53 protein-coding genes and 1 pseudogene (2 of these 54 cut by a window edge) are annotated in these 57,671 nt (G+C 43.1%); 17 read left to right on the top strand and 37 right to left on the bottom strand.

Annotated elements, in window-relative coordinates:
- From B9G53_RS08210 to B9G53_RS08195, 3 genes are all read left to right on the top strand, one after another.
- On the top strand, window positions 1-661 hold the 3' end of the coding sequence (locus B9G53_RS08210) for a hypothetical protein (protein WP_094531045.1). 1,190 nt of this gene lie to the left of the window's left edge; only the last 661 of its 1,851 coding nucleotides appear in the window; its start codon lies off the left edge, out of view; its stop codon occupies window positions 659-661.
- A gap of 283 nt (window positions 662-944) precedes the next feature.
- Window positions 945-2,831 carry an ATP-dependent zinc metalloprotease FtsH gene (gene ftsH / locus B9G53_RS08200; RefSeq protein ID WP_094531041.1) on the top strand — a complete coding sequence of 629 codons (1,887 nt, stop codon included), beginning with the start codon at window positions 945-947 and terminating at the stop codon, window positions 2,829-2,831.
- Between the two features lie 221 nt (window positions 2,832-3,052).
- Window positions 3,053-3,538: an MEKHLA domain-containing protein gene (locus B9G53_RS08195; protein WP_094531039.1), complete on the top strand. Its 486-nt coding sequence runs from the start codon at window positions 3,053-3,055 to the stop codon at window positions 3,536-3,538.
- A gap of 60 nt (window positions 3,539-3,598) precedes the next feature.
- On the opposite strand, the gene B9G53_RS08190 is transcribed toward B9G53_RS08195, so the two are convergent.
- The 10 genes from B9G53_RS08190 to B9G53_RS08145 form a co-directional block, all read right to left on the bottom strand.
- On the bottom strand, window positions 3,599-5,200 hold the full coding sequence (locus tag B9G53_RS08190; protein ID WP_094531037.1) for an Hsp70 family protein: 1,602 nt from the start codon (window positions 5,198-5,200) through the stop codon (window positions 3,599-3,601).
- A gap of 51 nt (window positions 5,201-5,251) precedes the next feature.
- Window positions 5,252-5,554, bottom strand: coding sequence for a DUF433 domain-containing protein (locus B9G53_RS08185; RefSeq protein WP_094531035.1), 303 nt, complete (start codon window positions 5,552-5,554; stop codon window positions 5,252-5,254).
- Window positions 5,551-6,063, bottom strand: a complete 513-nt coding sequence (locus tag B9G53_RS08180; protein WP_094531033.1) for a DUF29 domain-containing protein — start codon at window positions 6,061-6,063, stop codon at window positions 5,551-5,553. The genes B9G53_RS08185 and B9G53_RS08180 overlap by 4 nt, the downstream gene beginning before the upstream one ends.
- Before the next feature lie 117 nt (window positions 6,064-6,180).
- A complete protein-coding gene (locus B9G53_RS08175; protein ID WP_094531030.1) occupies window positions 6,181-7,071 on the bottom strand; it encodes a bile acid:sodium symporter family protein in 891 nt (296 codons plus the stop codon).
- A 68-nt stretch (window positions 7,072-7,139) separates the two neighbouring features.
- Window positions 7,140-7,994: a carboxylating nicotinate-nucleotide diphosphorylase gene (nadC, locus tag B9G53_RS08170; protein ID WP_094531028.1), complete on the bottom strand. Its 855-nt coding sequence runs from the start codon at window positions 7,992-7,994 to the stop codon at window positions 7,140-7,142.
- A 234-nt stretch (window positions 7,995-8,228) separates the two neighbouring features.
- Complete coding sequence (locus tag B9G53_RS08165) at window positions 8,229-10,898, bottom strand: DUF3536 domain-containing protein (RefSeq protein ID WP_094531026.1); 2,670 nt, start codon at window positions 10,896-10,898, stop codon at window positions 8,229-8,231.
- Between the two features lie 234 nt (window positions 10,899-11,132).
- Complete coding sequence (locus tag B9G53_RS08160; RefSeq protein WP_254923590.1) at window positions 11,133-12,539, bottom strand: trypsin-like peptidase domain-containing protein; 1,407 nt, start codon at window positions 12,537-12,539, stop codon at window positions 11,133-11,135.
- Between the two features lie 239 nt (window positions 12,540-12,778).
- Window positions 12,779-13,270 (bottom strand): response regulator, encoded by a 492-nt coding sequence (locus B9G53_RS08155; RefSeq protein ID WP_094531024.1) that lies wholly within the window; start codon window positions 13,268-13,270, stop codon window positions 12,779-12,781.
- Entirely contained in the window at window positions 13,267-15,819 is a 2,553-nt protein-coding gene (locus B9G53_RS27970; RefSeq protein WP_094531023.1) for a sensor histidine kinase, read from the bottom strand. The genes B9G53_RS08155 and B9G53_RS27970 overlap by 4 nt, the downstream gene beginning before the upstream one ends.
- Before the next feature lie 83 nt (window positions 15,820-15,902).
- A complete protein-coding gene (locus B9G53_RS08145) occupies window positions 15,903-22,172 on the bottom strand; it encodes an AAA family ATPase (protein ID WP_141211736.1) in 6,270 nt (2,089 codons plus the stop codon).
- Window positions 22,173-22,485: 313 nt separating this feature from the next.
- Between B9G53_RS08145 and B9G53_RS08140 the strand changes: the two genes are divergently transcribed.
- The 6 genes from B9G53_RS08140 (at window position 22,486) to B9G53_RS08115 (ending at window position 28,066) form a co-directional block, all read left to right on the top strand.
- On the top strand, window positions 22,486-23,415 hold the full coding sequence (locus B9G53_RS08140) for an FTR1 family protein (RefSeq protein ID WP_094531021.1): 930 nt from the start codon (window positions 22,486-22,488) through the stop codon (window positions 23,413-23,415).
- Window positions 23,416-23,508: 93 nt separating this feature from the next.
- Window positions 23,509-24,273, top strand: a complete 765-nt coding sequence (larB, locus tag B9G53_RS08135; RefSeq protein WP_094531020.1) for a nickel pincer cofactor biosynthesis protein LarB — start codon at window positions 23,509-23,511, stop codon at window positions 24,271-24,273.
- A gap of 107 nt (window positions 24,274-24,380) precedes the next feature.
- Entirely contained in the window at window positions 24,381-24,902 is a 522-nt protein-coding gene (locus B9G53_RS08130; RefSeq protein ID WP_094531019.1) for a glyoxalase-like domain protein, read from the top strand.
- A gap of 128 nt (window positions 24,903-25,030) precedes the next feature.
- Entirely contained in the window at window positions 25,031-26,203 is a 1,173-nt protein-coding gene (gene carA / locus B9G53_RS08125; RefSeq protein ID WP_094531017.1) for a glutamine-hydrolyzing carbamoyl-phosphate synthase small subunit, read from the top strand.
- 122 nt (window positions 26,204-26,325) lie between these two features.
- Window positions 26,326-27,417, top strand: a complete 1,092-nt coding sequence (locus B9G53_RS08120) for a RuBisCO accumulation factor 1 (protein WP_094531016.1) — start codon at window positions 26,326-26,328, stop codon at window positions 27,415-27,417.
- Between the two features lie 16 nt (window positions 27,418-27,433).
- Entirely contained in the window at window positions 27,434-28,066 is a 633-nt protein-coding gene (locus B9G53_RS08115; protein ID WP_094531014.1) for a trans-aconitate 2-methyltransferase, read from the top strand.
- Window positions 28,067-28,082: 16 nt separating this feature from the next.
- Here the strand turns inward: B9G53_RS08115 and B9G53_RS08110 are convergent, their stop codons facing one another.
- The 3 genes from B9G53_RS08110 to B9G53_RS08100 are packed head-to-tail and all read right to left on the bottom strand — an operon-like array spanning window position 28,083 to window position 30,600.
- On the bottom strand, window positions 28,083-29,612 hold the full coding sequence (locus tag B9G53_RS08110) for an ABC transporter ATP-binding protein/permease (protein ID WP_094531013.1): 1,530 nt from the start codon (window positions 29,610-29,612) through the stop codon (window positions 28,083-28,085).
- Between the two features lie 34 nt (window positions 29,613-29,646).
- Window positions 29,647-30,105, bottom strand: a complete 459-nt coding sequence (locus tag B9G53_RS08105) for a hypothetical protein (RefSeq protein ID WP_094531011.1) — start codon at window positions 30,103-30,105, stop codon at window positions 29,647-29,649.
- Between the two features lie 39 nt (window positions 30,106-30,144).
- Window positions 30,145-30,600 (bottom strand): hypothetical protein, encoded by a 456-nt coding sequence (locus tag B9G53_RS08100; protein WP_094531010.1) that lies wholly within the window; start codon window positions 30,598-30,600, stop codon window positions 30,145-30,147.
- Window positions 30,601-30,794: 194 nt separating this feature from the next.
- On the opposite strand from B9G53_RS08100, the gene mnmG reads away from it, so the two are divergent.
- From mnmG to B9G53_RS08085, 3 genes are read left to right on the top strand one after another with little or no spacing between them, the layout of a single operon-like run.
- Entirely contained in the window at window positions 30,795-32,729 is a 1,935-nt protein-coding gene (gene mnmG / locus B9G53_RS08095; RefSeq protein WP_094531008.1) for a tRNA uridine-5-carboxymethylaminomethyl(34) synthesis enzyme MnmG, read from the top strand.
- A 51-nt stretch (window positions 32,730-32,780) separates the two neighbouring features.
- Window positions 32,781-35,510, top strand: a complete 2,730-nt coding sequence (locus tag B9G53_RS08090) for a tetratricopeptide repeat protein (RefSeq protein ID WP_094531007.1) — start codon at window positions 32,781-32,783, stop codon at window positions 35,508-35,510.
- Between the two features lie 38 nt (window positions 35,511-35,548).
- Entirely contained in the window at window positions 35,549-36,634 is a 1,086-nt protein-coding gene (locus B9G53_RS08085; RefSeq protein WP_094531005.1) for an RNA-binding domain-containing protein, read from the top strand.
- An 83-nt stretch (window positions 36,635-36,717) separates the two neighbouring features.
- Here B9G53_RS08085 and B9G53_RS08080 read toward each other — a convergent pair whose 3' ends face one another.
- Both B9G53_RS08080 and B9G53_RS08075 read right to left on the bottom strand, forming a co-directional pair.
- A complete protein-coding gene (locus B9G53_RS08080) occupies window positions 36,718-38,880 on the bottom strand; it encodes a Tex family protein (protein ID WP_094531004.1) in 2,163 nt (720 codons plus the stop codon).
- 223 nt (window positions 38,881-39,103) lie between these two features.
- A complete protein-coding gene (locus B9G53_RS08075) occupies window positions 39,104-40,327 on the bottom strand; it encodes a chromate transporter (protein ID WP_094531003.1) in 1,224 nt (407 codons plus the stop codon).
- A gap of 165 nt (window positions 40,328-40,492) precedes the next feature.
- Here B9G53_RS08075 and B9G53_RS08070 point away from each other — a divergent pair, with 165 nt between their 5' ends.
- Window positions 40,493-41,068: a gamma-glutamylcyclotransferase gene (locus tag B9G53_RS08070; RefSeq protein WP_094531001.1), complete on the top strand. Its 576-nt coding sequence runs from the start codon at window positions 40,493-40,495 to the stop codon at window positions 41,066-41,068.
- A 160-nt stretch (window positions 41,069-41,228) separates the two neighbouring features.
- On the opposite strand, the gene B9G53_RS08065 is transcribed toward B9G53_RS08070, so the two are convergent.
- A complete protein-coding gene (locus B9G53_RS08065) occupies window positions 41,229-41,927 on the bottom strand; it encodes a Uma2 family endonuclease (protein WP_094531000.1) in 699 nt (232 codons plus the stop codon).
- Window positions 41,928-42,095: 168 nt separating this feature from the next.
- On the opposite strand from B9G53_RS08065, the pseudogene B9G53_RS28975 reads away from it, so the two are divergent.
- The 4 genes and pseudogenes from B9G53_RS28975 to B9G53_RS08050 all read left to right on the top strand — a co-directional run.
- Window positions 42,096-43,559, top strand: a pseudogene (locus B9G53_RS28975) (type IIL restriction-modification enzyme MmeI); the annotation flags it as partial.
- A 93-nt stretch (window positions 43,560-43,652) separates the two neighbouring features.
- Entirely contained in the window at window positions 43,653-45,638 is a 1,986-nt protein-coding gene (locus B9G53_RS28970; protein WP_369682997.1) for a type IIL restriction-modification enzyme MmeI, read from the top strand.
- Between the two features lie 47 nt (window positions 45,639-45,685).
- Window positions 45,686-45,925: a DUF2281 domain-containing protein gene (locus tag B9G53_RS08055; protein WP_094530997.1), complete on the top strand. Its 240-nt coding sequence runs from the start codon at window positions 45,686-45,688 to the stop codon at window positions 45,923-45,925.
- Complete coding sequence (locus tag B9G53_RS08050; protein WP_094530996.1) at window positions 45,922-46,323, top strand: type II toxin-antitoxin system VapC family toxin; 402 nt, start codon at window positions 45,922-45,924, stop codon at window positions 46,321-46,323. Before B9G53_RS08055 ends, B9G53_RS08050 begins: the two co-directional genes overlap by 4 nt.
- 161 nt (window positions 46,324-46,484) lie before the next feature.
- On the opposite strand, the gene tumA is transcribed toward B9G53_RS08050, so the two are convergent.
- The 21 genes from tumA to rplD all read right to left on the bottom strand — a co-directional run.
- Complete coding sequence (gene tumA / locus B9G53_RS08045; protein ID WP_094530995.1) at window positions 46,485-46,715, bottom strand: antitoxin TumA; 231 nt, start codon at window positions 46,713-46,715, stop codon at window positions 46,485-46,487.
- Between the two features lie 271 nt (window positions 46,716-46,986).
- Window positions 46,987-47,226, bottom strand: a complete 240-nt coding sequence (gene infA, locus B9G53_RS08040) for a translation initiation factor IF-1 (RefSeq protein WP_094530993.1) — start codon at window positions 47,224-47,226, stop codon at window positions 46,987-46,989.
- Window positions 47,227-47,339: 113 nt separating this feature from the next.
- Complete coding sequence (locus tag B9G53_RS08035; RefSeq protein WP_094530991.1) at window positions 47,340-47,897, bottom strand: adenylate kinase; 558 nt, start codon at window positions 47,895-47,897, stop codon at window positions 47,340-47,342.
- Window positions 47,897-49,237: a preprotein translocase subunit SecY gene (gene secY / locus B9G53_RS08030; RefSeq protein ID WP_094530989.1), complete on the bottom strand. Its 1,341-nt coding sequence runs from the start codon at window positions 49,235-49,237 to the stop codon at window positions 47,897-47,899. Before secY ends, B9G53_RS08035 begins: the two co-directional genes overlap by 1 nt.
- A gap of 173 nt (window positions 49,238-49,410) precedes the next feature.
- Entirely contained in the window at window positions 49,411-49,854 is a 444-nt protein-coding gene (gene rplO, locus B9G53_RS08025) for a 50S ribosomal protein L15 (protein WP_094530987.1), read from the bottom strand.
- Between the two features lie 51 nt (window positions 49,855-49,905).
- A complete protein-coding gene (rpsE, locus tag B9G53_RS08020; RefSeq protein WP_094530985.1) occupies window positions 49,906-50,520 on the bottom strand; it encodes a 30S ribosomal protein S5 in 615 nt (204 codons plus the stop codon).
- Window positions 50,521-50,555: 35 nt separating this feature from the next.
- Window positions 50,556-50,921 (bottom strand): 50S ribosomal protein L18, encoded by a 366-nt coding sequence (rplR, locus tag B9G53_RS08015; protein ID WP_094530982.1) that lies wholly within the window; start codon window positions 50,919-50,921, stop codon window positions 50,556-50,558.
- A gap of 66 nt (window positions 50,922-50,987) precedes the next feature.
- On the bottom strand, window positions 50,988-51,551 hold the full coding sequence (rplF, locus tag B9G53_RS08010) for a 50S ribosomal protein L6 (RefSeq protein WP_094530980.1): 564 nt from the start codon (window positions 51,549-51,551) through the stop codon (window positions 50,988-50,990).
- Window positions 51,552-51,623: 72 nt separating this feature from the next.
- Window positions 51,624-52,025: a 30S ribosomal protein S8 gene (gene rpsH / locus B9G53_RS08005; protein WP_094530978.1), complete on the bottom strand. Its 402-nt coding sequence runs from the start codon at window positions 52,023-52,025 to the stop codon at window positions 51,624-51,626.
- A 23-nt stretch (window positions 52,026-52,048) separates the two neighbouring features.
- The gene (rplE, locus tag B9G53_RS08000; protein ID WP_094530976.1) at window positions 52,049-52,594 is read right to left on the bottom strand and encodes a 50S ribosomal protein L5; all 546 of its coding nucleotides are present in this window, start codon (window positions 52,592-52,594) and stop codon (window positions 52,049-52,051) included.
- Between the two features lie 48 nt (window positions 52,595-52,642).
- Window positions 52,643-53,026, bottom strand: a complete 384-nt coding sequence (rplX, locus tag B9G53_RS07995; RefSeq protein ID WP_094530974.1) for a 50S ribosomal protein L24 — start codon at window positions 53,024-53,026, stop codon at window positions 52,643-52,645.
- On the bottom strand, window positions 53,026-53,394 hold the full coding sequence (rplN, locus tag B9G53_RS07990) for a 50S ribosomal protein L14 (RefSeq protein ID WP_094530971.1): 369 nt from the start codon (window positions 53,392-53,394) through the stop codon (window positions 53,026-53,028). The genes rplX and rplN overlap by 1 nt, the downstream gene beginning before the upstream one ends.
- A 3-nt stretch (window positions 53,395-53,397) precedes the next feature.
- A complete protein-coding gene (rpsQ, locus tag B9G53_RS07985; RefSeq protein ID WP_094530969.1) occupies window positions 53,398-53,649 on the bottom strand; it encodes a 30S ribosomal protein S17 in 252 nt (83 codons plus the stop codon).
- Window positions 53,650-53,682: 33 nt separating this feature from the next.
- A complete protein-coding gene (gene rpmC / locus B9G53_RS07980; protein WP_094530967.1) occupies window positions 53,683-53,886 on the bottom strand; it encodes a 50S ribosomal protein L29 in 204 nt (67 codons plus the stop codon).
- A gap of 4 nt (window positions 53,887-53,890) precedes the next feature.
- A complete protein-coding gene (rplP, locus tag B9G53_RS07975) occupies window positions 53,891-54,304 on the bottom strand; it encodes a 50S ribosomal protein L16 (RefSeq protein ID WP_094530965.1) in 414 nt (137 codons plus the stop codon).
- A gap of 27 nt (window positions 54,305-54,331) precedes the next feature.
- A complete protein-coding gene (gene rpsC, locus B9G53_RS07970; protein ID WP_094530963.1) occupies window positions 54,332-55,078 on the bottom strand; it encodes a 30S ribosomal protein S3 in 747 nt (248 codons plus the stop codon).
- Between the two features lie 2 nt (window positions 55,079-55,080).
- Complete coding sequence (rplV, locus tag B9G53_RS07965; RefSeq protein ID WP_009625485.1) at window positions 55,081-55,437, bottom strand: 50S ribosomal protein L22; 357 nt, start codon at window positions 55,435-55,437, stop codon at window positions 55,081-55,083.
- Between the two features lie 18 nt (window positions 55,438-55,455).
- Entirely contained in the window at window positions 55,456-55,734 is a 279-nt protein-coding gene (gene rpsS, locus B9G53_RS07960; RefSeq protein ID WP_094530961.1) for a 30S ribosomal protein S19, read from the bottom strand.
- Window positions 55,735-55,797: 63 nt separating this feature from the next.
- The gene (rplB, locus tag B9G53_RS07955; RefSeq protein ID WP_094530958.1) at window positions 55,798-56,664 is read right to left on the bottom strand and encodes a 50S ribosomal protein L2; all 867 of its coding nucleotides are present in this window, start codon (window positions 56,662-56,664) and stop codon (window positions 55,798-55,800) included.
- Window positions 56,665-56,715: 51 nt separating this feature from the next.
- The gene (locus tag B9G53_RS07950) at window positions 56,716-57,030 is read right to left on the bottom strand and encodes a 50S ribosomal protein L23 (RefSeq protein ID WP_094530955.1); all 315 of its coding nucleotides are present in this window, start codon (window positions 57,028-57,030) and stop codon (window positions 56,716-56,718) included.
- Window positions 57,031-57,058: 28 nt separating this feature from the next.
- A protein-coding gene (rplD, locus tag B9G53_RS07945) for a 50S ribosomal protein L4 (RefSeq protein WP_094530953.1) crosses the window boundary here: on the bottom strand, window positions 57,059-57,671 show its 3' portion. 59 nt of this gene lie beyond the right edge of the window; only the last 613 of its 672 coding nucleotides appear in the window; its start codon lies off the right edge, out of view; the stop codon is at window positions 57,059-57,061.

The raw sequence follows: 57,671 nt of genomic DNA, 5'->3' as shown, positions 1-57,671 counted from the left end.
TGAATATGCGGCGACCCTTGGTTTGATTGATGTTGGCTATGTTGATCCAGGGGTGGCGTGGCGTGATTTTGGCGATCTCTGGGGAACTGAGGATCTACACTTTCTCAGTCGATACGATGGTTTGATTTATTTTCGCTTAACGGCTCTGGGGGCTTACTGTTTGGGATTGACTGAAAAATATCAACCAGTAGCGATCGCCAATAGCCAGACTTTACGGGTATTGCCGAATTTAGAAATTATGGCTTCAGGAACTGGGCTGAATATTTCGGATGCCCTAGTGCTTGATCGTTATGCTCAAAGGATTTCTGATGAAATATGGCAACTAGATTTGGATCAGCTTTTAACGGCGATCGAGGATGGACATCAGGTTACGGAACTAAAGCAAGTTCTGGAGCAGAACACTAGTGAACCTTTACCTGAATCTGTGCAAGAGTTTCTGAACAATGCTTCAGAAAAAGCCAGTAGTTTGAGGGATTTAGGAGATGCGAAGTTAATTGAATGTGCTAGTTCTCATTTAGCCACATTGATTGCCAATGATCCGCTTACCAAGAAATACTGTCAGCTTGTGGGTAGTCGTGCTTTGGTGGTTTTAGCTATTCATGAAGGTAAGTTTCGCAAAGCTCTGCGTCAAATCGGTTATGCTTTGCCTCCAGTCAGATAATCAAAACTCAGAATCATTACTGTGATTGTTTTTTGTTTGGCAAATGAACCCGCACCCATTTGCAAAATGATACACATTCAATTTGATTGCGAATCTGTGACTATTCGAGAGATTGCTTACGGACATCTGCCAAATCATGGCTACGAGTCTATCCAAAGGAGGAGCAGAGATGCGAATACCTAGATTTGGGTAGATATTTGCGATCGCGCGATCCCATTGATTAAAGATCATGGTAAGTTAAGTTTAGTTAAGAAATTATTTTGAACATCAGGCTCTTTGCTATATGAAATCCTCTTGGAGAACTGCACTGCTGTGGTTACTGCCCATAGCGATCATCGGCTTTTTTGGATGGCAGACTTTAGTAGCCCGTCCCGCACCTAGCCGTCCCACTGTGAATGCGGCTAATACCCGCATCGCCTACGGAAGATTCCTTGAGTATCTTGATGAACATCGGGTACGCAAAGTTGATATTTTTGATGGTGGTCGCACGGCGGTAATCGTAGCAACCGATCCCCAAATTGAAGGCAAAGAGCAACGTGCTAGAGTTGATTTGCCACTCTATGCACCTGAGTTGATGGATAAACTCAACGAAGGCGGCATCGATCTAGCCATTTATCCACCAAGCAACAATGGTGCAATCTGGGGCTTTATTAGTAACTTAATTTTTCCGATCGCTTTAATTGCTGGTTTGTTTTTCTTGTTCCGTCGCTCTAATCAAATGGGTGGTCCCGGACAAGCGATGGATTTTGGTAAATCTAAAGCTCGTTTTGCGATGGATGCTCAAACTGGCGTGAAGTTTGATGATGTTGCAGGTATTGAAGAAGCTAAAGAAGAGCTACAAGAAGTTGTCACCTTCTTGAAAAAGCCCGAACGCTTTACTGCGGTTGGTGCAAAGATTCCCAAAGGTGTTTTATTGATTGGTCCTCCTGGAACTGGTAAAACTTTGCTGGCTAAGGCGATCGCTGGTGAAGCAGGTGTACCTTTCTTCTCAGTTTCGGGTTCTGAGTTTGTCGAAATGTTTGTTGGTGTCGGTGCATCACGAGTGCGCGACCTTTTCAAGAAAGCCAAGGAAAACGCTCCTTGTATCATCTTTATTGATGAAATTGATGCGGTGGGTCGTCAACGCGGCGCTGGTATTGGTGGCGGTAATGATGAACGCGAACAAACCCTTAACCAAATCCTTACAGAAATGGATGGATTTGAAGGTAACTCTGGTGTCATCGTAATTGCGGCAACTAACCGTGCTGATGTGCTTGACTCCGCACTATTGCGTCCCGGTCGTTTTGATCGCCAAATTGGTGTTGATCCACCTGACATCAAAGGTCGTTTGCAAGTTTTGAACGTTCATGCCCGTGACAAAAAGATTAGCCCTGAAGTTTCTTTAGAAGCGATCGCCCGTCGTACCCCCGGATTTGCTGGTGCTGATCTCGCTAACCTCTTGAATGAAGCTGCGATTCTCACTGCTCGTCGTCGTAAGGATGCGATGACGATGGCAGAAATTGATGATGCCGTTGATCGCGTGATTGCGGGACTGGAAGGTAAAGCCCTTGTCGATAGCCGTAATAAGCGTTTGATTGCCTATCACGAAGTTGGTCATGCGATCGTCGGTACATTGCTTAAGGATCACGATCCAGTTCAAAAAGTTACCTTGATTCCTAGAGGTCAAGCGGCTGGTTTAACATGGTTTACTCCCGATGAAGAACAAACCCTAGTTTCACGTGGTCAAATCCTTGCAAGGATCACGGCTGCTCTTGGTGGTCGTGCGGCGGAAGAGGCAGTATTTGGCTCTGCGGAAGTAACTACAGGAGCCGGTGGAGACTTGCAACAGGTCAGTGGCATGGCGCGTCAAATGGTGACTCGTTATGGCATGTCCAACATTGGTCAACTAGCCCTTGAGGGTCAAACCTCTGAGGTATTTCTCGGACGTAGCATGGGTGGTGGATCGCAATATTCTGAAGATGTTTCGGCAAAAATCGATCAGCAAGTTCGTGCGATCGTGCAGAAATGCTATCAATCAGCACTTCAGATTGTGTACGAAAATCGAGCCGCAATCGATCGCGTTGTTGATCTTCTAGTTGAGAATGAAACTCTAGATGGTGATGAGTTCCGTCGCATTGTTTCTGAGTACACATCTGTTCCTGTAAAAGAACGCTTTGTTCCTCAAATCTAAAATCCATTAAAAAAAGTAGGAGCAGTTCGTGAACTGCTCCTACTTTTTTTTGAGATGTGATTATTGTTTGCACTGAGTAGATGTTGTCATATATTTGATTTAGACAACCTACTGCAATTACTGATCAAACGAACCAAGAATTTTTGTAAAAGTGTTGCTTTACAACACTTTTACAAAAATTCTTGGTTCGGGTTTGAGCGCAAAGCGCTGTAAGACAAATTATGAATACAAATCAATCAAAACCTTGGTTACAAAAAGAACTATTACAACATATTCAGTTATTACTCTATAGCTTTCACCATTGGACTGGCGACACTCTCATACCAATCGCCGATCGCCAATTACCAGAAGAAATAGCCGATTTATTATTTAATGCAAATTTTGTAGTTGTTTCCCACGGCACTCAAGTCGATCCGATTCTTAACTATGGCAATCAAAAAGCGCTTGATTTATGGCAGATGGATTGGGCTACTTTTATCACAACACCATCACGCTATACGGCTGAACCAATAGAACGTAGTGAAAGAGAACAACTATTGGCGCAGGCAAAATCCCAAGGATATATCAGTGATTATCGCGGGATTCGGATTGCGAGTACAGGCGATCGCTTTTATATCAATCAAGCAATTATCTGGAATGTGGTGGACAAAAACGGCAAATTGTGGGGACAAGCAGCAACTTTTTCTAACTGGGAAGCGATCGCCTAAGTCCATCATTACAAAATAGTCTTATTTTGGTCGTATGTTGCGGGCGCGACGAACACAGGATTATACGAGTTGTACTACAGCTACATCGTCTAACAGGTTCTGCTTCGTTAACAAGTCTTGAACTGTAATTCGCAATGTTCGCTTTTGATCTACTTGAAAGAGGACTTTAATGCGATCGCTACCCGTTTGACCAAGCGGATCGAGTTGAGCGATCGCTTTGCTGTTTTCATTAAGAATCTGCACAGCAACTTGTTTACCATCTAAAACACGGGTTACCAGCCTCTCATCTTCAAAATACACTTCTACATTGGTTTCACCTAACTCACCGATGACTAGCTCAATGCTGGGCTGATCGGCAACCGATGCGCCGAGAGTAAGTTCTACTGGCTTTTCCAAGGGATAGGTAGTACCAGATTTAACAATGGTATGCCAGTTATGTTTTTTGTATCTTTTATCCCAATAGCGCACACCATAACTGTGATAGAGAAAGTCTTGCAATTCCCAGCCTTGGGAAACTGCTCCATGAGCGATCGCCTCAAAGGGTTTATCAGCTTTTACTTTTTCCGATGGGAAATGTTTCAACGCCCATTCTTTCACCGCAGGGATTTGGGATGTGCCACCGACAAGGAGAACTGCATCAACCTTATCTAGGTCAATATTTTGGCGCGTTGCTTGTTGACGAATACGATCAAGAGCTTGATCGAGATTAGCAAAAAATTTCTGTTGTTCAAGGATTTGATTTAACTGCGATCGCGTTAATGTCAATTCATAGGATTCAAAGGTTTGATCGTTAAAATAGACTTCCGTTAATGATTCATTGCTCGAAAGAGAGATTTTAATACGTTCTGCTAAGCGCGTTACGATAGAATTTTTGGGTAATCCTAACTCCTTATGGAAATAATCAACAATCCAGTTATCGATATCAATCCCGCCGAGATTTTGACCTGTTTTTGCGAAAACCTTTGCTGTTTGTGAACTTTGATTATTGGATGTAGATGTATTTTTGATCGTGCGATCGCCCCATTTCAGTAAAAAGCCTAGAGGTGATTTAGGCTGATTGACCGCAGTTTGAGCCTGTCCTGATGATAATTTCACTAAGGATAAATCTAAAGTTCCACCACCAAAATCCACCACTAAAAGAGTTTCACCATCACCATTAAGCCCATAACCCAAAGCTGCCGCCGTTGGTTCATCAAGGATGCGGACTTGATCAACGGTTAACTTCTCGCAAACTTTGCCTAACCAGTTTCGATAGGACTCAAAGCTATCGACAGGAACAGTAAAGATTAGTGAGTCAGCATCAGGCAAGCAATTAATAATCCTCTTTAAGAACCATTCTCCTACCAGTTCAAATTCCACTTCGCGTCCATCAATTTCTGGCACAAACATCGACACGTTAGAACCGATCGCCCGTTTAAAAGCTTTAAAAAATCGCGGCTCACCTTTGATGCTTTTTTTATCTAAACCGCGATCGCTAACTTCCTGACCAATTAACACCTGCTCTTTGACAGCATCCTGTACATAAACAAAACTAGGAATTAACGGTGGATTGTCGGCAATAAAACTACTATAAGCATCTAACTTGACAGTTTCAATCTCTCCATTCTCATTAATTCTCGCAACAACAGTATTACTCGTCCCAAAATCAATCGCATATTCCATAATTATAAGTTTCTCAAATAGTCTCCAAGAAATTGAACTTCCTGATTTTGGTCACACCTCAACCTTTTGCTCTTGAGAAAAGACTTTTCGATAGTTTTCGTAATCCATCAAATCTTTAGCTAAAGATGCATCAAGCTCTGCTTTATTTGCGTGATAGTAAGCCAGAGCCGCATAAATTTGCTCTAATTTCAAATGGGGATACTCATCCTGAATTTCTTCTGCATTCAAACCTTGCTGCCACAAAGTTGCAATCCGTCCAACAGTCATACGAGTTCTTGCAATACGAGGTCGATTGCCACAAATATCAGGAGAGCAGACAATAAGTGTACCAATATCAACAATAGTTACTGTCATAATTCTGGACTCTCTGTTCCTTTACTTAATTCTAATGGAAAATAATCTATATCTATAGCCTGTTCTGGTGTAAAGGGGCTAGTCTCAGGAAAATCAGATATCAGCAAACCCGTTTCTAGTGAGGCAAATTTTCTCGCTGTTTGATAGCATTCTGGAAATACTTCTTGATAATAGCGATGTAGACTAGGACTGCGCTTGCAAGCTTTTTTTAAGCGATTGCGATGTTCAAAAATAGTTAATAGCCAACTACGCGATCGCAACTGTGGCTGGAAGCAATATTTTAATAGATGCATCAAGATTATTTCTAAATTACTTTCAAGAGCATCTCTCTGACTCCCACTCATGTCGTCAAGTTCTTCTATTAGATGAGGAATATCTAGTTGCGTCAATTTACCTTCGTGCAAAAGCTGCATCATCAACTCAACCCACAAACAGTAGTCACGATTATAGATATCCTCATTATCTGAGGGTAATGTTTGTAAGACTTCATCGGTGAATGTAACGCTCATAGCTTGCATTCCTGTAAATAATATTTCTATTATAGCAATCCTAATGTAATTGATAGAGTGTGCTGAACTCTATCAATTACATTAGGATTGCTATACAATTAGCGGCGCGAAGCGCCGCTAATTGTATTTTGAGGTTTGAACTGAGGCAGTTTTCGATAAGCTCTTGCCATAGAGAATTGCCCCAAATCCAGTCATATACATAAACAGACTATAAATAGCCGCAGGAATTGCCATATCTTGATTACCCAACATTCCTGCTGTAATCGCGATCGCTAAAGTTCCATTCTGAATACCAACTTCGATCGCTACACAAATTTGCTGCGGTGGACTAAGCTTTAGCAGTTTACTGATCACAAAACCTGCTGCCATTGAGAATATATTCAGTAAAACCACCCCTGCTCCAGCTTGCAAAATAAACTCAGGTAAGCGACTCCACTCGCGAATAACTAGAATCAGAATAATTAAAGCGAGAAAGCCGATCGCTAGGCGACTAGTAACTTTCTCTAAGCTGCGGGCAAGCTCAGGAAACTTATACTGTATATACATTCCTATTGCAGTGGGAATAATTGTAATTAAAAAGATCTGTACCATTGTCGTTCCAATTGGCAAGGCGATCGCTGCACTCTGTCCGAGAAAATGATTTAGAGCCAGATTTGCAAGTATCGGAATCGTAAATATGGTGATAATGCTACTAAATACCGTCAGTGTCACCGATAACGCGACATCTCCACCTGCGAGGTAAGTAATCATGTTTGATGACACACCACCAGGAGAAATGGCAATGATCACCAGACCCACAGCGATCGCAGGCGGCATTGGCACAATTTGGGTAATTACAAAGCCGATGATTGGTAGCAGCAAGATTTGACTGAATAATCCCACCGACACAGCCTTAGGATATTTGGTGATCCGTTGGAAATCCTCAAACTTTAGCGATAGACCCATCCCCAGCATGATTAAGGCTAAAGCAATGGGTAAGATTAAAGTTGTAAAAATACTTTCTTGCATAATTTGTTATGAAATGGGTATTGTGTTTAGGGTAATAAAGTGCAGCGCGAAGCTCGGTACTTTATTATTTAGGAGCTAATTCGCATACTAATATCGAGCCAATGTGATCGCGTCACCATTGCCGAAGTGGAAATATAATCTACGCCTAGCTCTGCAACCTGAGCAATCGTATCGAGGGTAATATTGCCCGAAGCTTCGGTTTTAGATTGGGGACTATGCTGACGAATTAAAGCGATCGCCTCACTCATCATCGACAATGGCATATTGTCCAGCATAATCACATCCAAATTTAGCTGCATTGCTTCTTTGACTTGATTAATTGACTCAGTTTCCACTTCAATTGATGTCGTAAATGGAATGTTCTCACGTACACGTTGCACTGCTTCGGTGATACCTCCCGCCGCTGCGATGTGATTATCCTTGAGCATCACCGCATCATCTAAGCCATAGCGATGATTGATCGCCCCACCGATAAATGTGGCATATTTTTCTAATAATCTCATCCCAGGAATAGTTTTACGAGTATCGACTAGACGAGCTTTTGTACTAGAAATCGCTTTGACATATTCCGCAGTCGCACTAGCAATTCCCGATAATCGCATGACTAGATTTAAAGCAACCCGTTCACCCATTAGCAATGTAGCGAGACTACCATTAATTTCTGCAATCAAGTCACCAGATTTTACAGGCTTCCCATCCTGCGCGATCGCCACAAAATTTACTGATTGATCCAACAATTGAAATACTCTAGCGGCAACTGGTAACCCTGCAATTATGCCATCAGCTTTCGCAATCCATACTGCTTTGCCAAGGGGAGCATAACCATTTGGGAATAAACCACTGGTACTGCGATCGCCTCGTCCAATATCTTCGCGCAACCAGTCTTCGAGGATCGGATCTAAAACAATAAAAGGAGGGAGCATTATCTAGGTATTTGTTAAATGATTGAGAAAAAGTTTCTAACTAAACTGTGGAAACTATTTATGAAAGGCTACTAAAGTTTAGAAAGTATGATTTAGAACATATTCAAGAATTACTTTCTGAGGTCAAAAGCTCTAAGAGATCCCCCTCAATCCCCCTTAAAAAGGGGGAAGAATTTAATTCTCCCCCTTTTTTAAGGGGGGCTGGGGTGGATCTAGACAATTCTTAAATGGTTATTAGTCATGAAGCCAAGCTTCAGTGGCAATTCCTAACTTGCTAGCCGTATCAATTAACTGATGTAGCTCCAAATTAGAAATGCTTTCACAAAGATTTACCTCAATGTGAATTGGTTGCTTCTGGACAGATTCCAAATCGAGAATCTGTCTCGCAAGTACACATTTAGGGGCAATCCGTGATGATAGATAATCCAGAAAAGCCTCTTGAGAGAGATTGAGATTTAGCTTGAGATTTAGGCGATCACTAATCACTAAGGACTGCTCAATCTGATTGAGATAGTTAAAGAGTGACTTTTCATCAATATCTTGAAGTTGGGAAAGTTGCTGAATTTGTCTCAAAATATAATTTTCAAGAATTTTGGCATCTTCTTCATGGGTAAACTTGCAACCTAGATTGATTGCCTCGATCGCCACTGCATCTAATCCCACATTGGGAAGGGATGCACCTGTTTCCAAGCGCTTAAGTTCCTCTGTGAGACGATTGTTTAAGACAATATCCGCAGCGACTTGCAGTTCACGCGGTACTGGTAAATCATCTCGACGGAAGGAGATCAGAATTCCATAGTTGTCGCGATAAACTTGCTCATATAGTTGATCGAGTCTGGTTAAGGTCTCGTCAGCAAGCATCCGCAAAATCCGATGACGCTCCTCGGCAAAGAGATGATGCAGATTAAACTGCTCACCACTAAAGTTACTAGCCATCGCCAGAATTACTGCCGCCGTATTCGCTTGTTTGAGAACCTTAAACAAGGTTGCCTTGATCTCCTCATATTCGCGTCTTCCTGTAAAGGGTTGGATACAGCAATGGAAGTCATCACCACCGAGGTGCAGCACTGCAAAAATATAATTTACAGATTCTTGAGTAATTCCCGAAACTAGTTGAATTTGCCCGATCGCTAAGGACATGGAGCCAATTCGTTGCAGTTGATAATCCTGCTGTTGGATCTGATAGCAATAAATTTGCTGCGATCGCGCATAATTGCCAAAAGTTGAACTCAGGGCATATTGAGCGGCAACTTGAGCAAGTGTAATCCGATTAGTCGCCACTTGATGCCGAAATACACCTTCGCCATCTTTAAATTCAGGCAGATTACTGGTGGCTTTTGCCATGCGATGAATAAATTCATCTTCCAGTAAAACTCCTGCAACATCGGCGGCTAGTTCGATCGCTCTAGCGGCATAGCGCAAAATCTGCACGGTTTCAGGCCGTGATAATTCTTCAAAGAACCAACCACAGCTAGTAAACATGAGTAAGGCATGGCGCTGCATTTCTAACAGTCGCAAAGCGTCTATCTTCTGGGCAGATGTCGATACCTTATTGCCGCATTGTTCTTCAAAGAACTTCTCTAAAACGGGTGAATGTTCAGCAAGCCCATCACGTAGTGAATATTTCAGAACATCAATATAGCGATCGCGGGCTTCCCAAGGATCATTAAAATATTTGCGCCCAATATCCACATATACCGTTGCCATGCGATCGCGCAACCAGTTAAGGCTATCCCTTAAGGGTCGCCGCCATAGTAGTTGATAGCTAGTGCCTTCACCGCCACAGGAGCAACCGCCTTGCCAGCGATCGACTCCGTGGGCGCAACTCCAAGCGGTTACGGACTTTAGTTCCGCTTCCCATTGGGGCGGAAAGAGACTTAAATAATGAGCATAGTTAGTAACATTCCAACCGCGTTTGGGAAACTCTTCGACAAAGGCATATGAAAGAGTTTTTTCCGTAAAGTGCTTATGATGTCCAAAGGTTTCACCATCGGTTGCCACAGAAACAATCTGATGCGGACGATGATCCCCGCGCACTGCTTGACTGATCCGCTTCGCAAAATTATGAGAACTTCCTAGAAGATCGCCAAATCCCATATCGCGAGAAATGGGACCATCATAGAAAAATACATCGATATAAGCATCTGTATCCGCAGGTAAATGGAACTGCCCCAGTTCCGACACATTACTGCTACTGGAATTATGGCGACGTAAATAGCAACGATAGGGACGGTTGGGATCAATCTGCGCTCCACCCACCTCTTCCCATGCAGGATTGGGATTGTCTTTTGTGGGCATGGGACGACAACGCTGAGCCTGTGATGGCGCAAGAATAATAAACTTGATCCCTTCTAAAACCAGAGCTTCTAGGGTTTCATAGTCAACGGCTGTCTCGGCAAGCCACATCCCTTCAGTTTCGCGCCCAAACCTTGCCTTAAAATCCTCCTTGCCCCACCGAATCTGCGTCAATTTGTCGCGCCAATTTGCCAAGGGCATAATGATGTGGTTATACACTTGCGCGATCGCATTACCATGACCATTAAGGCGATCGGCACTGCGTTTATCGGCATCTAAAATGGCTTGATAGGTATCGCGATCGTGAAATTCCATCCATGAGAGCAATGTTGGCCCCATGTTGAAACTCATGTACTCATAGTTATTGACAATCTTCACGATCTTGCCGTCATAACGCTCAATCCGTGAAAAGGCATTGGGTCGATAACATTCATGGTGAATCCGCGCATTCCAGTCATGAAAAGGAGCTGCGCTTTCTTGCCGCTCGATCGCATTCAGGTATGGATTTTCACGCGGAGGCTGATAAAAGTGACCGTGAATCGTAATATAAATTCCCGAAGCGGTCGGAATCTGGACATTAGGCGAAGAAACAGAAACAGCAACAGTCACGCAAATCTTCCCTTAAAGCAAACGACATTTACTACATCTTGGCAGATTTTCTTGGTGGTTCGCAAGGGATTAAAGAAAAGTTTTATACCAAAACCAAAAATGGCAGTGCCATTTTTGGTTTTTAAAAACCTTACTGGGTTTGGTTTTCAATCCAAAAAAATGTAGTCACACTTTTTTGAATTGGTATTAGAAGTTAAACCCCAAAATTAGTGCTGCACCGCAGCACTAATTCACTTAATCAACTCTTTTGACGATAAGTTTGTATGCACCTTTGCCTGTGGGATCAAAAGCATTGACGATCGTGCGATAGGTTCCTGTAATTGGTAATTCGAGGGTCATGGATGCATTCTTACGGCTCGGTAAACCGTTATTTTCTTGCAATACCCTGCTATCGGGCGCAAATAAGACTAAATAGGGATGAAAATCGGAACTGACAAGTTCAATTTGGATGACTTGCCCTGCTCGACCATTAAAACTAAAAGCATCAAATCGACTGCCATCTCTGGCAAAAACTCGACTCTGGGTTCCTAAAACTCCATTTTTTTGCAAGATGATCCCCCGATCGCTTGATTCAATTGGGGATTGAGAAGTGAAGTTATTCGTTAATCGACCTGCGATCGTAAAAGATCCTGTTTGTCCGACTTCATAGGAGTTGGCATAGAGCGTATATCTACCCGTAGTTGGCAAAGTAACGGCAATACGCGAATTTTTACCACCACCACCATCATCATCTTCGGCAACTTTACGACCAGATGCATCAAATAAAACTAGATAGGGATCGATCGCATTAGCACGCATCTCAATCACTACGGATTGTCCTGCTTGACCTTGAAATTGATAGGCTTTGAAATAGCTGCCATCGGGTAAGGTTCTGTCTGAAGCCGTCAAAAACGCAGAGATTACATTGCCATCTAGAGTAAGCACATTGGGAGCCGCGATCGCAGGTGTAGGATTATTGGCGATCGCTCCTTGGCGAACTGCGGCAATAAATTGCTTAACCGTATCAGCTTCGATCGCCAATCCAATGCCACTATTGGCAGAACTAGTTGTAAAAATCGCCGTATTTACACCCACTAGTTCGGCACGGCTATTCAGCAAAGGTCCCCCTGAATTTCCGGGATTTAGAGCAGCATCGGTTTGTAATAATTTGCGATCGCTGTCAATGCGACTAATGATCCCTGTCGTCAATGTTCCCGCAAACCGCCCAAAGGGATTACCGATCGCAAAAGCCCTTTGCCCCACTTGAATGCCACTGGAAGATGCAATCTGAATTGTGGGTAGGTTGGTAGTTACACCCTCTAACCTAATCACGGCAAGATCAGGATTGCGACTACTAGCAATGACCACCCCACGAAATTGACGCTTATCACTGAGGATTACATTTACTGTAGTTGCACCACGTACCACATGGGCATTAGTTAAAACTAAACCTTTGGGATCAATAATTGAGCCACTGCCGTTACCACTACGTGACTGAATTGAGACAACGGCAGGGCTAGCTAATTTATAGACACGAATATTTGTATCTTCATCTTGGGCTTGTACAGGTGACGGTGTGACCAAAGGAAGAGTAGCGATCGTGCTGATACCACCGCATAGTATTAGGCTAGTTGCCAAAAATTTAATTAATCCTTTTTTCACAAAACTATCCTCAGTCGCGATCATTAACCCGTTTTTTAGTGGCGAGGCTTTGCTGCGCCACCAAAAAATTGATTCTTTAATTTTACTATTAGAAGAATTTTGATTGTCAAATGTTGCTTGAATCCGCAATTCCCATTATATACAGCGCTTTGCGCTCAAACCCAAACCAAGAGATTTTGAATTGCTGTAAGCCCCAAAAGCAAGTAGCGATGCTACTTAACTTTTGGCACTTTTCGATTTTAAGAGTAAGGCGATCGATTGATTAAAACCCAGTAAAAGCCTAATTGTTCAATGGCTTTGTTAAATTGCTCAAAATCTACAGGTTTCACAATATAACTATTTACCCCAAGCTTATAGCTTTCAATTACATCACTATCTTGGGCTGAAGAAGTTAGTACTACAACAGGAATCATTTGCGTGCGTGGATCGGATTTGAGTTGTTGTAAAACCTCTAGTCCAGTAACTTTGGGAAGCTTTAAGTCTAGCAAGATCATTTTGGGATAGTCGGTGATTTTGCGATTAGCATAGTCACCTCGACAGAAAATAAAATCAAGTGCTTCTGCACCATCTTTTAATAGCTGAATTTGATTGCTAATCCGCCCCCGCCTCAAGGCTCGAATTGCTAATTCTGCATCAGCAGGATTGTCTTCAACTAACAAGATAAAAACACTTTGATCGGAAAGTGGATTAGAAGATTGTCCAGCAAGTTGCTCGGAAGGTTGATCTGTCATTGATTAGTACATGAATCAGAAATTGTGAAATAAAAGGTGGCTCCTTGATTAATCGCTGCTTCAGCCCAGATTCGACCACCATGTCTGTGAATGATTCGTTGCACGATCGCTAGCCCGATGCCAGTGCCTTCAAACTCATCGTCGAGGTGCATTCGATGAAACACTCCAAATAATTTATCGGCATATTTCATATCAAACCCAGCCCCATTATCGCGAATAAAGTACACTATTTCCGAATTTATGACCATAGAACCGATCTCAATGTAGGCATGGTCGATTTTGCTAGTGTATTTGATAGCATTGCTCAAGAGATTGATCCAGACTTGAGTAAATAAAGACAGATCACCTTGATGTTCTGGTAAATCCGCGATCGCAAATTCAATCTCCCGCTCGCCCCAACTAGGACGTAAATCATTAATCAGTTTATCAATGAGATCCTTTGGGAAAATAGTTTGCTTGGCTATTTCTTTGCGATTGAGACGTGCAAGATTCAGGAGGTCATCAATTAGGATTCCCATACGCTGGGCGTTATCGCGCACAACCTTGAGATAACGATGTGCTTCACGATCAAAAGTCTGACCATAATCCTCTTGCAACATTCTCGAAAAACCATCGATCGCCCTTAGTGGGGTGCGTAAGTCATGGGAAACAGAATAGGAGAAAGCTTCTAATTCCTTATTTGCCATTTCTAGTTGATTAGTACGTTGGATGACACGCTCTTCTAACTCGGCATTGAGTTGACGTACCTGTGCTTCTGATATTTGCAAGTTTTCGATCAGGCGATCGCGATCTTGTTCAACCTGATGTCTTTCTTGAATCTCTATTTCTAGTTCCACATTGGTTTGTTGGAGTGCTTTGGTACGTTCTAGCACCCGATCTTCTAAGAACTCATTGGCTTGACGGATTTCACTAAACTTTAGCTGCAAACTCATAGCCATCATCCGAAAGTTGCGAACTAATAATGATAACTCCGTAATATGGCTATGCATCCATGAGATGGGTTCGCGTTCTAGCAATTTGTCGGGTAAGTTAGTCGTAACTTCAGCTAACTGGAGCAAGGGTTTAACGACCTGACGACTGACTAATGTTGCAAAAATAAGCCCTGACCCAGATATGAGTAGCAACAAAGCCATATTTTTGGTATGAACTTCTTCAATCTGGCGCGCATGGGGTTTTGCGGCAATTTGAATGATCAATGTCCATGGAATATCATCGCGAATCATCACCTCTTTGACAAAGAGCGAGTTTTGCCATTGCACCATCACGAGCCGACTGCCAGTAGTCGGTAACCAGTGATAAGCTTGGCGACTTAACTCTTTGACGTTGCCATTTTCACGCCAATCAAAGTTTTGAGTGCCAATTAATTGGGGATTAGTACTAGCAGCGATCGTTTTGTGTTGATCGATGATCGAGATGTCTAGTGCTTCTTTGCCAACATTTAGCTTTAGAAGTTGAGTAATCACTTTTAAATTGATTTCGCTAAAAATCGCCCCGATCAGCTTGCCATCTCGCATGATCGGAATTCCCAATAACGCGAGCGACGAAAATAACTCATGATCAGTCATTACGGACGAAAGAAATGGTTGTGGCGATCGCTGTAATTTTTGAAAATAAGACGCTTGACTAAAACTAAGTTCAGCTTCGATCGCCTCATTTTGCAAATCCAAAATGGTTTCGCCACTACTATCTAAAACATGAATATGGCGGAAATCAGGAAAAGTTTGGCTAACAAATTTAACACTTTGCTGAAATGAGGCACTCTGAAAATCACTGACCTTGGCAAGCTCGGCAAGTTGGCTAACGGCGGCAAGGCGGCGATCGTACCAACCGCGTACTTCCACAGTGAGATAACGAGAAGCATCATTTAAATCTAAACTTACGGTATTTTTAATATCATCAACAGCCTGACGACTAGCAAGGACAATCAAAATCAGGGTCGGAACTGCCACAAAAGCAAAAAGCAGATTAAATATCGTCTGAGCCAATGAAAGGCTGCTGAGAGCGGGAGGACGTTTTACCCAACGATAAATCGGTAAATGTGTTATTAATAGGCTCGCAATTAAGGCATTAAAAATGGCATTAACAGGCTGTTTAATCAAAATAATCAGCACTTGAGTCGGATCAACTCGCAACAGAACTGCATAAAAAAACCAGACTAGAGGCATTCCTAGCACTAGCCAAAATAAGGCATCCAGCAAAACAATATTATTTTGGTGGTTAGAATGCTGATATTTTTGATGATGACTTTGTTGTCGATGAAATAGCCATCCCACAAATAGGGCTTCGAGGGTAAAATTAATCGCGGTATAGGGATGTCGCCAGATTACATAGGTACATAGTCCAGAAATTAGTCCTGCTAAAGTTCCCCATCTTAAGCCATACAAACAAACAACGATCCAAACTGCGATCGAACCAAATATAAAGTCAATGTCAAAAAATAATGTCCATCGACTATAGTTGCCAGCAAATCCCATTAGCAGTAGCAGGATTAGCCCTACAAACTGACGAAGCGATCGCACTTTTGTCCCCAATACTTTGGTGAAGCCCATTATTTAAGCCATTGGATAAAGGGTTCTACATTCATAAAGAACCATTGTGTATGGGCGGCTTTGCCGCTCATACACAATAGATTTTACAAAGGATTTGATGACTGATCGGGTATTGTGAAATAAAAAGTTGCACCTTGATTCACTTTTGCTTCAGCCCAAATTTTGCCACCATGTCTTTGAATAATCCTTTGGGCGATCGCTAGTCCAATGCCAGTACCTTCAAAATCTTTTTCCAGATGCATTCGCTGAAATACACCAAATAATTTGTCAGCATATTGCATATCAAATCCAGCGCCATTATCACGAATGAAATATACGGTTTGCTCATCAATGATTTGACAACCAATTTCAATGCGTGCATTCTCGGTTTTACCCGTATATTTAATCGCATTTGATATTAAATTAATCCAAACTTGAGTTAGCAAAGAGTTGTCAGATTCACAGTTAGGTAAATTTGCAATAACCAACTCAATTTGACGCTCTTGTATTTCTGGTTGAAAGTCACCTACTATTTGCTGAATTAGATTATTTACAAGAATTGATCGCCGTGACAGTTCCTTACGATTCCAGCGAGATAGGTTTAACAGATCATCGATCAATTCGCCCATGCGTTTGGCATTGTCACGGACAATTTTGAGATAGCGGTTACCTTCGCCATCTAAGCGATCGCGGTAGTCCTCCTGCAAAATCCTCGAAAACCCATCGATCGCCCTTAACGGTGCGCGAAGATCATGGGAAACTGAATAGGAGAAAGATTCTAATTCTTTATTAGCTGCTTCTAGTTGAGCAGTGCGCTGATTTACTCTCGATTCAAGAGACTGATTAAGTTGATACAAAGCCTCATTAGCAGCTTTGCGCTGTAACTCAGCCGAAGCTCTAGCCGCAAATACTTGTAGGATATTTCTGGCTCGTTCCATTTCTTGCAACGGTTGTACATCAAGAATGCAAAGATTGCCAATAGAACTTCCAGCATCATCTTTGAGTGCAATTCCCATATAACTATTAGCTTGCATCACTCCTAAGGCTAAATCTTCAGGAAATAATTGTTGTACCAAACTATGACAGACAAATTCTCCATGCTCTAAGGCTAGTTCGCAGGGAGTTCGCGCAGGCAAATAACTAACCTTTGGTTGCATAGCTCCATCAGACCAAAATGCTAAGGAATGGAGTTCTTCACCGATTAGCTCCGTAACTAGTGCATATTTAACATGCAAGGCTTCAGCAATATGTCTAACTAGTGCCGGGAAAAAGTCTTTGCCTGTGACCGCTGCTGTCCCTGCGACTAGATTTTGTAATGTTTTTTCCGATCGCTTAAGCGCCGCTTCCCTTTCTTTTGCTTCACTGATATCCCGCATAATCGTGGAGATATATTCCAAATCACCTTGAGCAGATTTGTGGGCGATAATCATTTGAGAAACTGGAATTTCAAGCCCTTCATGGGTTAATAAAGCTGTCTCTCCTACCCATGTTCCCTGTTGAACTGCGGTGGGAATACCTTGATTTTGAATGATTTCTAGCGCCCATTGCGGGTGATAATTGGGAATCGTTAATTGAGATATATCGGCTTCGGGTGGTAGTCCTTGGACTTTATTCGCCTGAATGTTATTCCATATTACTTTCCCCTGTGGTAACGACATCCCAATAATATCCGTTGAGGCTTGGATGATCGCAATTAGGCGATCGCGTTCTTCTTCGGCTAACTGGCGCTCAGAAATTTCTACTTGCAAAGATTGATTGAGTTCTTCTTGCTGCTGGAGAAGTCGCGCTTTAACAATGGAAATGGCGGCTTGTGCGGAGAGTAAATTGAGGATTTCGATGCGATCTGGCGTAAATGCATCGGTGACAAGACTATTTTCTAAAAGTACAATTGCGGTTAGGCGACCTTGATTTATAAGGGGCATACATAACAATGATTTTGACTGGTACTGCACAATCCAAGGATCATGTTGAAAATCTCCAGATTGGCATGCATTATGCAGTACGACACTCTCTTGGGTACGCGCAACATAATGCACTAAAGAGATTGGCACATAAAAGTTTCCATCGATGGAAACTGTATCTATGGGAATTGACTGCATTACCACTACTTGATCATGGTTAATCGTCTTAACTGCTTCAATCAGCCATTGCTCTTGCTTTAAGGATGGCGAAGCTCCGCCCATCATTAAAGCAGGATCACTACTATTTAAGGAATTGGATAAATTCTGAGATAATAGTAAATAACCAGTTTGCGCTCCTGCATTCTCGATCAAAATACACATCAATGTGGAGAGAAGTCGATCAAGCTTAATTTCGCTAGCGATCGCTTGGGAAGATTTGATTACAGATTCTAGATCAATGGTGTGTAGACTATTTGAAGATGATTGTGTAGAGATCGAGCTTTTTTGTAAGCTTTTCCTTGGACTCTTATCAGCTAGACGGTTCTCCAAGAGGATCGGATAACGATTTTCTAAATGCTGTACTTTTGCTAATGCTCCCCATTGTAAATAGTGATACCTCGCTTCTCGCATGTAGGCTTTAGCAATTGTTAGACGGTTTTGATCTAAATAGAACTTAGCAGCTAGTTCATTCGCTAATGCTTGATCTTGGATATAGCCATTTTCACTAGCCTCAGCGATCGCAAGGTCATAGAAATCCATTGCTGTGAGTACTTGTCCTAAGACTCGATATCGTTCTGCTTCGATTAAATGCTGTTGATGTCGATAATTCATGGGCGCATGGTCTGCCCAAAACTGAATCCTTTGAAGATTTGCCTCTATCTTAGCCATAGTCTTGTCTTGGTCAGCGATCGCCAGATTGGCATAAACTGCTAAATTCGCAAGGGATTCATAAAAATATAAGCCTGAGTAAGATCTTACACCAATGGCTGCATCCTCATAGAGTTTGACTTGAGCAGCATGATCAATGGCTAGGTGATAGTTCTCAAATAGATAGCAAAGTACTAACTGATGAAAATACAACATATGGATAGCAATGCGATCGCCTTTCTCTATATGTATTGGCAGCATCATATCGATGTTGTAGACTTCTCCAACTAAATGACAAGGATCTGCGACTCTCCCAAGAAGATTTAAAATATTTTGGTGATAGATATATAACCAATTGAGAGTTGTTTGTTGTTTTAGTTGACTGATGAGAGTTTCATATCCTGATATTTCCTGTACTAGACTATTTAACTCTCGACCCATGAAGTAGAGATATTGACTATGTAAACATAATCCGTAAGCCCCAAATTCAAAATCCCCTGTTTCTATACCAATAATGTAGGCATTTAGCAGAGGTTGGAGAGTTTCTTGGAGATGATATTTCCAATGAGTGATAAATACGTTCACGATTACTAAAGTCTTTGCTGTTAACTCTTGTGATTCAAATCGATCTAGTAATTGCAGAGCTAATTGACCAAACTGATATCCTAGTCCCATTTGGTTCATCAGTCCACAAAGAATTAGTCCGCAAGCAGAATATCCGTAAGCGGAACCGATCGCATTTCCTTTAGTGATGGATAGTCTCACTAGTTGTAAAACAATAAGAATATATAATTCTGGTGCAGCACCATAGGCTGCCGCTGCAATACTCAAAAGAATATTTACTGAAGCGATCGCGATTGGATCGGTCATTAATGGTCGTTCTAATAGAGATTCCACAGGATGTAGCGTAAGGAATTCTTGAAAATCTTGCAGAGCTATTCTTAAATCTGCTTGGGAAGGTTGTTTAGGCAGAGCTATCTCTAATAGACTTAATGTGTCTATTCCCATAGCGATCGCTTCTAGTCGATGATTTTGGGCAACTAAAGCTTGAATTTGAATCTCATAAACTTTGATCTTGTCTAATATAGTTTTGCCATGACTAGTAATAATATTCGCCCAATCTTGCATCTGCTCAAAATCACCGTTTAAGAATGCGACCTCAACTGCTAGCTGGTAGAGGTCGAGGGATAGCTCATATTGATTTTGCCAACTGGCGATCGCTAGCAATTCCACACCAGTTTTGACATAGTTCAAGGCGTTACTATAGGCAGTTGCCGCTTTAGCTTTTTGTGCGGCGAGCAGGTTGAGTTGAGCCAATTGATCGCGATCTCTTTGACTGGAAATAAGTCCTAAGCTCAGATTCAGTTGATCAACGATGTCAAAAACCTTAGATTCTAGTTCCTCGCTAGAGGTATTCCTTAGCAACTGCTGACCAATTCTTTGATGAATTACCGCTTGATTTACTTCAGAAATTAGTGAATGAGCAGCTTGTTGAATCCGATCATGGACGAATCGATAGGCGATCGCAGGATGCTCGTTGGTTAACTCGATCCCATAATGAATTGATTGGTGAGCAGAATTAAGGGGTCGGATTAATCCTTCAGAGATCGACTCTCTAAGGGCTTGGATTGTCTCCATAGGCGATCGCTCTGAGGCAAGCACTAATGTGTCAAGGTCAAACTGATTGCCGATACAAGCGGCAATTTGCAACAATTGCTGGGTGCGATCGCTCAACTTTTGGATCTTCCCCGCCATCAGACTCACGATATTATCCGTAATCCCTTGTTCTTGAATCTGCTCGATCAACCATTGCCATTGCCGCGATTGATAGTCAAATTTTAATAAATTCTCACTATGCAAAGACTTCAGAAATTCATTCATAAAGAAGGGATTGCCACCTGTCTTTTGCTGCACAAGCTCTGCCAGTGGTAGGGAATCCGTTATTGAACAATGCAAAGTATCCGCAATAAGCTGATTGATATCCGTAAGATTTAAAGCTGTTAAATAAAGTTGATTAACTGCTCCATCTTCCTGCTGGATTTTCTCAATCATCTGCATGACTGGATGCGTTGAATTAACTTCATTATCTCGGTATGCACCAATCAAAAGTAACGACTGAGCTTCGTTGGTGGTTGCTAATATCTCTAGTAACCTTAGAGAAGCGTGATCAGCCCATTGGAGATCATCTAAAAACATCACTAGAGGATGTTCTAGTTGAGCAAACACACAAATCAATTTTTGAAAAACACGATTAAATCGATTTTGGACTTCACTAGCTGAGATATTTGTGTATGTATTTGAGGATAGCGATTTATCAGTTTGTTTACCAATAATCATCTCTAACGATGGAATCACTTGGGTGATCATCTGGCTATTAGCTCCCAAGGCCACACTAATTTGCGATCGCCATTGCTCTACGCTCTCTACGCTTTCAGTGAGTAATTGTTTGATTAACCCTTGAAAAGCTTGAACAATCGCCAAATAAGGAATATTACGCTGGTATTGCTCAAACTTGCCCGATATGAAATAGCCACGGCTTTTCGCAATCGGTTTGTGGATTTCCTGTACTAGAGTAGATTTACCAATCCCCGAATACCCCGACACCAAAATCATTTCTACGCGATCACCTTGAGAGTTAGTCGCCTCAGTACTAGATATCCTCGCAAAGGCTGCCAATAGACTGTCTACTTCATGTGATCGCCCATACATCTTTTCAGAAATCAAAAAATGATCAGCGATATCTTGTTCTGCTAATGTGAATAGCTCTATGGCTCCCTTTGACTGTAACTGATCCAGACATTCCTCCAGATCTGTTTTTACCCCCCATGCACTTTGATATCTTTCCTCAGCAGTTTTCGCTAGTAGTTTGAGGATAATTTGTGACAATGCTAATGGGATTTGAGGATTAATTAAGTATGGGGCGATCGGTTCTAGAGCTAAATGGTAATGCATCAATTCCAAAGGATCGTTAGACTCAAATGGTAAGCGCTCGGTTAGCATTTGGTAAAAAGTCGCACCCATCGCATATATATCTGTCCGATAATCCAGCGATCGGTTCATTCTCCCTGTCTGTTCAGGTGAAATATAGTCTAAGGTTCCCTCTATTACTTGATTATGATTAAGGATTAATGTCTCTTTTGTTAAATCTGATGCAATCCCAAAATCAATTATTTTTAATTGCTGCGTTTCGAGATTAATGACAATATTAGACGGGTTGAGATCCTTGTGAATGATATTTGCAGCATGGACTTCACTGACACCTTCACAGATCTGAATTGCCAAATTCAAAAATTCAACTAGACTCAACTTCTTTTGAGCTAATAGGGCTGCTAAAGACTTGCCTCCAAAGTCTTCTAATACGATCGCCCAGCCATTTTGATATCGTTGTAAATCATGGGCATGAATTACTAAATTAGAAGCTAGCCTTCTAGTGATTTCGTATTCTAATTTGTATCTACCAATGACTTGGGATGTAGGAAATTCTGTATTTAAGACTTTTAAGATTACTGGTAAGTTATCCTGTTGGCGGATGCCACGATAAACTTGAGAATTGGAACTCTCGTAAATCTTTTCAATAACTTGATATTTAGGTATATTTACCAGCATAGTTTAGCCATGTTGATTATAGATTTTCAAAACTCCTGTAAATTCCTTACTCCTATAGATTTCTTATAATACCTTTAAAAAAGAAATTGTATGACTTATGGCTGTAGATTACAAGATATTTTTTAAATCAACTGCATCCAAGTAAAACCTTGCTAGCGAATGTAAAGTACTTGTGCAAAGTAAACTATCCAAACTCGTAAAGTTCACTACGCAAGGGCGTAACTTTACCTTGCGAATAGGGCTGAAGATCAACTGCTCTGCGTAAGTCCTAAAATGATCAGAGAGAGTCACTAACAAACTAAAGGAAACTTGTATGGATTTCAGCGCTGCATTACCAGTTTTTGCAATTACTTTACGAGAGGGGGTGGAAGCGGCTCTGGTGGTGGGGATTGTGATGGCATATCTCAAAAAAGCCGATCGCAGTGCGCTGAATCCTTGGGTATTTGGTGGCATTGGGACAGGCGTATTGGCGAGCTTTGTAGTGGGGATATTACTGAACTGGTTTCTCAAGCAAGTCGAAAGTACAGAACCAAACCAAGCCGCTTTTTATGGACAGTTATGGCAAGGAGTTTTGGGACTTACCGCGATCGCCATGTTGAGTTGGATGTTGGTATGGATGACCGAGAATGCCAAATCACTGAAGGGGGAAATTGAGGGTCAAATCGGCAAGGCGATCGCTGATGAAAAGACTGCTGGTTGGGCGGTTTTTACGCTGATTTTAATTGCGGTATTACGAGAAGGGTTTGAGGTGGTGATCTTTATCTCCGCAAAGCTGCAAGGTGGACTTGTGCCAATCATCGGTGCGATCGCAGGTTTAGTGGGAGCAGTAGCGATCGGAATAGCTCTGTTTCAATTTGGGATTCGCATTAATCTCAAAGTCTTCTTTCAAGCGATGGGAGTCTTTTTATTGCTAATCGTAGCGGGACTAGTGATCAGTGCGATCGGACATCTGGATAAAGCTGTGGCAGCATTTGCCGAACTCTCCCAGACTTCGCTCTGTTTTCCCACTGAGGCAACAGAAACAACAACCTCGATATCTTCTTGTTTATTAGGTGGTTTAGTTTGGGATGTGCATGAGATTCTTCCAGACAAGGAATTCCCAGGGATATTGCTCAAAGCTTTGTTTGGCTTTCGCGATCGCCTATTTCTTGGACAAGCGATCGCTTACTTTACGTTCCTTGCCTCTGCGGGGTTTCTCTATTTCCAAAGCCTTGCTGATAAGTCGCTCAGCCCAAATAAATAAAGGCGGTGCTTCGCGCCGCCTTTATTTATTTGGGCTTTGGTATTACATTGCTATATTGGAAGTGGTTGCCCTAAATCAGTACATTGAATCTCTATGCATGACAACTTAAAGCAAATTCTGGAAACAGTAGCGAAAGGAGAACTTAGTCCAGAGCGAGCTTTAGAAGAATTGAAATATCTCCACTATGAGTCAGTGGGAGATTTTGCCAAAATCGATCATCATCGCACTTTACGAACTGGTTTTCCTGAAGTGGTTTTTGGCTTGGGTAAAACACCTGAGCAAATTATCCAGATTATGCAGGTGATGGAGTCCAAAAATCCCTTGGTGATGGCAACCAAAATCTCATCTTCCGTTTATGAACAAATTTGGTCATCTTTGCGCGGATTGAGATATTTCCCGATCGCCCAAATTTGCTGCCTCGGTGAATCAACCATGAAAAAGCAAGGCACGATCACGATCATCACCGCAGGAACTGCCGATCTACCAGTCGCAGAGGAAGCTGCTGTGACTGGTGAGCTATGCGGATTTAGGGTGAAGCGACTCTGGGATGTGGGTGTTGCGGGAATCCACCGCTTACTCAGTCATCGTGATGCGATCGCTGATGCGGATGTGATTATTGTGGTCGCTGGCATGGAGGGGGCGTTGGCAAGTGTGGTTGCAGGTTTGGCGGATTGTCCAATTGTGGCTGTGCCAACGAGTATTGGTTATGGGGCTAGTTTTAATGGGCTTGCGCCTTTGCTGACGATGCTTAATTCCTGTGCGACGGGTGTGGGTGTGGTCAATATTGATAATGGTTTCGGAGCGGCGATGTTGGCAGGGAAAATTTTACGCTTAGCAAGCGATCGGCAAGATTTTTAAACCAGAACAACACAGGATTTATTCTTAAACTGTTACGCAATTACTTAAACCTATGACAGTTGCGTTAAACTAAAAGCTTAAGTCTCTTAATATGTAGTTGCTTTACGATGGAGTCAATTTTTTCTACTCAAGGCATCATGGTTATGCTCCTCGGTGCATATGCTGTTGCCATGTGGATGTTTCTCACCAGCGCACCAAAAGTACATACGATCATGGTTTCCAACCTCGATCAAGCGCGATATTTTTACGAAGGCGAGTTGAAATTGCCGATCGCCGACGTGCCGCTACATTATTACTACGGCTATGAATATGGCATGGGCGCACCTGCCGACCCCATTTATATTCCTGCCGAAGCTAGACGATCGCGATCGCAGCAATATTCAGCCGATATGGAAGGCGCATGGTATCTGCTCAAGAAAAACGTCCAACTGCATATCGTCCCAGGCGCAAATGCTACTGATGCAAATCGAGGGCGGCATATTTGCTTCAACCGTGATTGTGTAGAGCAGATTTTATTGCAAATTCAAATTAAAGGGATCAAACATAAGGTTCGCAGCGAGAAACCACTTAACTTTTTGGTCAAAGACCCCGATGGTCAAGTAATTGAAATCGCTGAAGTTATTAGCTAAATACAAAAGAGGGCTTGCATTGCAAGCCCTCTTTTTTGATCTTGTGACCTAGATAACGTTTAGAATGATCGCTAGTGTCCAAAATAAGTAACTGAATAGTGGACAGCAACGAACGAGTATTTGAAGATATGGCAACAAAGCAAGCAGCAATTTTAGTCTTGGCGGATGGTACTTGTTACCGTGGCTATGCCTTTGGCGCATCTGGAACCGCGATCGGTGAAGTGGTATTTAATACAGGTATGACTGGCTACCAAGAGGTAATGACCGATCCCAGCTACCGAGGACAAATTGTAACTTTTACCTGCCCCGAACTTGGCAATACAGGCGTAACTCCCGAAGATGATGAATCCGATCGCCCACAAGTGCGCGGCGTAATTGCACGTAACATAACGGCTGTACCAAGTAATTGGCGATCGCGTCAGTCTTTACCTGACTACCTCAAGGCTCATAATGTCGTCGGCATTGCAGGGATTGATACTCGCGCTTTAACACGCAAGTTGCGATCGCTTGGCGCAATGAATGGTGGCATCTCCACCGAAATTCTCGATCCTGAATTGTTACTGGCTAAGGTGAAAGCCGCGCCATCAATGCAGGGTCAAAACCTCGCTCAAGCAGCTTCCACAGATCGCATTTATGAGTGGACTGAAAAAACCATCTCTGAATGGGAATTTATCGAACCATCACAGTTAACGGGTGAAGCGCTGACCGTTGTAGCGATCGACTTCGGCGTAAAGCGAAACATCTTGCGTCGTCTCGCCAGCTACGGTTGCCGCGTGATCGTCGTTCCTGCCGATACCCCCGCCGAAAAGATTCTCTCTTACAATCCTGATGGTATCTTCTTATCAAACGGACCTGGAGATCCAGCCGCCGTTACCCAAGGAATTGAAACTGCGAAGGCTTTGCTAGAAGCTAATAAACCAATGTTTGGTATTTGTCTAGGACATCAGATTTTAGGCTTATCAATGGGTGGAGACACTTTCAAGCTCAAGTTTGGACATCGTGGACTCAATCAACCCGCTCAAAACCAAGCTGAAAACGCCGATCGCCGTGTGGAAATCACCAGCCAAAATCATGGGTTTGCTCTCACAGGGGACTCCTTTAATACATCTCCCGCGATGTTGACCCATATCAATCTCAACGATCGCACCGTCGCAGGGCTAGAGCATAAAACCTTGCCTATCTTCTCAGTGCAATATCACCCTGAAGCTAGCCCTGGTCCTCACGATGCTGATTATCTGTTCGAGCGTTTTGTGAACTCCATGCGCGAACATAAAAATAACTCTAAGCAAGTAGCTGCTTAGCCATCCTGATCCCCCCAGCCCACTTTAAAAAGGTAGGAGAATTTTCTTCTTCCCCCTTATTTAAGAGGGATTGAGGGGGATCTACACTCCGAAACGTAGACCAAAGAACTATCAAAACAATCATGCCCACTCCCGTAGCCACACTTCCCACAGACTCTGAAGGACTTTTGAAACTCTTACGCCATAAGGAAGGAACTTGGGTGCAGTGGGGAATTGCTTGTCAAATGCTCCAAAAAATGGGTGAGAATTCTCTGGCAATTTTTGAGAATACTGGCTTTGAACCGATTCAACAAAACCAGATTGTGGTTGCGTCACAGGTCTATGCAAGTCTGCAAGCAGGTAATGCTGCGGATATTGTCCTCGCTCATTTTGAACAGAAGGGCAGTGACATTCTCAATGAGTTGCGCGTACTCAATCAATCAGAGCGTGTTGCCATGGCAACCTTCGCTCTCGAAAAAAATCTTGATGTTTTAGAAGCCAAGGATGTTGTTAAAGCAATTAAGGAAGCTTCTAATGTTGCCAACTTGCCTGAAGGATTTACTCGCCATCCTGGGGATGCTGTGGTGTTGCAAATCTTAAAAGCTGCACAAGGCAAAATTGATCCGCAGGAACGTACTAGACTGATTGCGCGGGGATTGCGATTCGCCCATAGTGAGAAAGCGCGTGCAGCGATCGAGCGTCTGCTTATGGAGATGTCAGCACCCGCCAAGAAAAAAGCTCCTAATTTACCCAACTTCCGTTACGATGCAGAAGATAGTATTCCTCGCATCTTGCCTGTGGTGGGTACATTACCGCTATCAATTGATGTGTTTAAGTCATCTCCAAAAACAGAAGAATTAGCTCCCTTTGGAATTGTCCAATCCTCTGTTGCATCCACTTGGGCAACTCTGCCAGGTTGGTTTGTCGTCCATGAAGCAGAAGATGGAGTAGTGGTTTGCTGTAATACTGACACTTTACAGGCGGCGATTAATCAAGAAGTTCTCAGCTCTGTCCGCGATCGCGCTGAGGATATCTTAGTATTAGTTGATCGCGCTCAATGCGAATGGGATGAGAATAGCTATTTTGCGATCGCGGGTGAAGATGGAAATCTCAAGTTTGCATGGTTTGAGCTACCGCCAGAAGTGGAACTCTTAGGCAAAATCACCTTAACTCTACGTCCCAAACGTTTCTTTGACGAAGCAGCCTCTCAAGATCGCTGGCAATTTGAGGAATAGCGAGAAATTAACCATCATGCTGGACAGAAAAAACCACTGGCAAAATGTTTATCAAGAAAAAGCTCCTTTAGCTGTGAGTTGGTATCAGGAAGATCCAAAATTATCATTGGATCTGATTCGGCGTACTCAGATTGCTAGAGATGAAGGGATTATTGATGTTGGTGGTGGTGCTTCAGTACTAGTGGATTACCTCCAAAAAGAAGGCTTTACGAATTTGTCAGTTTTAGATATTTCTGAAAATGCCTTGGATAGCGCTAAAAAGAGACTGGGTAATTCCGCAAAAAGCATTGAGTGGTTTGAAGCTGATATTACTCAATTCCAGCCACCACATCAATTTTCACTTTGGCATGATCGGGCTGTTTTTCATTTTCTAACAGAGCAATCAGATCGAGAACGTTACGTAAATACTTTAAAACAGAGTTTGAGGTCAGGTGGTCATTTTATTATTGCTGCCTTTGCGATCGGCGGTGCGAAAAAATGTAGTGGACTTGAAATTGTGCAATATGACTCCAACAAATTGAGTAAAGAACTAGGAGCAGATTTTGAGTTGATAGAATCAATCAATGAAATTCATATCACTCCATCCAATCAAGAGCAAAAGTTTGAATATTTTCATTTTATTAATAGGATGAACGACGGTAGCACATAAATCTCCACTCGATGCCTTACTCTACAGCCCGATCGCGTTGGTATGCCCAACTGGCAAGCAAGCCAAAAGCACAGCCTGTCCACAGCAACCAAACCACATGCAGCCAGAGATAGCCATCGTAGGTCTGTCCTGCTGACCATAGCACCAATTGTCCATAGTGATAGAAAGGCGAATAGGCGATCGCATCTTGAACAAGCTGCGGAACAGGTAAAGGTAAACCACAAGTAAACAGTGCGATCGGAATGGCTAAACCAGCAATGGAATCCACACTTTTAGGATTGACTAGATAGCCTAAAGCCAAGCCAAAAATCGTAAATGGAATACTACCTAGCAGCAAACTTGTAAATTCTAGCGATCGCTGTGCCAAGGACTGATCTATGCCCAGTTTCCATGCCCCTAGCCCCAAGATCAGCAGGAGACTAACCGCCGAGATCACCAACGACATCATCACTTTCGCGGATAGGTAGGCAAAGGGATGCAAAGGCGTAACGCGCAATAGCTTCAGCCAACCTTCAACCCGTTCTACGGCAACTCGCTTGCCCGTGCGCTCAAAGGCGATCGTCAGCAAACTCAGTCCTGCAAAGAAAATCGCTCCTAACATACCCAAACGATCATCTGGTGGAAACAACGCGATCGCACTGGAAAAGAGTAAGGTGCCGATCACATAGGTGGGAGTTCGCCATAATTGTAATGATTCTGCCCATAGTTGTGGCAAAAAGCCTCGCAATAGACTGTCATTCCCATAGGGCAAAGTTGGGGAATTCTTTGTTGGTGGATTGTCAGCCGCAAGGATCGCGGTCTCCGAGCTTATCGTTGGCGAGGAATAGAACAACGGGACACCACCTTTCGACATTCCTACTTGTTTTCTTTCAGTGACGGGAGGGTTTAGTGGTTTGGCGATCGCACTTTGTCGAGCTTCATGAATGCGCCCATTATCCAAAGTAATTATTCGCGTTGTGAGGCTGACTAACTCCTTCCAGTCAGCCTGATTATTTGTCACCATCAAAACGGTTTTGCCTTGGGATACGCAGAGACGCAATTGCTTCCAAAAGTCGGCATAACCCTCTGGGTCAAGATTGCGCGTCGGTTCGTCTAATACCAGTAGATCGGGCTTTCCAGCCAAGGCTAAGGCGAATAACAGGCGCTGTTCTTGTCCACCCGATAGATTTGCTGCCCAGTCGTTGTGTTTCCCCGTTAAGTTCACCGTATTGAGAATTTCTTCGGTAGAAAGCGCATCGGGGTAGTAACTACGCACGAGGTCAATCAATTCTTTAACCGTCAGATTCTTGGGTGGACTCACCTTCTGTAATACCACGCCTACGCGGGTCTTTGCCGATGGCAGGAGTGGCGATCGCCCTAATAGCATCGCTGTCCCTGTATCTGACTGTAACAAGCCGAGAATGACGTTGAGCAAGGTGGTTTTACCCGCGCCATTTGTGCCACGCAGGACGATAAATTCTCCTTGGCGAACAGTCAAACTGATCTCTTGGAGAATGGATTTCTGTCCAAAGCGTTTAGAAACATTTTGCAGTTCGATAAAGTGCATGATTTCTGTGCCTAAGTTGTCAAGGACTACAAAATCAATGCATGAATTGGCTGACGATCCAACCAACCACAAATCCTGCCCCAACTGCCACCATCACGGAGGTTCCAAATGCTGTAGTTAGCACGAGTACAGTGGCGGCGCTAGCTCCTAGAGCTAATACCACAGGTACAGTCGCAACTGGCGCGATCGGATTGCAGCTACTAAAACTCAAGATGCAGTTGTTACTTCCTTTGTTCGCAAACAAAAACATGGTCAGCACCAGTACGCCGATTAACCCAGCTACGAGAAGGCGATTGCCAGATAGAGCCGCCCAACGCGCTGACAGTTCTGATAGGAGGGAAGTGCCTTGGGTATCACCAGACGCAGCAACATCTTTTGCCTGTAGTTCGGGTGATGGGGCAGTAACTTGGGTGGGTTGAGTTGGTTGGACGGCTTTACTAGCTGCTTTACTGGCTCCAGCAATGCTGCTATTCGATTTGGAGGAAGACTGCATAGATATACCTCGTGAGGTCGAAGTGATAACTTCTACACTTTACGAGACACTGGACGCTTTGATGAAAAATTTAACGAAAAACCACACTGCTACACCAAGGCAAACCGTGATGATCGCGGGTGCTCCTGCTACCGCAGAGACGATCGCTACGGCTGTACCAGATGCAACGCTGATGGTATTGGGGTTGATGATGTCGCTAGTTGGGCGATCGCGGCTAGCAGGAACGTGAGGATCTTGCGGTTTAGAACTGGTGCGATCGTTATGGGTCAACCAATTGGGAATGGGCGATCGCTGAGCGGTAGCGTGATCTTTTTTAGGTTGGCACTTGGCAGGCAATGTGTCGTTCCAAGCGATGATCGGTGTACAGGAATGCTGAATTTCCCAAGTAATTCCACTCAGTAAAATCGTCCATAGCAAGAATAGAATCCAGACAATGGCTTTTGTAGCGATCAGTTGTCTAGGTAAAGATTGTGGAGCTTTTACAACAGGTTGCATGGCTTGGGGCAATGGTTGAGTTGTCCTAAATCATATCAATTCTTGTGAGTTGCGATCGCCAGTTCCTTAAACCCAAAAGAGAGACGTGGCACGAAGCACCACATCTCTCTTTTGGGTTTTGATTGTGTCTTTAAGATGAATCTATCTTGATTTTGAGCTAGAATACGGTTTTGTTGGTCAGGTCTAATCAGGCAATGAGCGAGATAAAGAGTAGTTTAATCAATTCAGCCAATCAAGTACAATTCCTTGATGAATTTGAAGTCGTCGTCGTTGGCGCAGGACATGCAGGCTGTGAAGCCGCCCTCGCCTCGGCACGCATGGGCTGTAAAACCTTACTCCTCACCCTCAACCTCGATCGCATTGCATGGCAACCCTGTAATCCTGCCGTTGGTGGCCCCGCCAAATCACAACTTGTCCATGAAGTCGATGCCCTCGGCGGCGAAATTGCCAAAATCACCGATCGCACCTATTTACAAAAAAGAATTCTTAACAGTTCACGGGGACCCGCCGTCTGGGCATTGCGAGCGCAAACCGACAAACGCGAATATGCTGCGGAAATGAAGCAGGTAGTTGAGAATGAGCCAAATCTCTCTGTGCGTGAAGGTACAGTTATTAATACTTTGCTAGATGCCAACCAAGGAATTATTGGTGTCGAAACTCAATTTGGCGTAGGTTATGCTTGCAAAGCAGTAATCTTGACCACAGGTACATTTCTCAATGGCAAGATCTGGGTGGGTAATCGCTCCATGTCCGCAGGTCGGGCTGGAGAATTTGCGGTCTCAGGACTTACGGAAACTCTCAATGCCTTGGGATTTGTCACTGATCGCCTCAAAACAGGCACACCAGCGCGAGTCGATCGCCGCAGCGTGGACTATAGCAAAATGGAAGTGCAACTTTCGGATACTGAGCATAACTGGTTCAGCTTCGATCCGAGTGCATGGGTGGAACGCGAGCAAATGAATTGCTATTTAACTCGTACTACTGCCGAAACCCATCGGATCATTCGCGAAAATCTACACCTTACACCCGTTTATGGTGGTTTTATCGATGCGAAGGGTCCGCGCTATTGTCCGAGCATCGAAGATAAAATAGTCCGTTTTGCCGATAAAGAGAGTCATCAGATTTTCATTGAGCCAGAAGGACGAACAATTCCTGAGCTTTATATTCAAGGATTCTCAACGGGAATGCCTGAGAATATTCAATTGCAAATGTTGAGAACTCTCCCCGGTCTCGAAAATTGTCATATGCTCCGCGCTGCCTATGCCGTCGAATATGACTATATTCCTGCGACTCAATGCTATCCCACTTTGATGACGAAGTTGATTGAAGGGCTATTTTGTGCGGGTCAAATTAATGGAACTACTGGTTACGAAGAAGCCGCCGCACAGGGATTGATTGCGGGGATGAATGCGGCTCTATTTGCGAATGGTAAAGAGATGGTGGTATTACCTCGCGCTAGTAGCTATATCGGTACGTTAATCGATGATCTTTGCACTAAGGAATTGCGTGAACCCTACCGAATGCTGACGAGCCGTTCTGAATATCGCTTGATTTTGCGATCAGATAATGCCGATCGCCGACTTACTCCGATTGGACGCGAGATTGGCTTAGTCGATGATCGTCGTTGGCAAATGTTTTGTGACAAGCAAGAGCGAGTTTATGCCGAAGTGGCACGTCTGAATGGAACTCGCGTTAAGGAGAAGGATGAACTTGGACAAAGAATCACTGCCGAAACAGGGGAAATAATTCGTGGTGCAATTACGCTTTCGGATTTATTGCGTCGTCCTAAGTTTAACTACGCGGAATTGATTCACTACGGTTTGGCTGATCCTAACTTGAATCGCTTTGAACGTCTGGCTGCGGAAATTGAAGTGAAGTATGTGGGCTATATTCAACGCCAAGAGCATCAAATTGAGGAGGTTGCGAAACATAGCGATCGCAAGTTACCAACTGATATTGATTACAATGCGATCGAGACTCTTTCTAAGGAATCAAGAGAGAAGTTGAGCAAGATTCGTCCGATGACGATTGGACAGGCTAGCCGCATCGGTGGGGTGAATCCTGCGGATGTGAATGCATTGCTAGTGTATTTAGAGATTCAGCATCGGATTGCAGCAAAGACAAGATAAGTAGTTTTTTGAAATTTTAGAATATGAGTTAAGGATAGGCAGGGTTTTGATATGACTAGTTCTACTTCGCAAGGTGCAAATAAGAGAAATGCTTCTAGCGAAGTAATAACTTCTAGTGATTTAGCGAAGGCAAGGGAACTGAGCAAAAAAGCTAGAGATTTAGCTAAGGTTGGGAAGTTGGAAGAGGCGATCGCATTATTTGAAGAAGCTCTAGCGATCTATCCGAATAATGCTGAAATTATTGCTGATTATGCTAAGGCAATGAGAGATGCTGGAAAACATAGCATAGCAGGTGAACTATTTGAAAAGTGCTTAAAATTAGAACCAGACAGCATTAAAAATATTTTTAGTTACATTAAATCCTTAAATAATCAGAAAAACTTTGCAAGAGTATTTGAACTTTTTGACTATGGCTTAAAACTTGAGCCAAATAACATAATACTTATGTCAGCATATGGTAGAGCAGCAGCAATGTCTGGTGCTTACAAAAAATCCAATGAGCTATTTGAACAATGCTTACGATTTAGCAAAAATAATATTCCTACATTAAATAGCTACGCGAATGCATTAGTAGAACAAGAAAAATATCAACGTGCTTTTGAATTATTTGAGTACTCCTTGCAATTAGATAGAAATCATGTTCGCACATTAACTTGTTATGCAAATGCCTTGGTACGACAAGGGCAATATCAACGTGCTAGTGAACTATTTGAACAATGCTTAAAATTAGATGGAAATGATATTCGTACATTAACTAGTTATGCAAACGAATTAGTACGACAAGAGCAATATCAACGTTCCAATGAACTATTTGAACAATGCCTAAAATTAGATAGGAATAATGTTCATACATTAACTAGTTATTCAAATGCATTAGTACAACAAGAGCAATATCAACGTGCTTTTGAATTATTTGAGCAATGCTTACAATCACACAAAAACAATATTCCTACATTAAATAGCTACGCAAATGCCTTGGTACAACAAGAGCAATATCAACGTGCCTTTGAATTATTTGAGCATTCCTTACAATTAGATGGAAATCATGTTCCTACATTAAATAGCTACGCAAACGCCTTGGTACAACAAGGGCAATATCAACGTGCTTTTGAATTATTTGAACATTCCTTACAATTAGATGGAAATGATGTTCGCACATTAACTTGTTATGCAAATGCCTCGGTACAACAAGGGCAATATCAACGTGCTTTTGAATTATTTGAGCGTTCCCTAAAATTAGATGGAAATCATGTTCGCACATTAACTTATTATGCAAATGCCTTGGTACAACAAGGGCAATATCAACATGCTTTTGAATTATTTGAGCATTCCTTACAATTAGATGGGAATGATGTTCATACATTAACTTTTTATGCAAATGCCTTAGAACAATCCTCTTCATGGCAGCGATTAATCGAACTTCGCCCAGATAATTCCTATGCTCGATTACAATATGCCCAACAGCTAGAAGCAAAAGGTGATCTTAAAAAAGCACTTACACAACTTTTGTCAATTGATTTGTCATCACAAAAGCCTTATCACGCTAATATTATTCGATTAAATCTTGGGCGCTTGTATTATCGATTAGGGCAAGCTGACTTAGGGAAACAGTTCTTTGATGAAGCGATCACTAACTCAGATGAACAAGATAAAACTATTCTCTATGCCGCCCGTAGCCTTTTAGCAACAAATCCAAATAGTCAAGAAGCAATTAATTTATTACTCAAAATTCAAGAAGACTCACCGCGCTATGCTGAAGCCATGAAAGCGATCGCCCTTAACGCTGATGCAGAAACTTCTTACGAGCTATTTGGAGCCGATGAAGAACAAATTGATGATATCGAAATGCTCTATCGTGCCATGTATCACAAAATTGGCAACGAAATTGCAGTGCTGAGATCGATTTCTAATCGCTTGCTCAGGAGAATGCAGGGAGAACATCCTCTCGTTAAAGAAATAGTGAATGACTTTGAAAAGTTACAACAAGGTATCGCCAGTCAGAGAGCCAATGAAAAAGCAGCGATCGCTGGGATTGCTCCAAGTAACTACAAACAGCTAATAGAAATTGTTTCCAAAACTGCCCATGACATCTCTGACGAAGTAAACAATCAACTCGCCGTAATTGAGTCCAAAACTCGCCGTGCCATGCGTAAACTTACGGCTGAAGATCAACAATACCAACAGTTTGAAAAATTAATTTTACAGCTAAAAATTACTCAAAAAGCGATCAACGATCTCAAATCTATTAACGAAGGTAAAACCATTCGTAGAAATCATTTTCTAGTCCATCAATTATTTGAAAAATGGGAGCCAGCAAACTGGACAAGTCAACCTCGCATTGATGGTGTGCGTATTCGTCTGGACATTCGTAATCCTGACTCAGAATTTGATGGTGATGAAGAAAAGATCAAAAGCATCCTCAATGAACTTGTGGAAAACTCCCTCAAACACAATCACGGCAACTCTAATTTATCGATTCGTATGTATTCCAGCGATCTGCTTAACCCACAAGATATTAGCAGTCCCAAAATCCCTGGCGATCGCAAATTTTTATATATAGAATTTACAGATAACGGTCAAGGCGTACCAAACGACAAAAAAGATTGGATCTTTCAACCATTAAAAACCACATCCCCCGAAGACAAAGGTAGCGGCTTAGGACTATTTATTGCCCGTAAAACCATCAAAAAAATGGGTGGACAAATTCGGGAAGTTGGCGAAGCAGGTAAAGGTGTAAGATTTCAGATATATTTGCCTTATCTATCCTCAAACGCTTTGTAGCAAAACATTGTAGAAATACACAAAAATAGAAATCACCCATGCAAACCCAAAACGTCCATCTCTTAGTAATCGAAGACCGAGCCGATAACTTGAATGAATTACTAACGTGGTTACGGGAAGACTTTGGCTATCAGGAAATCGTTACCGCCACCACCACATCAGAGGCATTAGAAAAACTAGCATCTCCCTTTGATGTCGTGATTTCAGATATGCGGATGTACGATGAGGTTGATGCAGGTTTTACTATTCTTGATTGGGTACAACAGCGAAATCTATCCTCAGTCGTGATTATTTTCACTGCCAATGAGTCATTAGAAGATTGCTATCGCGCTTGGAAATCAAAGGCTTGGGACTACATATCCAAAAATCCGCCCACAGGTAACGCATTTGATACCCTCAATGATTCAATTCAAGAAGCGATCGCCTATCTCAATCGCTGGGGCAATCTCCCAAATCAGCAATGGTTGGAAGAAAATCAGCAAGATCTAGAAGCCAAATATTGGGGACAATACATCGCGATCGCCAATCAAGTTGTCATCGAATCAGCAGATACAGAAGACGAACTATACCAACGCTTAGAAGAAAGAAAACTCAGAAGATTTACGACAACCATTAAGAAAATTGGCGACTTGCGACCAATCTCAGAACTAATCCAACTAGGCGAAAGTGACAAACTAGAATTCAAAAGTTCATTGCAATGGGATGTACGCGAGAAGAAAGAAAACAGAAAATTACAGCTTAATACTCTAAAAACCATAGCCGCTTTCTTAAATGCTGATGGTGGGACTTTATTGATTGGAGTTGAAGACGATGGCAAGATTTTTGGACTGTCCAAAGACTTAGATTGTTTAAGTAATCGAAACCTTGATCAATTTGAAAGACATCTTGTACAGCTTATTGAGACTAGCATCGGCAAAAAATTTCTACCATATTTAAAACTTCGATTTGTCAAAATCAATGAGCAAGATGTTTGCGGCGTATATGTCCGTAAATCCCCACAAGCAGCATTTTTAAAATCAGAAAAAGGCATAGAATTCTATATCCGTTCTGGCAATTCGACGCGATCGCTTAACATCCAAGAATTTCACGATTATTTCCTTAATCAAACCAAGAAATTAACGTAATTTGCCAGTGTACCTAGAAATTTAACATCGCCTTACGACAAGAAGTAAGGTAGCGCTCTGCTCTACCCTGATTTGGGAGAGAACTAATGCGCCGATCGCATCGATAAACTAATCCGTTTCAAAGATTCATTTACCTCTAAAACTCGCACCTTTACCACCTGACCAACCTTGACAATTTGCTTTGGATCGCTGACAAAGCGATCGGCTAATTGCGAAATATGGATTAATCCATCTTGATGCACCCCAATATCCACAAATGCACCAAAGTTAGCCACATTAGTAATAATTCCTTCTATCTCCATCCCAATTTGCATATCAGAGATTTTCTGAATCGCATCACTGAAAGTCGCATACTTGAACTCAGCACGCGGGTCACGCCCTGGTTTTTCTAATTCCCGCAAGATATCGCGCAAGGTTGGCTCACCGATCGCATCCGTCACATATTGCTTAAGGCTAACTGTTTTCAGCTTATCCGCCGCTTGCGAGATTTCCGATAGCGGCACATTCAGATCGCGGGCGATCGCCTCCACAACACTATAACTTTCAGGATGCACAGCAGTGCTATCTAAGGGATTAGCGCCACCACGAATCCGCAAAAAACCTGCCGCTTGTTCAAAGGCTTTTGCGCCTAGTTTCGGAACCTTCAGCAAATGACGGCGATCGCGAAAAGCACCATTTTGATTGCGATAGGTAATGATGTTATTCGCTACCGTGGCGCTGAGTCCAGAGACAAACGTGAGCAGTTCTTTAGAAGCGGTGTTCAGGTCTACACCAACAAAGTTAACGCAACTCTCCACGGTTTCATCTAGCTTCTTCTTCAGTAACTTCTGATCGACATCATGCTGGTACTGTCCTACACCGATGGACTTGGGATCAATTTTGACGAGTTCAGCGAGTGGATCTTGCAAGCGTCGCCCAATGCTGACAGCGCCGCGTACCGTCAAATCGAGATCGGGAAACTCAGAAATTGCCACATCACTTGCAGAATAAATTGATGCCCCTGATTCGTTGACCATCACTTTGATTGGCGGATTCTTCAGCCCTTGAATTACTTCCATCACAAAAGCATCAGTTTCTCGTCCCGCCGTACCATTGCCGATCGCAATTAGTTGAATTTGATACTTCTCAATCAAAGTTCTCACAGTCCGCGCCGCCTGTTCTCTTTGAGCTACCGCCTGATGCGGAAAGATAGTTTGATATTCCAGAAACTTGCCTGTCTCACTAATTACGGCTGTCTTGCATCCTGTCCGAAACCCGGGGTCGATCGCAAGGGTTGGTTTCATCCCCGCAGGCGCAGCTAGCAGTAAATCTCGCAAGTTGGCTTCAAAGGTTTTAATTGATTCACCATCAGCCCAAGCTTTCTTTTCGCTGATTACCGAGGCGATCGCGGAAGTTTTAATCAAGCGATTAAAGGCATCCTTGAGCATCTCTTGATAAAACTGCCGCACTGCTGGAGTTTTCGCCCGAATCTGCTGCGATTCTAAATAATCAAGGATATGGGCTTCGTCAAAGTCTAGATTAAGGGTGAGGATCTCTTCAGTTTCTCCACGCAACAGAGCCAGAAGATTATGGGGAGCGATCGCCTTTACTTTTGCACTATAGTCACGGTACATCTCAAACTTGGTCGTGCCAACGGGATGCGTCGCCTTGATCTGCGAGACAAATACTCCCGACTGCATCAAGTATTCTCTAATATGGGCGCGATATTCGGCATTTTCCGCAACTTCTTCCGCGAGAATATCCGACGCACCTTTGAGAGCTTCTTCAACGGTTTTTACTTGTTCCGATAAATACTTAGCGGCTTCCTGTGACAATGACGCTGTATTGATATTCGGACGGTTGAAAGCTTTGATGGCTTCGGCAAGCGGTTCTAATCCTTTTTCTCTAGCGATCGCTGCTCTAGTCCTCCGTTTAGGTCGATAGGGAAGATAGAGATCTTCGAGTTCTGTTTTTTGAATACTTGCCTCAATTTTGGCTTTGAGTGACTCAGTTAGTTTGCCTTGATCAGCGATCGCTAGGAGAATGACGGCTTTGCGATCGCGTAGTTCTGTTAAATAGGCATAACGATCTTGGAGATCCCTTAATTGGATCTCGTTCATTTCTCCTGTGCGCTCTTTGCGATAGCGGGCGACAAAGGGAATAGTTGCGCCTTCGGCAAATAGTTCTAGGGCATTTGTAATTTGTTCAGTGCGAAGAGAAAGTTCTTGGGCTATGAGTTGGATGATCAGTTGTTCAGGGTTTTGCATTTATCGAAGCAACTCCATAGGGATTCTTTTTCAAGAACCGAATTTCTGTGGTGCACGAAGCCACGCCACAGAAATTCGGTTCTTTATTTTACTGTGATGTTACAGCAATTACCGAACAAACGAGCCACAAGATAAATTTTGAAAGCGTTGCTTTGCAACGCTTTCAAAATTTATCTTGGTTGGGACTTGAGCGCAAAGCGCTACCTTGTTGCGATCTTCAAATTTATACTGTCTTAAATTTAAGCAGCCAACCGATCGCACCGCCAACGATAATTAACCAAGCCGAATTAACTTTAGGGAATTTAAGCAAAATTGCCAGACTAGCGATCGCTACAAGAACTGTCCAGATATCAATCAGAGTTCCACGCCCTAATTCCCAAGCTACAGCCGCCATCAATCCAATGGAAGCAGCATTAACTCCATCCAGAAAACCTGCTGTCCAAGGAGACTTTCGTAATTTGGAGACAAAGGGATTAATGACAGGAACTAAGATAAAAGCTGGTAAAAAAATGCCAATCGTGGCAGCGATCGCCCCTAAATTTCCTGCCAAGATGTAACCGATAAATGTTGCAGTGGTTAATACTGGTCCAGGGGTAAACTGCCCAATCGCCACTGCATCTAGCAATTGTTGGGATGTCAACCAATTGCGATCAACAAATTCCTGCTGGACAAATGCTAGTAGCACATAGCCACTACCATAGAGAACTGAACCAATTTTCACAAAGCTGAAGAATACAGCAGTCCAAGGTTTAAGAGTGGTTTCGGTAGTAACGGCGCTTAAAGGTAAAGGGAAAAAGGAAAAAGGAAAAAGAATGCTAGAGAGAGATTTAGGATTCTTGAGGAAGCTAAGGTTACGAACTAGGGTTACGGCGACACCTGCACCGAGCATGAGGACAATTTCGTTAACGTTTAGGAAATATAGAACTAATACGAAAATCCCTGCACTCCAAGTTGTGGCATTTTTTAGCGCCGATCGCCCTAATTTCCATAATGCTTGAGCAATAATCGCAATAATTACGGGCTTAACTCCATATAGCAACCATCCAACCGTGGGAATAGTTTGATACTCGACATAAACGATCGCCAATCCCCATACCAATAACATCGCAGGAATAATAAAACTCGCGCCTGCGACGATCGCCCCTAGCCATCCTCCTTGTTCTAGTCCAACATGAATTACTAACTCCGTCGAATTAGGACCTGGAATCAGATTCGTAATCCCCAGTAAATCTAATAATTTCTCGCGACTCAGCCAGCGATGACGTTGCACTACTTCTAATTCTATCTGCGCGATATGGGCGGCTGGCCCCCCAAAGGCGATCGCGCCAAGCTTCGCAAAAACTACTGCTAATTCCCATAATTGTGGCTTTGCCGATAACTGAGTTTCTTGATCTTGATCATTTAACAAAGATTCTGGTTCTAGATCTTCTTTTGTATATTCAGGCATATTTTTTTAAAATTAGGTGCGACATACTTGATTAGATCAATTAGCAATAGAGTCTTTTTAGCTCAAAAAATTCATCTTATTGTTAACTCTGATGAGCATACACAAAGCCTTATACTTTTGGCAGGTATCCCAGAATACTAAAAAGCTTTTGCCTAACTTACAGATATGGTAGATCCGCTCAAATCACAGCAAATACAACAGTTACAGACTTCAGAAAGTTCTGATCTGGGGTTATGTGGTCAATCAGAACCGATGTTTTATTATTTTGCTTACGGTTCCTGTATGTGTCCTGTGGATTTGAAGCGATCGCTTGGGGAGACAGCCCATCATTATGTTGTAGGTGTGGCGCGTTTGAGTGGATATAAGCTTGGTTTTTATTATCGTTCGCCCCATCGTGATTGCGGCTGCTTAGATATTGTCAAAGATCCGAATTCACATGTTGAAGGAGTTTTATATTGCTTACCGATGCGTTTAAGCGATCAGCTCGATCTACGTGAGGATGTATCGAGGGGTGGCTATCAGCATGAACTGATTACAGTTACTGTTGGTCAAACTGTTTACACCAATGTCAGAACCTATAGCGTAGTCAATAAGCTATCTCGTGAACTTGCTCCCAATGATTGGTATTCCAATGTTGTTTTGCGAGGTGCTTCTACCTGTGGATTAACCGAAAAATATTTTTGGCAATTGTTTTATCATATTTACCAATTGCAGTCATATCACAAACGCCAATACAGTTAACTATTGGTGGGCGCTTCGCGCCCACCAATAGTTAATACCTATTCCCGAAAGTATGGCAACACTTTTGGGATTTAAAAACCAAACCCAGTTATACCAAAGCACAAAATGGCTACGCCATTTTGTGCTTTGGTATAACTGGGTTTGTCTCATGTGAAATTACCTAAATCACCTCATCCCGCACAACATTTTCTCTTACCCATTTACGAAATTCCCTTAAGGTTCCACTTTCTCCTAAAGTTAGACGCTTCTGCACATATTCCACAATTATCGCGGCTGGCAAATCAGGAAAAGATAAACTCTTTTCTATTGGCTGATATGCTCCATTGTCTAAGGCAAGAAATTCTAAACTATAGCCATCATAGCGCCAGACTTCAGGCACAGCTAGCAAAGCATAAATTGGTAAACGGCGATCGCTTGGATTGGTAATATCCACTTCTAGAACCAAGTCGGGTGCTGGATCTTGTCCTACAATAATTACTTCTTTACCACGAATTATTGGCTCATTTTGGATGTAGTAACAAGAATCTGGCTCTGCTCCTAGCTTTAGATCGGGAATCTTCATCAGTAAAGAGCCAAGCTTTCGCAAATCAATTTCTAATTCATCAGAAAATGCTCGAATTAAATCATCAATAAACCGATTACTACCTTCATGGAGCGAGAGCGGTGACATAATTTCTAAAGTACCGTTGATGTAATGAAATAAGGTTTTACGGCGATCGCCAATATCAGCAAGTAATCGTTCAAATGTATCCCAGCTAATGTTATTCAAGATCACGCGATTTTCGGCAAGTGGTCTAACTTGCTCAGCGATCGCAGTGGAAGTTAAGTTAGTAGGTTTACTGAGTGGTGTGGCAATCATCGTAGTTTCCTATGTTTTTCAAATTCTTGTTTTTTTACTCTTAGATTAAAGAACGTAGGCGATCGCCTTTTTCCTATTGTTTCCTCTCCTCAAGTTAATTATAGGTAGTTTTAGAAAACAAATGCTAGTATAAATATTACCTAAAATTAAGCCTTAACATTTGTCCATATGCCTTTAAGTTGGAATGAGATTAAGCAACGGGCGATCGCCTTTTCTAAGGAATGGGAAAATGAGACTTCAGAGAAGTCAGAATCTCAATCTTTCTGGAACGAATTTTTTAATGTGTTTGGCATTTCACGGCGGCGGGTGGGAAGTTTTGAGTTGCCTATTAAAAAGGCGGATAACAAACAAGGTTTTATTGATTTGCTGTGGAAGGGGACGATTTTGGTAGAGCATAAGTCTAGGGGCAAGGACTTAGACAAGGCGACACAACAGGCTAAAGATTATTTCCCAAATTTAAAGGAGCATGAGTTACCCAAGTATATTTTGGTGTCGGATTTCCAGAAATTCAGGCTCTATGATTTAGATACGGATGTTAATCATGAGTTTGAGCTAAAGGATTTTGTCAACCATGTACATCTATTCGGCTTTATGGCGGGATATGAGAAACGGGTTTATAAGGATGAAGATCCTGTCAATATCGCGGCGGCGGAGTTGATGGGGAAACTACATGATCGCCTCAAGGAGATTGGCTATACGGGGCATGACTTAGAGGTGTATCTAGTCAGGCTGTTGTTTTGTATGTTTGCCGATGATACGGGGATTTTTAACAAGGGGATTTTTTGGGAATATATCGATCTGCATACGAAGGAAGATGGTAGTGATTTGGCGATGCACATTGCTTCGATTTTCCATGTTTTGAATACGCCAAATGAGCGCCGTTTAAAGAATTTAGATGAGAATTTGGCACAGTTTCCCTATGTGAATGGGAAGTTATTTGAGGAGACTGTGCAACCTGCGGCGTTTGATCGTGATATGCGCGAGATGTTGCTAGAGGCTTGTGCGTTTGATTGGGGTAAGATTTCGCCTGCGATTTTTGGTTCGATGTTTCAAGTGGTGATGAATCAGACGGAACGGCGGAATTTAGGAGCGCACTATACTTCTGAGAAAAATATTCAAAAGTTGATTAAGCCGCTTTTTTTGGATGATCTTTATACTGAATTTGAGAAAGTAAAGGGCAATCGCAACAGGTTAAACGAGTTACATCAGAAAATTGCGAATCTCCATTTTCTCGATCCTGCCTGTGGTTGCGGTAATTTTTTGATTATCACTTATCGAGAGTTGCGGGATTTAGAGATTTTGATTTTGTTGGAGTTGAATAAGGGTGGGCAGTTGGTGACGGATGTTAGCTCAATTATTCAGGTAGATGTAGATCAGTTTGCGGGGATTGAATACGATGAGTTTGCGGTGCGGGTGGCTGAGGTGGCGATGTGGTTGATCGATCATCAGATGAATGTGAAGGTGAGTAATGAGTTTGGGCAGTATTTTGTGCGGTTGCCTTTGAAGAAGGCGGCGAAGATTGTGCATGGTAATTCGTTGCGGATTGATTGGCGATCTTGTTCCCCTCCTTCTAAGGAGGGGTTAGGGGTGGTTCCGAGAGTATCTAAAACCTCTTCTAGCTTTTCCTTAGGCGAAAGATTAAGAACCTCCCCTAGCCCCTCCTTTCAAGGAGGGGGACAAGAGTTAGGATGGGGACAAGAATTAATAGAGCAAGTTCCTTATAAGGTGATTAGTAATCTAGCTAGTAAGAAAGATTTTCGGCGAGAGTTGAGGAATAATGCGACTCCTGCGGAGGTGACTTTGTGGAAAGCTTTGCAGGGTAAGCAGTTGGATGGGTTTAAGTTTAGGAGACAGCATTCAATTGGTAATTACATTTTGGATTTCTTTTGTCCGAGTGCTAATTTAGCGATCGAGTTGGATGGTGGTCAGCATTTTACGCAGGAGGGTAGGGAATATGATGCGGTTAGGGATGAGTTTTTATGGAGTGTGGGAATTACAGTGTTGCGTTATGCCAATAATTTGATTTTTGAGAATTTAGAGGGGGTGTTGGAGGATATTAGGGAGAATTTAAGAAGCTCTTCTAGTGACTCCTTGAAAGGAGAGCGGGTAAGAACCTCCCCTAGCCCATCCTTGGAAGGAGGGGAACAAGAGAAGATGGAGTCTTTCTCCCCTCCTTCCAAGGAGGGGCAGGGGGTGGTCTTTGACTATATTTTAGGGAATCCGCCTTTTGTCGGTAAGCATTTGCAAAGCGCTAAGCTGAAGTCGGATATGGAGATAATTTTTGCTGGGGTGAATGGGGCTGGTGTATTGGACTATGTTTGTGCTTGGTACTTGAAAGCCGCTCAATATCTAAACTCTTGTTCCCCTCCTTTCAAGGAGGGGTTAGGGGAGGTCAAATGCGCTTTTGTTAGTACAAGTTCTATTTCGCAAGGTGAACAAGTCGGGATTCTCTGGCAAGAGCTTTACAACAGATATAAGATTAAAATCCATTTTGCTCATCGGACTTTTAGTTGGAGTAATGAGGCAAAAGGTAATGCGGCTGTGCATTGTGTGATTATTGGCTTTGGGTTGCAGGATATTGAAAATAAAAGGGTTTTTGATTATGCAGATATCAAGGGTGAGCCAACAGAGAGAAAAGTTAGAAACATTAATCCGTATTTGGCTGAGGGGAATGATTTAGTAATTCTTAAAAGAACTAAGCCAATTTGTAATGTACCCTCAATGTTAGCTGGAAATAAGGCTATAGATGGTGGAAACTTGATTTTTAACGATCAAGAGAAAGAGCAATTTATTAAAGTAGAGCCTTTATCAGCTAAATATTTTAAGCAATTTATTGGTTCAGATGAGTTTATAAATGGGAAAAGTAGATGGTGTCTTTGGCTAGTTGATGCCCATCCGCAGGAATTAAAGAAAATGTCTTTGGTAATGAAAAGGATAGAAAATGTGAGACAAATACGATTGGCAAGTCCTGATAAGCAAGCTCGTTTTTTAGCTGACTATCCTACAACTTTCAGAGATAAGCATAATCCCGATTCTGCAATTATTGTTCCATTAGTTTCATCTGAGAATAGAAAGTATGTACCTTTTGGATTTATTGATAACAATATAGTTCCAAGCAATCTTTGCTCTTTTATTGCTGATTCTAGCTTGTATCTCTTTGGTGTCCTCACTTCAGAAATGCACATGACTTGGGTTAGGTATGTTTATGGAAGATTAAAAAGTGATTTTCGCTATTCTAATACAATCGTTTACAACAACTACCCATTCCCTGAAAACATCAGCGACAAACAAAAGCAAAAAGTTGAAGATGCGGCGCGAGTGGTTTTGGCGGTACGCGAGAAATATACCTCCCCTAGCCCATCCTTTCAAGGAGAGAAAGTAAGAACCTCCCCTAGCCCCTCCTTTCAAGGAGGGGAACAAGAGAAGATTGAAGAAGAGGGACAAGAAGAAAAGGAGTCTAACTCCCCTTCTTTCAAGGAGGGGCAGGGGGAGGTCAAATCCAGCCTCGCTGATCTTTACGATCCCCTCACCATGCCGCCCGACTTGGTAAAAGCCCATCAAGCCCTAGACAAAGCCGTAGACCTTTGCTATCGTCCCCAGCCCTTTGTTAGCGAACTAAACCGCATCGAATATTTATTTAGCCTCTATGAAGCTCTAAGTGCGCCACTGATCAAAGTTGAGAAGAAAAAACGGGTTAAGAAAAGAGAGTGAAGAAAATTATTTTTCTAATCATCTAACAATTAAACGGAGTCAAAATCATGCAAACATTACCTAAAATCGAAGAAACATTAATCGCAGTCATCAAAACCTTACCAATCGAAAAACAGCAAGCACTATTAGAATTTGCCGAATTTTTGCAAGCCAAAACAACTCCTAAAGCCCCAAGCAAAAGCATCAAAGGCTTATGGGCAAATGCAGATATTAACCTCACCGAAGAAGAACTTGCCGAAACTAGAAAAGAAATGTGGACAAACTTCCCCAAGGATATTGAACTATGAGCGTTGTAGCTGACACCCACACAATTATTTGGTATCTGCGAAGTCCAGAAAAATTATCATCAAATGCAGTAAGTTCCCTTGATAATGCCTTAAACAATGGCGAATCAATTTTTATATCTGCAATTTCTCTTGTGGAAATAAATTATTTAGTTGAGAAAAATCGGATTCCCACAAGTTCGCTAGAGCAACTTTTACAACTCATAGACGCTCCACTTGTAAAATTAGTTGTTGTTCCACTAGATACCCCAGTAGCCAAAGCTTTTACCCAAATCCCGCGTGAGATTGTTCCAGAAATGGGCGATCGCATTATTGCGGCAACCTCTCTATACCTAGGTCTGCCTCTAGTTACAAAAGACCATAAAATCAGAAACTTATCAAACATTCAAATAATTTGGTAGCCTTAAAAGCAGATGTAGTTATGCGATCATTTGATGTGGTGATCGCTAATTTATATCATTAACTTTCAACTTCCTCAAGAAAAGCGTTCGCATCTTGAATAACCATAGCTAAACTTGGCTGATCGCAAGAAATTACGCGATCGAGATAATCCCTAAAACTATTACGCGACATTTCTTAACTTACTCTCTAATTCTTGCCGTAAAGCTAGATAATGTCGGTAATTACTCGCCCAATCAAACGTATCTTCATCATCATCCGTTTTGCCTTGCTGATACTTTACAAAAAAGTCGGCTGAATCAGTTTGATATTTAATCTCATAACTGTATAGCTGCTTAGCCAAAGCTACTAAAGCATCTAGAGGCGATGTGTATTCAGTAATCTGTTTACGCATGACATTTATTCTTCAAGTGTTTGAGAAATTCTTACATTTGTTTCTAGTTTCAACAATCATGACGACTTCCTGAAATCTTATTAAGATTATAGTGGGTTCTTTAAAAGCTCTGACACAAAGCTCTAAAAGCAGGTTTAGTTAGACAATTGTCTGATATGGCGATCGCTAATCTTTCCCATTACTAGCAAGAAGCATAATAAGCGCGATCGCAAGTTCATATCTAAAACCAAAGAGGCAACTTTACTTAGTAAAGTTGCCTCTTTGGTTTGTTTTATTTCTTGCCGCCGCCTTGATTTTTGAGACGGTAGGTAATGCGTCCTTTAGTAAGGTCATAGGGCGTTAGCTCCACCTTAACGCGATCGCCTGGCAAAATCTTGATATAGTTCCGACGAATCTTACCCGAAATGTGAGCAAGTACATTAAAGCCATTATCGAGCGCAACCCGAAACATAGCGTTAGGAAGAGACTCAGTTACCGTCCCTTCCATTTCAATAGAATCTTCTTTTGACAAACAAACTCTCCCAAATTTAGTATTAGTTCTTTATGTATTTGTTGTGAGCGCAAAGCACTTGCAACATAGGATAGATATTTGGTGAAGCATCACTTGATCAAATATCACCGCATCTATGCAAAGAATTTTTTGATTGTCTCAGTTACTTCTGGCATCGACGGTGTGCCATCAATTTGAGTAACATGATTTCCATAAAATTCTAGCAAAGGTCGAGTTTTGGCATTGTACTCTTCCAATCGATTTTTGATGACTTCCTCATTATCATCAGCACGTCCTTGATCGATCGCCCTTGCTAACAAGCGATCGACTAAAAACTGATCTGGCACATCCAGATTGACCACCGCATCATAGGGTTGGTTAATCTCCGCTAATAGCGCATCAAGAGCCTTAGCTTGGGCTACTGTGCGCGGAAAGCCATCAAGAATCCAACCAACTTGAGTATCAGGCTGTCTCAAGCGTGACTCAATCACCTCAATTACAACCTCATCAGGCACAAGTCGCCCAGAATCACTAAAAGACTTAACTTTCAGTCCTAGCTCAGTCCCTTGCTTGATTTCAGCGCGAAAAATATCGCCAGGTGCAATTTTTGGCACTTGCCAAGCTTCAGCCAAAATTTCGCCCTGTGTACCCTTACCCGCTCCAGGTGGACCCATCAAAATCACTCTAGGCATTACTGTTTCACCATGCCTTCATAACGTTGAGAAATCACATAGGTTTGAATTTGCTTCGAGGTTTCGATCGCCACACCAACCAAGATCAGTAAAGAAGTTGCACCGATGCCACTAAAGGTTGATACACCAGTAGCTTTTTCTAAAGCACTAGGAATAATCGCAATACCGCACAAGAAAATTGAACCAAGCAAAGTCAATCGATTCAAAATACGGCTGATATAATCCGAAGTTGCCGTCCCAGGGCGCACGGTGGGAATACTGCTACCCATCTTCTTGAGGTTCTGTGATAATTCCACAGGATTAAGAACTAAGGTCGAGTAAAAGAAGCTAAATCCTAGAATTAGCAACATATACACAGGAATGTGACCAGCGCCACTAGGAGAAATCCAAGTCGCGATCGCCACAAACACCTCATTATTAATGCTTTGGCTGAGATAGGCTGGCAAAATCATCACCGATGAAGCAAAAATAATTGGCATCACACCGCCCTGATTTAAGCGTAATGGCAAGTAAGAAGCTTGCTCGCGATAAAGCTTGCGCCCCACTTGTCTGCGTGCCGAAATAATGGGAATCCGCCGCGTTCCTTCCTGCACAAACACAATGCCAATGATCATGACCAAGAAAATAAACAGCAGCAAGATTACGCCACCAACTCGCGAACTGTCTTTCTGAGCTAAAGCGATCGTATCTCCCAAAGAAGATGGCAAATTGGCGACAATACTAATAAAAATCAGTAAAGATGCACCATTACCAACGCCTTTCTCGGTAATTAGTTCACCAGCCCACATCACAAACATCGATCCAGCCGCCAAAGCTACTGTCGTTTGAAAGATAAAGCTAGACATAATTACGCGACCGTCACCAACTGTGATCCAGTTAGATGTAGCTTCAGAAAGTACGCCTGAGTTCTGCACCCAAACCCCAAGTCCCCAACTTTGGATCACACCCCACACAAAAGCGACATAGCGCGTGTATTGGGAAATCTTTCTGCGTCCAGCTTCACCTTCATTTTTTTGAAGATTTTCTAAACTAGGGAGCGCCGAAGTCATCAATTGCATGATGATCGAGGCATTGATAAATGGCAGAATCCCAAGGGCAAAAATACCGAGCAGTGACAAGCCACCACCAGAAAAAATATCCAAGAAATTAACTACCGCATTATTTCTGACAATTTCCGTAAAGCGGAGACGATCAACCCCTGGTAATGGCAAATAAATTCCAAGTCTAACTAGTATCAAAACACCAACAGTAACTAACAAACGACCTCTTAGCCCTGCGGCTTGAGCCATTTGCATAAAAGTTTCTTGTGCTGTCGGGTTCTTTCCTTTACTGACAACCATAACTACACTTACCTCAAGCTATTGATTGGGTTAGGCAGCGATCGCCTAACCTAAGATATTTAAATATTGTAAAGCGATGTCGAGTCACAAGGGGCTGAAGCCCATTGTCCAAAAACAACAAAAGAGAATATGTGGCGAAACGCTTAGCGTTTCGCCACATATTCTCTTTTTGACTAGGCAACTTCTACAGTGCCGCCAGCAGCTTCGATTTTAGCCTTGGCAGATGTGGTAATTGAATGAGCACGAACTGTAAGCGCTACACTCACATCACCTCTACCCAATACGCGCAATACACCGTCATTTTGAGTAATAATGCCTGCATCCATTAAGGATTCAAGGGTTACTACCGTACCTTTAGGTAATTCGCTTAATTGATCAAGATTAACAATTGTGAAATGTTTAGGATTAACAATTGTGAAATGCTTAAGTTTGGGTACTCGTCTGTAAAGGGGGATTTGACCACCTTCAAAACCAGGTCTGGTGGGGCGACCTGAACGAGATTTTTGACCACGCATACCGAAACCACCGCTAGCACCTTGCCCTGCGGCAATACCACGTCCTAAACGACGTTTGCGATGCTGTGAGCCTTCTTGAGGCTGAAGATCGTCAATTCTCATAGTTTTTCCTTTTCACTTTTGACAATAACGGCGCTTAGCACCGTTATTGCATTAATTAAATAACTGTTCAAGGGTAATACCACGCGCTCTGGCAACTTCACCAAAGGTACGCAGGGTTGAAAGTGCGTTAATTGCGGCTCGAGCATTGTTGAGAGGGCTGCTAGAACCTAGTTGCTTTGCCAAAATGTTTTTGACTCCAGCTAGTTCTAGTACAGTTCTGACAGCGCCACCAGCGATTACCCCAGTACCTGGAGATGCAGGACGAATCATCACTTTAGCGCCACCGCCAATTCCGTTAGTTGGATGAGGGATGGAATTGCTCTTGGTCAAAGGTACGTCGATCGCGTGCTTTCTAGCATCGGCAACACCTTTCTTGACGGCGTTAATAACATCAGCAGCTTTGCCAACACCAACACCGACTTGACCCTTCTCATTACCGACGACCACGATCGCACGGAAGCTGAGTTTTTTACCGCCCTTGACAACCTTGGTGACTCGACGGATTTGGACTACCCGTTCTTGCCATTCAGATTCTTTCTCGGTACGAGCGCGATCGTTCTTTTTACTATCGCGCTTACCTTTGCGTTTTTCATCGCGGTTATCGCCACTGTCGCCGCTGCCACTGTCGCGACCACCACCTGGTCTTGATTCTCTATTCTTAGCCATATTTATTTCTATCTACTGATTCACTGCTGGATGATTTAGAAATCGAGACCTGCTTCGCGAGCAGCTTCAGCGAGAGCTTGGACTCTTCCATGATAGAGGTTGCCACCACGGTCGAATACAACCTTGGTAATTCCCTGTGCGATCGCTCTTTCAGCAATCAATGCACCAACCTTAGCCGAAGCTTCAGAATTGGCTGTAGTGGTGAGGCTCTCACGAACATCTGATTCGAGGGTTGAAGCAGCAACGAGAGTATGTTGAGCCACATCATCAATTACCTGCGCCACAATATGATTGTTAGAGCGATAAATTGCAAGGCGAGGACGTTCGGGTGTACCTGACATCCCCTTACGAATTCGCTTATGGCGGCTTATGGTTGCTTGTCTACGACTATTAGCACTCATGTTTTTTATATATGAAGATTACAAAAATTAAGAAGATTAAATAAAGAAGCTAGAAAAAGCTTAGCTTTACTTCTTACCAGTCTTACCAGCCTTACGTCTGACAAATTCACCGAAGTAACGAATACCCTTGCCTTTGTATACTTCAGGAGGACGTACAGCTCGAATTTTGGCTGCTAAGTTACCAACGATTTCTTTGTCAATACCTTCGACAACAATAAATGTGCCTTGAGGTACTTTCTTGCCAGAGGCATCTTCAACTGCGAGGGAAACTCCTGTAGGAGGAATAATATCAACAGTGTGGCTATAGCCAACAGTCAGAACAATATTGCTGCCGTTCAAGTTAGCCCGATAACCAACACCTTGAATTTCCAACTTACGCTGAAAGCCAGTGGACACACCTTCGACCATGTTGGCAACGAGGGTGCGGAAAAGTCCGTGCTGTTGCCTTGCAGGACGAGATTCATTGGCACGATTAACAACTAAGTTGTTTTCTTCTTGCAGAACTTCCACAGTGGGTGGCAACACCCGTTTAAGTTCTCCTTTAGGTCCTTTGACGGTTACCTCTTGCCCAACGATCGAGACCGCAACTTTAGGGGGAAGAGGAATGGGACGTTTTCCAATACGAGACATGTCTGTTTTCCGTTGCTTGTAATGTTATGTGCTGAGTTAACAGCCTGAATTACCAGATCTTTACGATCTGAATTACCAGATATAGCAAAGGACTTCACCGCCGACACCCTGTTTACGGGCTTCGCGATCGGTCATGATCCCTTTAGAGGTGGAGATGATCGCAATGCCGATCCCACCTAATACACGGGGTAATTCTTTGGAGTTCGAGTAAACCCGTAAACCAGGTTTGCTAACGCGCTTGAGGCGCTTAATAATCGATTGACGATTTTTGCCTTCATACTTGAGGGCGACGACCAAAGCGCGGTCGATACTTTCGCCTGTTTCTTCAAAATCTGCGATAAAACCTTCTTGTTTCATCACTCGGGCTATGCTCAACGTCATTCTTGTGGCAGGAATGGAAGTTGTCTGATGCTTTGCAAGTGTTGCATTGCGAATGCGGGTAAGCATGTCCGAGATGGTGTCGTTGGTAGCCATCCTTATCTCCTAATTCGATCTACTTATGATTCTCTAAAGGGCATACCAACTGCTTTCAGGAGCGCACGTCCTTCTTCGTCCGTGTTGGCAGTGGTAATGATGGAAATATCAAGCCCCCGAATTTGCTCAATACTGTCGTAGCTGATTTCGGGGAAGATAAGTTGCTCGCGGACACCGAGGGTATAGTTACCACGTCCATCAAAGCTCTTGGGGCTAACACCGCGAAAGTCACGGATGCGAGGCAAGGAGAAGTTGATCAGACGATCCAAAAAGTTATTCATCTTATCGCGGCGGAGGGTGACCATCATGCCGACGGGCATTCCTTGACGCAATTTGAAACCAGCGATCGCTTTTTTAGCTCTAGTTACCACGGGCTTTTGACCAGCGATCGTCGCAATCTCAATCAAAGAAGCTTCTAGAGACTTAGCATTCTGAGCAGCTTCACCCAGACCGCGATTGATCACCACTTTCTCAAATTTGGGGACTTGATGAATGTTGGTGTACTTGAACTGTTCCATTAATTTAGGAACAGCCTGTTTGGCATAGACTTCGGTAAACGGTGTTAGCATTTTATCTTCCTCGATGAGTTTTCCTGGGCTTGGTCAGGTTGTGTAGAATTATTTCTTTTCAGTCTTAACGGAATCAACGATTTCGCCAGTCTTTTTCAACATTCTTACTTTCTTGCCATCATCCGTAAAGGTATAGCAAGAACGGCTAGCGGTCTTTTCCTTTTCAGAGTAAAGCAATACTTTAGAACTGTGGATCGGGAACTCACGAGTGATGATTTGTCCAGACTCGCCATCAGCTTGAGGCTTGACATGCTTGGTCTTGACATTCACACCTTCAACAATGATGGTGCTGTCTTTAGGGAAAACCTGTAACACCTTTGCTACGGTTCCTTTAGAGCTTCCTGAAATTACTTGAACTACATCATCTTTTTTGACATGAATCTTAAAAGACTTGCGGTTGCCGCGATAGGCAGGTTTTGACTTGAATGACATTACAGTACCTCTGGCGCTAGGGAGATAATTTTAGTGAAATTTTTATCCCGCAACTCACGCGCAACTGGACCAAATACGCGGGTTCCTTTGGGGTTGCCGTCTTGGTTAATGATTACAGCGGCATTGTCGTCAAAGCGAATTCTCATGCCGCTTTCACGGTTGATCGATGCTCTGGTACGAACAATTACAGCGCGGACAACATCCGATTTTTTGACTGGCATGTTAGGGGCTGCGTCCTTGACGGTGGCGATAATCACATCACCAACTCCGCCAAAGGCACGGTTACCACCAGCCAGTACACGAATACATAGCAGCTTTTTAGCCCCACTATTATCCGCCACGTTTAAATAAGACTCTTGTTGAATCATGGCTTATGCTTCCGAGCTAGATGAGAGAATCTCTACAACTTCCCATCGCTTTGTACGGCTGAGGGGACGAGTTTCCCGAATTTTGACGCGATCGCCTTCACGGGTTTTGTCTTCTTCATCGTGGGCTTTGAACTTGGTAGTTTTGACCACGATTTTTCCATATTTGGGGTGAGAGGTACGATTTTCGACCGCAACCACCACCGTTTTTTGCATTTTGTCGCTGACGACAACGCCAACTTTTTCTTTAACTGCCATTGCTAAAATTCCTATGTTTTGTAAATAGCTTTCTTAAGCTCTGGACTGACGTTCGCGTTCGACGGTCATCAGTTGAGACAAACGATGCTTAGCATGTTGGAACTGATGGGGCTGGACAGGTTGTCTAGTAGCCTGCTTGAAGCGCAGATCAAATAGCTCTTTCTTGACGGTCAAGATCTGAGCTTGCAACTCATCATCAGATAGCTCTCTGGTTTCTTGGACTTTTGGGAGTGCCATATCTTTACTCCTTCTCACGGATAACAAATCTGGTTTTGATCGGCATTTTAGCTGCGGCAAGACGAATAGCTTCTCTTGCAGTTTCTTCGGCTACGCCAGCAACTTCAAACATGATGCGACCGGGCTTGACCACTGACACCCAAAACTCTGGAGCACCTTTACCAGAACCCATACGGGTTTCAGCAGGACGCATTGTTACGGGCTTGTCTGGGAAAATGCGAATCCAAATCTTGCCACCGCGACGGATGTAGCGGTTCATGGCACGACGGGCAGCTTCGATTTGACGGGCGGTAATCCAAGAAGGTTCTAAAGCCTGCATGGCATAATCACCAAAGTTGATTTCAGTTCCTCTGGTAGCGGGACCTGCCATCCGACCGCGTTGCTGCTTACGAAATTTTGTACGTTTAGGACTTAACATGGTTCAAAACTTAAGGGTGACAGAAATTTATCCTTCAGCGCTAGAACGATCCTCAAATTGAGGACGACGTTGCTGGCGACGACGGGGTTGAGCGGCTGGAGCAGGAGCTTCTTCGCCTTGAATGATTTCGCCTTTAAAGATCCAGACTTTGATGCCAATGACACCATAAATAGTTCTGGAAGTTTTGTAGCTGTAGTCGATGTCCGCACGCAATGTATGCAGAGGAACACGACCTTCACGAACCCATTCAGTTCTCGCAATTTCAGCACCGTTAAGACGACCACTGATTTGCACCTTGATGCCTTCGATGCCTGCACGTTGCGCTCTTTGAATAGCTTGACGAACAACACGACGGAAGGAAACACGACGTTCGATTTGCTGAGCGATGTATTCAGCGATGAGAGGCGCTTCCGCATCAACTCTGGTTACTTCGGTGACGTTAATCCGAACTTGGCTAGTACCTGTCTTTTTCAGGGAACCGTCTTGTTCGAGATACTTAACTAATCCGACGCGCAATTGCTCGATACCAGCGCCACCACGACCAACAACAACTCCAGGACGAGCTGTGCGAATTTCGAGATCTACTTGATCAGCTTTGCGATCAATCAGGATTTCAGCGATACCAGCATTACTCAAAGTTTTTTCAATAAACTTACGGATTTTGCTGTCTTCTTCAGCCAAGACACCGTAGCGATTGACATCAGCGTACCAACGAGAAAGATGGGACTTGGTGATGCCGAGGCGTAACCCTGTTGGGTGAATCTTCTGACCCATACCTATTCTTCCTCTGATGGTTTGACGGTGATCGTAATGTGGCACGTTGGCTTACGGATTTGGTAAGCACGACCTTGAGCGCGGGGACGGAAGCGCTTGAGGCTAGGTCCCATATCGGCGAAGGCTTGGTTAACTACTAAAGATGCGGGATCTAGTCCTGCGTTATGTTCAGCGTTAGCTACAGCAGAACGCAATACTTTCGTAATTGGTTCGCAGGAGCGATAGGGCATGAACTCAAGAATCATCAATGCTTCGCGGTAGCTACGACCACGGATTTGGTCTAGTACTCGACGCACCTTGTGGGGTGACATCCGAATATATTTGGCTACGGCAGGGATTTCGTTTTGGGCGAGGATCATTTTTAACTACCTGTCTACCTATCTCTTAGCCTTTTTGTCGCTCTTGGCATGACCGCGGAAGGTGCGAGTAGGTGCAAACTCACCGAGTTTGTGTCCTACCATTTGCTCCGTGACATATACAGGAACGTGCTGTTTTCCGTTGTGACAAGCAATGGTATGCCCGATCATTTGAGGAAGAATAGTGGAAGCGCGTGACCATGTTTTGATAACTTGCTTTTCGCCTTTGGCGTTGAGCTTTTCAATTTTGGTCATTAGGTGATCAGCAACAAAAGGACCTTTTTTTAGCGATCGCGTCATAATTTGTACTCTCTAAATAAGTCTTTGCGCTTGGCGACTGCAAGGTAGCCGCTAAGCAAAAATTTAAGCGTTACGTCCGCCCTTACCGCGCTTCGAGGACTTGCGGCGACGACGAACAATCAAAGCATCACTAAGTTTGCCTTTCTTGCGAGTCTTATAACCCAAGGTTGGTTTACCCCAAGGAGTAACAGGTCCACTGCGACCGATAGGGGCGCAACCTTCACCACCACCATGGGGGTGATCGACGGGGTTCATGACCATACCACGGACTTTCGGACGACGGTTGAGCCAACGACTACGACCTGCTTTACCAAGACTGGTGTTGCTGTGATCGAGGTTACCAACTTGTCCGATTGTCGCGAAACAATCTTTGCGAATCAAACGGACTTCACTAGAAGGAAGCTTGAGGGTAACGAAATCGCCTTCCTTAGCTGCAATTTGAGCGCCAGCACCAGCTGACCGCACAATTTGCCCACCTTTACCGGGGACGAGTTCCACATTGTGAACAATCGTACCAAGAGGGATGTTTACCAATGGCATTGCGTTACCGATTTCAAAAGGTACATTGCTTGTACCTGCTTGAATCTTGTTGCCAACAGCGATTCCCTTGGGAGCAAGGATGTATCTCTTTTCGCCGTCTTCGTATTGCAACAGTGCAATACGAGAAGTGCGGTTGGGATCGTACTCGATCGCAATTACTTCAGCGATAATGTCGCGTTTATTGCGTTTGAAATCAATAATCCGATAGAGTCTCTTATGACCACCACCGCGTCTGCGGCTGGTGATAACACCACGGTTATTGCGTCCTCTTTTACGATGGACGTGGCTTGTTAAAGACTTTTCGGGTTCTGACTTAGTGATTTCCGAGAAGTCCGAGACAACAGTTTGTCTGGTACTTGCGGTATACGGTTTATATGCACGAACGCCCATAATTGTCTGGTTTTGTTAAAGAACAGTTCTCTGGTTTTTTTAAGCTAGTGCTTATACATCGGGGAACAAATCAATTTTGCTGCCTTCGGCAAGGGTGACGATCGCTCTTTTGATTTGAGCGCGTTTGCCTGCAAACTTACCAATCCGACGCGCTTGTGCGGGTGGGTTATGGGTGTTCACTTTTTTGACCGTAACTGAGAAAAGGCTTTCGATAGCTGCCTTGATCTCAGGTTTAGTAGCATCATGAAAAACATCAAATGTGTATTTGTTGCTTTCAAGTTGTCGGGTTGCCTTTTCATTGAGCAGAGGGCGACGAATGATATCGGGCAAGCGACGGGGATCGAATTCGGTAGGGATCTTAGCCATGGTGTTTCTTTCTTCTACTTAGATTCCGTTATTCTGCATCTTCGACCGTAATGATCTCTGTTGCTAACTTTGCATCGCCACCGTACACTTCATGAATTCTGGCGATCGCTGAGCGAGTTGCCACAATTTTTTCAGAGTTCAAAATGTCGAACATGTTGAGCTGATCAGCCGCAAGCAATTGTAGGTTCTGAATATTACGAGCAGAAAGAACAATGTTTTCTTCCTTGCGATCGGTGATAATCAGTGTCTTTTTGCCAACTGTCACACCCCAACGCTCAAGAGCTTGACATAATTCCTTAGTCTTAGGTTGAGCAAGGTTTACGGCAAAATCTTCAACGATAATTAAATCGGCTGTACGACCGATAAATGCCGTACGAAGAGCAAGACGACGCTCCTTGCGATTCATCTTGGTTTCGTAATCTCTAGGCTTAGGTCCAAAAATTGCACCACCACCACGGGTCAAAGGCGATCTTGTCGAACCTGCACGAGCGCGACCTGTACCCTTCTGTCTAAAAGGCTTACGACCACCACCACGAACTTCAGCGCGAGTTTTGCTGCTGGCTGTGCCTTGACGGGCATTGGCTAACTGTCTGACGAGGGCGCGATGAACCAAGCCTTTTGCGCTTGCTTCTTTAGCAACG

Source organism: Pseudanabaena sp. SR411 (assembly GCF_002251945.1).
Taxonomy (GTDB): Bacteria; Cyanobacteriota; Cyanobacteriia; order Pseudanabaenales; family Pseudanabaenaceae; genus Pseudanabaena.
Note: the sequence above shows the minus strand (reverse complement) of the source record. Positions and strands in the feature narration are given on the sequence as shown.

Excerpts from the sequence above, each read along its gene's own strand:
- carA (WP_094531017.1), top strand. The coding sequence starts at position 25,031 with ATGGCAACAAAGCAAGCAGCAATTTTAGTCTTGGCGGATGGTACTTGT.
- B9G53_RS27970 (WP_094531023.1), bottom strand. The coding sequence starts at position 15,819 with ATGGGCTTCACCAAAGTATTGGGGACAAAAGTGCGATCGCTTCGTCAG.
- B9G53_RS08055 (WP_094530997.1), top strand. The coding sequence starts at position 45,686 with ATGCAAACATTACCTAAAATCGAAGAAACATTAATCGCAGTCATCAAA.
- nadC (WP_094531028.1), bottom strand. The coding sequence starts at position 7,994 with ATGCTCCCTCCTTTTATTGTTTTAGATCCGATCCTCGAAGACTGGTTG.
- B9G53_RS08085 (WP_094531005.1), top strand. The coding sequence starts at position 35,549 with ATGCAAACCCAAAACGTCCATCTCTTAGTAATCGAAGACCGAGCCGAT.
- B9G53_RS08070 (WP_094531001.1), top strand. The coding sequence starts at position 40,493 with ATGGTAGATCCGCTCAAATCACAGCAAATACAACAGTTACAGACTTCA.
- rpsC (WP_094530963.1), bottom strand. The coding sequence starts at position 55,078 with ATGGGTCAGAAGATTCACCCAACAGGGTTACGCCTCGGCATCACCAAG.
- B9G53_RS08185 (WP_094531035.1), bottom strand. The coding sequence starts at position 5,554 with ATGACAGTAACTATTGTTGATATTGGTACACTTATTGTCTGCTCTCCT.
- tumA (WP_094530995.1), bottom strand. The coding sequence starts at position 46,715 with ATGCGTAAACAGATTACTGAATACACATCGCCTCTAGATGCTTTAGTA.
- secY (WP_094530989.1), bottom strand. The coding sequence starts at position 49,237 with ATGGTTGTCAGTAAAGGAAAGAACCCGACAGCACAAGAAACTTTTATG.
- B9G53_RS08110 (WP_094531013.1), bottom strand. The coding sequence starts at position 29,612 with ATGCACTTTATCGAACTGCAAAATGTTTCTAAACGCTTTGGACAGAAA.
- B9G53_RS08145 (WP_141211736.1), bottom strand. The coding sequence starts at position 22,172 with ATGCTGGTAAATATACCTAAATATCAAGTTATTGAAAAGATTTACGAG.
- ftsH (WP_094531041.1), top strand. The coding sequence starts at position 945 with ATGAAATCCTCTTGGAGAACTGCACTGCTGTGGTTACTGCCCATAGCG.
- B9G53_RS08090 (WP_094531007.1), top strand. The coding sequence starts at position 32,781 with ATGACTAGTTCTACTTCGCAAGGTGCAAATAAGAGAAATGCTTCTAGC.
- B9G53_RS08190 (WP_094531037.1), bottom strand. The coding sequence starts at position 5,200 with ATGGAATATGCGATTGATTTTGGGACGAGTAATACTGTTGTTGCGAGA.
- B9G53_RS08140 (WP_094531021.1), top strand. The coding sequence starts at position 22,486 with ATGGATTTCAGCGCTGCATTACCAGTTTTTGCAATTACTTTACGAGAG.
- rplR (WP_094530982.1), bottom strand. The coding sequence starts at position 50,921 with ATGAGTGCTAATAGTCGTAGACAAGCAACCATAAGCCGCCATAAGCGA.
- mnmG (WP_094531008.1), top strand. The coding sequence starts at position 30,795 with ATGAGCGAGATAAAGAGTAGTTTAATCAATTCAGCCAATCAAGTACAA.
- rplE (WP_094530976.1), bottom strand. The coding sequence starts at position 52,594 with ATGCTAACACCGTTTACCGAAGTCTATGCCAAACAGGCTGTTCCTAAA.
- B9G53_RS08195 (WP_094531039.1), top strand. The coding sequence starts at position 3,053 with ATGAATACAAATCAATCAAAACCTTGGTTACAAAAAGAACTATTACAA.
- rpsS (WP_094530961.1), bottom strand. The coding sequence starts at position 55,734 with ATGACGCGATCGCTAAAAAAAGGTCCTTTTGTTGCTGATCACCTAATG.
- B9G53_RS08105 (WP_094531011.1), bottom strand. The coding sequence starts at position 30,105 with ATGCAGTCTTCCTCCAAATCGAATAGCAGCATTGCTGGAGCCAGTAAA.
- larB (WP_094531020.1), top strand. The coding sequence starts at position 23,509 with ATGCATGACAACTTAAAGCAAATTCTGGAAACAGTAGCGAAAGGAGAA.
- rplN (WP_094530971.1), bottom strand. The coding sequence starts at position 53,394 with ATGATTCAACAAGAGTCTTATTTAAACGTGGCGGATAATAGTGGGGCT.
- rplB (WP_094530958.1), bottom strand. The coding sequence starts at position 56,664 with ATGGGCGTTCGTGCATATAAACCGTATACCGCAAGTACCAGACAAACT.
- B9G53_RS08155 (WP_094531024.1), bottom strand. The coding sequence starts at position 13,270 with ATGACAGATCAACCTTCCGAGCAACTTGCTGGACAATCTTCTAATCCA.
- B9G53_RS08080 (WP_094531004.1), bottom strand. The coding sequence starts at position 38,880 with ATGCAAAACCCTGAACAACTGATCATCCAACTCATAGCCCAAGAACTT.
- B9G53_RS07950 (WP_094530955.1), bottom strand. The coding sequence starts at position 57,030 with ATGGCTAAGATCCCTACCGAATTCGATCCCCGTCGCTTGCCCGATATC.
- B9G53_RS08175 (WP_094531030.1), bottom strand. The coding sequence starts at position 7,071 with ATGCAAGAAAGTATTTTTACAACTTTAATCTTACCCATTGCTTTAGCC.
- rpmC (WP_094530967.1), bottom strand. The coding sequence starts at position 53,886 with ATGGCACTCCCAAAAGTCCAAGAAACCAGAGAGCTATCTGATGATGAG.
- B9G53_RS08035 (WP_094530991.1), bottom strand. The coding sequence starts at position 47,897 with ATGCCTAGAGTGATTTTGATGGGTCCACCTGGAGCGGGTAAGGGTACA.
- B9G53_RS08130 (WP_094531019.1), top strand. The coding sequence starts at position 24,381 with ATGGAGTCAATTTTTTCTACTCAAGGCATCATGGTTATGCTCCTCGGT.
- rplX (WP_094530974.1), bottom strand. The coding sequence starts at position 53,026 with ATGTCATTCAAGTCAAAACCTGCCTATCGCGGCAACCGCAAGTCTTTT.
- B9G53_RS08075 (WP_094531003.1), bottom strand. The coding sequence starts at position 40,327 with ATGCCTGAATATACAAAAGAAGATCTAGAACCAGAATCTTTGTTAAAT.
- rplF (WP_094530980.1), bottom strand. The coding sequence starts at position 51,551 with ATGTCTCGTATTGGAAAACGTCCCATTCCTCTTCCCCCTAAAGTTGCG.
- B9G53_RS08180 (WP_094531033.1), bottom strand. The coding sequence starts at position 6,063 with ATGAGCGTTACATTCACCGATGAAGTCTTACAAACATTACCCTCAGAT.
- B9G53_RS08100 (WP_094531010.1), bottom strand. The coding sequence starts at position 30,600 with ATGCAACCTGTTGTAAAAGCTCCACAATCTTTACCTAGACAACTGATC.
- rpsE (WP_094530985.1), bottom strand. The coding sequence starts at position 50,520 with ATGGCTAAGAATAGAGAATCAAGACCAGGTGGTGGTCGCGACAGTGGC.
- rplO (WP_094530987.1), bottom strand. The coding sequence starts at position 49,854 with ATGAGAATTGACGATCTTCAGCCTCAAGAAGGCTCACAGCATCGCAAA.
- rplP (WP_094530965.1), bottom strand. The coding sequence starts at position 54,304 with ATGTTAAGTCCTAAACGTACAAAATTTCGTAAGCAGCAACGCGGTCGG.
- B9G53_RS08050 (WP_094530996.1), top strand. The coding sequence starts at position 45,922 with ATGAGCGTTGTAGCTGACACCCACACAATTATTTGGTATCTGCGAAGT.
- B9G53_RS08065 (WP_094531000.1), bottom strand. The coding sequence starts at position 41,927 with ATGATTGCCACACCACTCAGTAAACCTACTAACTTAACTTCCACTGCG.
- B9G53_RS08115 (WP_094531014.1), top strand. The coding sequence starts at position 27,434 with ATGCTGGACAGAAAAAACCACTGGCAAAATGTTTATCAAGAAAAAGCT.
- rpsQ (WP_094530969.1), bottom strand. The coding sequence starts at position 53,649 with ATGGCAGTTAAAGAAAAAGTTGGCGTTGTCGTCAGCGACAAAATGCAA.
- B9G53_RS08120 (WP_094531016.1), top strand. The coding sequence starts at position 26,326 with ATGCCCACTCCCGTAGCCACACTTCCCACAGACTCTGAAGGACTTTTG.
- rplV (WP_009625485.1), bottom strand. The coding sequence starts at position 55,437 with ATGATCCTCGCCCAAAACGAAATCCCTGCCGTAGCCAAATATATTCGG.
- rpsH (WP_094530978.1), bottom strand. The coding sequence starts at position 52,025 with ATGGCTACCAACGACACCATCTCGGACATGCTTACCCGCATTCGCAAT.